42 protein-coding genes are annotated in these 52,722 nt (G+C 65.4%); 18 read left to right on the forward strand and 24 right to left on the reverse strand.

The window, feature by feature from the left end; genetic code table 11:
* The first annotated feature begins 260 nt into the window (after positions 1-260).
* Both PQU89_RS11955 and tilS read left to right on the forward strand, forming a co-directional pair.
* On the forward strand, positions 261-1,226 hold the full coding sequence (locus PQU89_RS11955) for an acetyl-CoA carboxylase carboxyltransferase subunit alpha (protein WP_272766040.1): 966 nt from the start codon (positions 261-263) through the stop codon (positions 1,224-1,226).
* On the forward strand, positions 1,198-2,544 hold the full coding sequence (tilS, locus tag PQU89_RS11960) for a tRNA lysidine(34) synthetase TilS (RefSeq protein ID WP_272766041.1): 1,347 nt from the start codon (positions 1,198-1,200) through the stop codon (positions 2,542-2,544). Before PQU89_RS11955 ends, tilS begins: the two co-directional genes overlap by 29 nt.
* 53 nt (positions 2,545-2,597) lie before the next feature.
* Here the strand turns inward: tilS and PQU89_RS11965 are convergent, their stop codons facing one another.
* Both PQU89_RS11965 and PQU89_RS11970 read right to left on the reverse strand, forming a co-directional pair.
* Positions 2,598-3,011 (reverse strand): cytidine deaminase, encoded by a 414-nt coding sequence (locus tag PQU89_RS11965; RefSeq protein ID WP_272766042.1) that lies wholly within the window; start codon positions 3,009-3,011, stop codon positions 2,598-2,600.
* On the reverse strand, positions 3,008-3,979 hold the full coding sequence (locus PQU89_RS11970) for a LysR family transcriptional regulator ArgP (protein ID WP_272766043.1): 972 nt from the start codon (positions 3,977-3,979) through the stop codon (positions 3,008-3,010). Before PQU89_RS11970 ends, PQU89_RS11965 begins: the two co-directional genes overlap by 4 nt.
* A gap of 106 nt (positions 3,980-4,085) precedes the next feature.
* Here PQU89_RS11970 and PQU89_RS11975 point away from each other — a divergent pair, with 106 nt between their 5' ends.
* Positions 4,086-4,703 carry a LysE/ArgO family amino acid transporter gene (locus tag PQU89_RS11975; RefSeq protein WP_272766044.1) on the forward strand — a complete coding sequence of 206 codons (618 nt, stop codon included), beginning with the start codon at positions 4,086-4,088 and terminating at the stop codon, positions 4,701-4,703.
* Between the two features lie 172 nt (positions 4,704-4,875).
* Here PQU89_RS11975 and PQU89_RS11980 read toward each other — a convergent pair whose 3' ends face one another.
* Entirely contained in the window at positions 4,876-5,238 is a 363-nt protein-coding gene (locus tag PQU89_RS11980) for a YMGG-like glycine zipper-containing protein (protein WP_272766045.1), read from the reverse strand.
* A gap of 136 nt (positions 5,239-5,374) precedes the next feature.
* Positions 5,375-5,899, reverse strand: coding sequence for a methylated-DNA--[protein]-cysteine S-methyltransferase (locus PQU89_RS11985; protein WP_272766047.1), 525 nt, complete (start codon positions 5,897-5,899; stop codon positions 5,375-5,377).
* A gap of 382 nt (positions 5,900-6,281) precedes the next feature.
* On the opposite strand from PQU89_RS11985, the gene PQU89_RS11990 reads away from it, so the two are divergent.
* Positions 6,282-6,647, forward strand: a complete 366-nt coding sequence (locus tag PQU89_RS11990) for an Lrp/AsnC family transcriptional regulator (RefSeq protein WP_272766048.1) — start codon at positions 6,282-6,284, stop codon at positions 6,645-6,647.
* A gap of 117 nt (positions 6,648-6,764) precedes the next feature.
* Here the strand turns inward: PQU89_RS11990 and PQU89_RS11995 are convergent, their stop codons facing one another.
* Positions 6,765-7,367 (reverse strand): LysE family translocator, encoded by a 603-nt coding sequence (locus tag PQU89_RS11995; protein WP_272766049.1) that lies wholly within the window; start codon positions 7,365-7,367, stop codon positions 6,765-6,767.
* A gap of 116 nt (positions 7,368-7,483) precedes the next feature.
* Here PQU89_RS11995 and PQU89_RS12000 point away from each other — a divergent pair, with 116 nt between their 5' ends.
* Positions 7,484-8,365 (forward strand): LysR substrate-binding domain-containing protein, encoded by an 882-nt coding sequence (locus tag PQU89_RS12000; protein ID WP_272766050.1) that lies wholly within the window; start codon positions 7,484-7,486, stop codon positions 8,363-8,365.
* Positions 8,366-8,518: 153 nt separating this feature from the next.
* A complete protein-coding gene (locus tag PQU89_RS12005; protein ID WP_272766051.1) occupies positions 8,519-9,154 on the forward strand; it encodes a YitT family protein in 636 nt (211 codons plus the stop codon).
* Positions 9,155-9,300: 146 nt separating this feature from the next.
* On the opposite strand, the gene PQU89_RS12010 is transcribed toward PQU89_RS12005, so the two are convergent.
* Positions 9,301-10,554, reverse strand: coding sequence for an MFS transporter (locus PQU89_RS12010; RefSeq protein WP_272766052.1), 1,254 nt, complete (start codon positions 10,552-10,554; stop codon positions 9,301-9,303).
* Positions 10,555-10,650: 96 nt separating this feature from the next.
* On the opposite strand from PQU89_RS12010, the gene PQU89_RS12015 reads away from it, so the two are divergent.
* Together PQU89_RS12015 and PQU89_RS12020 are read left to right on the forward strand one after the other, a co-directional pair.
* Positions 10,651-11,550 (forward strand): LysR family transcriptional regulator, encoded by a 900-nt coding sequence (locus PQU89_RS12015; protein ID WP_272766053.1) that lies wholly within the window; start codon positions 10,651-10,653, stop codon positions 11,548-11,550.
* A 250-nt stretch (positions 11,551-11,800) separates the two neighbouring features.
* The gene (locus tag PQU89_RS12020) at positions 11,801-13,390 is read left to right on the forward strand and encodes a response regulator (RefSeq protein ID WP_272766054.1); all 1,590 of its coding nucleotides are present in this window, start codon (positions 11,801-11,803) and stop codon (positions 13,388-13,390) included.
* A gap of 225 nt (positions 13,391-13,615) precedes the next feature.
* Here PQU89_RS12020 and dbpA read toward each other — a convergent pair whose 3' ends face one another.
* The 9 genes from dbpA to rsxA form a co-directional block, all read right to left on the reverse strand.
* Entirely contained in the window at positions 13,616-14,998 is a 1,383-nt protein-coding gene (dbpA, locus tag PQU89_RS12025; protein WP_272766055.1) for an ATP-dependent RNA helicase DbpA, read from the reverse strand.
* A gap of 232 nt (positions 14,999-15,230) precedes the next feature.
* Positions 15,231-16,709 carry a DegQ family serine endoprotease gene (locus PQU89_RS12030; RefSeq protein WP_272766056.1) on the reverse strand — a complete coding sequence of 493 codons (1,479 nt, stop codon included), beginning with the start codon at positions 16,707-16,709 and terminating at the stop codon, positions 15,231-15,233.
* 71 nt (positions 16,710-16,780) lie between these two features.
* The gene (gene nth, locus PQU89_RS12035) at positions 16,781-17,413 is read right to left on the reverse strand and encodes an endonuclease III (protein ID WP_272766057.1); all 633 of its coding nucleotides are present in this window, start codon (positions 17,411-17,413) and stop codon (positions 16,781-16,783) included.
* Positions 17,410-18,132: an electron transport complex subunit E gene (locus tag PQU89_RS12040; RefSeq protein WP_272766058.1), complete on the reverse strand. Its 723-nt coding sequence runs from the start codon at positions 18,130-18,132 to the stop codon at positions 17,410-17,412. Before PQU89_RS12040 ends, nth begins: the two co-directional genes overlap by 4 nt.
* Positions 18,129-18,758, reverse strand: coding sequence for an RnfABCDGE type electron transport complex subunit G (locus PQU89_RS12045; RefSeq protein WP_272766059.1), 630 nt, complete (start codon positions 18,756-18,758; stop codon positions 18,129-18,131). Before PQU89_RS12045 ends, PQU89_RS12040 begins: the two co-directional genes overlap by 4 nt.
* Complete coding sequence (locus PQU89_RS12050) at positions 18,758-19,759, reverse strand: RnfABCDGE type electron transport complex subunit D (protein WP_272766060.1); 1,002 nt, start codon at positions 19,757-19,759, stop codon at positions 18,758-18,760. Before PQU89_RS12050 ends, PQU89_RS12045 begins: the two co-directional genes overlap by 1 nt.
* Positions 19,756-21,684 carry an electron transport complex subunit RsxC gene (gene rsxC / locus PQU89_RS12055; protein WP_272766061.1) on the reverse strand — a complete coding sequence of 643 codons (1,929 nt, stop codon included), beginning with the start codon at positions 21,682-21,684 and terminating at the stop codon, positions 19,756-19,758. The genes PQU89_RS12050 and rsxC overlap by 4 nt, the downstream gene beginning before the upstream one ends.
* Positions 21,681-22,256: an electron transport complex subunit RsxB gene (gene rsxB, locus PQU89_RS12060; protein ID WP_272766062.1), complete on the reverse strand. Its 576-nt coding sequence runs from the start codon at positions 22,254-22,256 to the stop codon at positions 21,681-21,683. The genes rsxC and rsxB overlap by 4 nt, the downstream gene beginning before the upstream one ends.
* Entirely contained in the window at positions 22,253-22,834 is a 582-nt protein-coding gene (rsxA, locus tag PQU89_RS12065) for an electron transport complex subunit RsxA (protein ID WP_272766063.1), read from the reverse strand. Before rsxA ends, rsxB begins: the two co-directional genes overlap by 4 nt.
* A 270-nt stretch (positions 22,835-23,104) precedes the next feature.
* Here rsxA and PQU89_RS12070 point away from each other — a divergent pair, with 270 nt between their 5' ends.
* Both PQU89_RS12070 and clpB read left to right on the forward strand, forming a co-directional pair.
* On the forward strand, positions 23,105-25,138 hold the full coding sequence (locus PQU89_RS12070; protein WP_272766064.1) for a methyl-accepting chemotaxis protein: 2,034 nt from the start codon (positions 23,105-23,107) through the stop codon (positions 25,136-25,138).
* Positions 25,139-25,375: 237 nt separating this feature from the next.
* Complete coding sequence (gene clpB / locus PQU89_RS12075) at positions 25,376-27,952, forward strand: ATP-dependent chaperone ClpB (protein WP_272766065.1); 2,577 nt, start codon at positions 25,376-25,378, stop codon at positions 27,950-27,952.
* A 230-nt stretch (positions 27,953-28,182) separates the two neighbouring features.
* Here the strand turns inward: clpB and ushA are convergent, their stop codons facing one another.
* Both ushA and PQU89_RS12085 read right to left on the reverse strand, forming a co-directional pair.
* Complete coding sequence (ushA, locus tag PQU89_RS12080; RefSeq protein WP_272766066.1) at positions 28,183-29,817, reverse strand: bifunctional UDP-sugar hydrolase/5'-nucleotidase UshA; 1,635 nt, start codon at positions 29,815-29,817, stop codon at positions 28,183-28,185.
* 114 nt (positions 29,818-29,931) lie between these two features.
* Positions 29,932-31,617: a glutamine--tRNA ligase/YqeY domain fusion protein gene (locus PQU89_RS12085; RefSeq protein WP_272766067.1), complete on the reverse strand. Its 1,686-nt coding sequence runs from the start codon at positions 31,615-31,617 to the stop codon at positions 29,932-29,934.
* A gap of 183 nt (positions 31,618-31,800) precedes the next feature.
* Here PQU89_RS12085 and ppk2 point away from each other — a divergent pair, with 183 nt between their 5' ends.
* The gene (gene ppk2 / locus PQU89_RS12090; protein WP_272766068.1) at positions 31,801-32,811 is read left to right on the forward strand and encodes a polyphosphate kinase 2; all 1,011 of its coding nucleotides are present in this window, start codon (positions 31,801-31,803) and stop codon (positions 32,809-32,811) included.
* A 130-nt stretch (positions 32,812-32,941) separates the two neighbouring features.
* Here the strand turns inward: ppk2 and PQU89_RS12095 are convergent, their stop codons facing one another.
* The 4 genes from PQU89_RS12095 to PQU89_RS12110 form a co-directional block, all read right to left on the reverse strand.
* Positions 32,942-34,093, reverse strand: a complete 1,152-nt coding sequence (locus PQU89_RS12095) for an HD-GYP domain-containing protein (protein WP_272766069.1) — start codon at positions 34,091-34,093, stop codon at positions 32,942-32,944.
* A gap of 152 nt (positions 34,094-34,245) precedes the next feature.
* The gene (hrpA, locus tag PQU89_RS12100) at positions 34,246-38,202 is read right to left on the reverse strand and encodes an ATP-dependent RNA helicase HrpA (RefSeq protein WP_272766070.1); all 3,957 of its coding nucleotides are present in this window, start codon (positions 38,200-38,202) and stop codon (positions 34,246-34,248) included.
* Between the two features lie 96 nt (positions 38,203-38,298).
* Entirely contained in the window at positions 38,299-38,667 is a 369-nt protein-coding gene (locus tag PQU89_RS12105) for a glutaredoxin family protein (RefSeq protein ID WP_272766071.1), read from the reverse strand.
* Between the two features lie 82 nt (positions 38,668-38,749).
* Positions 38,750-39,544: a DeoR/GlpR family DNA-binding transcription regulator gene (locus PQU89_RS12110; protein WP_272766072.1), complete on the reverse strand. Its 795-nt coding sequence runs from the start codon at positions 39,542-39,544 to the stop codon at positions 38,750-38,752.
* Between the two features lie 174 nt (positions 39,545-39,718).
* Between PQU89_RS12110 and PQU89_RS12115 the strand changes: the two genes are divergently transcribed.
* A complete protein-coding gene (locus tag PQU89_RS12115; RefSeq protein WP_272766073.1) occupies positions 39,719-40,513 on the forward strand; it encodes a Cof-type HAD-IIB family hydrolase in 795 nt (264 codons plus the stop codon).
* A gap of 227 nt (positions 40,514-40,740) precedes the next feature.
* On the opposite strand, the gene PQU89_RS12120 is transcribed toward PQU89_RS12115, so the two are convergent.
* The 3 genes from PQU89_RS12120 to PQU89_RS12130 all read right to left on the reverse strand — a co-directional run bounded on the left by PQU89_RS12120 (position 40,741) and on the right by PQU89_RS12130 (position 45,744).
* Positions 40,741-42,219 (reverse strand): methyl-accepting chemotaxis protein, encoded by a 1,479-nt coding sequence (locus PQU89_RS12120; RefSeq protein WP_272766074.1) that lies wholly within the window; start codon positions 42,217-42,219, stop codon positions 40,741-40,743.
* A gap of 232 nt (positions 42,220-42,451) precedes the next feature.
* Positions 42,452-44,539, reverse strand: coding sequence for a phosphate acetyltransferase (gene pta / locus PQU89_RS12125; protein WP_272766075.1), 2,088 nt, complete (start codon positions 44,537-44,539; stop codon positions 42,452-42,454).
* Positions 44,540-44,550: 11 nt separating this feature from the next.
* Positions 44,551-45,744 (reverse strand): acetate kinase, encoded by a 1,194-nt coding sequence (locus PQU89_RS12130; RefSeq protein WP_272766076.1) that lies wholly within the window; start codon positions 45,742-45,744, stop codon positions 44,551-44,553.
* 488 nt (positions 45,745-46,232) lie between these two features.
* Between PQU89_RS12130 and PQU89_RS12135 the strand changes: the two genes are divergently transcribed.
* The 6 genes from PQU89_RS12135 (at position 46,233) to PQU89_RS12160 (ending at position 52,370) form a co-directional block, all read left to right on the forward strand.
* Positions 46,233-47,342, forward strand: a complete 1,110-nt coding sequence (locus PQU89_RS12135; RefSeq protein ID WP_272766077.1) for an aromatic ring-hydroxylating oxygenase subunit alpha — start codon at positions 46,233-46,235, stop codon at positions 47,340-47,342.
* 68 nt (positions 47,343-47,410) lie between these two features.
* Complete coding sequence (locus tag PQU89_RS12140; RefSeq protein WP_272766078.1) at positions 47,411-47,935, forward strand: hypothetical protein; 525 nt, start codon at positions 47,411-47,413, stop codon at positions 47,933-47,935.
* The gene (locus tag PQU89_RS12145) at positions 47,932-48,771 is read left to right on the forward strand and encodes a DMT family transporter (RefSeq protein ID WP_272757632.1); all 840 of its coding nucleotides are present in this window, start codon (positions 47,932-47,934) and stop codon (positions 48,769-48,771) included. The genes PQU89_RS12140 and PQU89_RS12145 overlap by 4 nt, the downstream gene beginning before the upstream one ends.
* Positions 48,772-49,602 carry a DMT family transporter gene (locus PQU89_RS12150; RefSeq protein ID WP_272766079.1) on the forward strand — a complete coding sequence of 277 codons (831 nt, stop codon included), beginning with the start codon at positions 48,772-48,774 and terminating at the stop codon, positions 49,600-49,602.
* 49 nt (positions 49,603-49,651) lie between these two features.
* Complete coding sequence (locus PQU89_RS12155) at positions 49,652-50,008, forward strand: SpoIIAA family protein (protein ID WP_272757630.1); 357 nt, start codon at positions 49,652-49,654, stop codon at positions 50,006-50,008.
* A 58-nt stretch (positions 50,009-50,066) separates the two neighbouring features.
* Entirely contained in the window at positions 50,067-52,370 is a 2,304-nt protein-coding gene (locus tag PQU89_RS12160) for a Tex family protein (protein ID WP_272766080.1), read from the forward strand.
* The last annotated feature ends 352 nt before the right edge of the window (positions 52,371-52,722 follow it).

Raw genomic sequence — 52,722 nt, forward strand, 5'->3', positions numbered from 1 at the left:
TGCTTGTAAGGCAGACGCTCTACCAACTGAGCTAAACGCCCGAAATCTTGTCTGCTGTGACGCGGTATTTGCTGCGTCGTTCAGCGAGGAGGCGAATTAAAACACAGCTTGGCCGGGGCTGCAAGAGGGTGTCTGCAAAATTTGAATGAATAGCCGTTTTTACATATCTAAGGACAACTGCATTTTGTCGGGCAGGGTGGTGCTCATCGCTTCGGCCTCATGCTATCATTGCCGGATTACCCCGAATCGGAAATGTATCAATGAAGCCGACCTTTCTCGATTTTGAGCAGCCGATTGCCGAGCTCGAGAACAAGATAGAAGAACTCCGTTTTGTTCAGGATGACTCCGTGCTGGATATCTCGGAAGAGATCTCTCGCCTGCAGAAGAAAAGCCAAGAGCTCACCAAGACGCTCTATAGCAAGTTGACGCCATCCCAGATCGCCATTGTGGCGCGGCATCCGCAGCGCCCTTACACGCTGGATTACGTCGACGGTCTGTTTACCGATTTCCAGGAAATGCGCGGCGACCGCTCGTTTGCTGATGATCCGGCCATTGTTGGCGGTCTGGCCCGTTTCAACGGCCAGCCGGTGATGGTGATCGGTCACCAGAAGGGCCGCGACACCAAGGAAAAGATCGCCCGCAACTTCGGCATGCCGCGTCCGGAAGGTTATCGCAAGGCGCTGCGCCTGATGCGTACCGCCGAGAAGTTCGGCCTGCCGGTGATGACCTTTGTCGACACCCCGGGTGCCTATCCCGGCATCGGTGCCGAAGAGCGTGGCCAGTCCGAGGCCATCGGCCGCAACCTGTACGAGATGGCGCGCCTGAAGGTGCCGGTCATCGTCACCGTGATCGGTGAGGGCGGTTCCGGCGGTGCGCTGGCGATTGCGGTTGGCGACTACGTCAACATGCTGCAGTACTCCACCTATTCGGTGATCTCGCCGGAAGGCTGCGCTTCCATCCTGTGGAAGACCGCGGAGCGCGCCGGCGATGCCGCCGAGGCGCTGGGCATTACCGCGCCGCGCCTGAAGACGCTGGGCCTGATCGACCGCGTGGTGAACGAGCCGCTGGGCGGCGCCCACCGCGATCACGCTGCGATGATGACGGCACTGAAGCGCGTGCTGCAGGAGCAGCTGAAGGAAGCCGGCACCCGTGGCCTGGACGAATTGCTGAAAACCCGCTTTGACAGACTGATGAGCTATGGCCGCTTCAAGGAAGACGCCGCCTGACCTGCTCGACACGCTGATCCAACACTGGCCGGACGCTTTGTCCGGCCAGTGTCGTTTGGAGCTGGCGTTGTCGGGCGGCATGGATTCGGTGGTACTGCTGGATTTGCTGTGTCGCTGGCGTGACGAGCGTGGCGGGCCGGCATTTTCGGCACTGCACGTGCATCACGGCCTCAGTGCGCAGGCCGATGACTGGGTGCGTGCGTGCGAGGACTGGTGCCGTGCGCGCCAGGTGCCGCTGCGCGTGGAGCGGGTGGCGGTGCAGGCCGGTGGCGGCGACAGCCTGGAGGCCGAGGCGCGCAAGGCGCGCTATCAGGCCTTTGCCGAAGGGGGTGCCGAGGTCGTCGCGCTGGCGCATCACGCCGACGACCAGAGCGAAACGGTGCTGTTGCAGGTGCTGCGCGGCGGTGGCCCGCGGGCGCTGGCGGCGATGCCGCTGCTGCGCGAGCACCAGGGCCAGCAATTGTGGCGCCCCTTGCTCAAGGTTGGCCGCACCACGCTGGCGGCCTATGCCGCGGCGCGCCAGCTGCAGTGGGTGGAGGACGACAGCAATGCCGATACCGACCACTTCCTGCGCAATTTCCTGCGCCACGAGGTGATGGGCCGGCTGCGGCAGCGCGCACCGGCGCTGGACAAGCAGCTGGCGCGGCTGGCGCAGCGCATGGCCGACGCCGCCGAGATGGTCGATACTCTGGCGGCGATGGATCTGGCGCAGGTGCAGCGCGGCCGCGAGCTGGACCTGCCGGCGCTGCTGGCGCTGTCGGATGCGCGTCAGCGCCACGTGGTGCTGGCGTGGCTGGCGCAACTGGGCCTGTCGTTGCCGAGTCCGGAGTCGCTGTACAGCTGGCTGGCCCAGGTGCGCAGTGCCGCGGCCGCCACGCAGCCCTTGCTGGAGTACCAGTCGCTGGTGCTGCTGCGCTACCGGCAGCGGCTGCTGGCACTGCCGCGGGTGGCGCCGCAACCGTGGCCGTTGTGCTGTGTCGTCGGCGAGACCCTGCGCTTGCCGCACGGTGAATTGCAGTGGCAGCGGGCGCCGGGTGGCCTGCCCGACAGCTGGCACGGCCGGCTGCTGGATGTGCTGTCGCGCAGTGGCGGCGAGAAGCTGCCGCTCAAGGTTGGCCGCAAGCCGGTGAAGACGGTGTTCCAGGAGGCCGGCGTGCCGCCGCAGCTGCGACTGGACTGGCCGTTGCTGGAAGACGACGCCGGCGAACTGCTGGCGGTGCCGTCACTGGGGGTGTCGGTGCTGCACGCGGCGGCCGGGGAGGGCTGGTGGCCGCAGTGGCAGCCGCTGGCGATCGTCAGCCGGCCGGTGGGCGACTGAGCCCCTCCGCTACATGACACAGCGCCAGCAGCGATGCTGGCGCTGTTGTTTTGTCAGCCGGCGTCGCGCAGGTTTTTCGGGCCGAAGGCGCCGGGCAGCAGCTGCGACAGCGTGGTGTCGATGATGTCCGGGCCGTTGCAGATGGCGCGTACCGCCATGTCGGGGCCGAACTCGTTCAGCACTTGGCGGCAGGCGCCGCAAGGCGGAGTCGGCACATTGGTGGGGGTGTAGATGCACACCGCCAGCACCTCTTCCATGCCATCGGCGCGGGCGCTGAAGATGGCGGTGCGCTCGGCGCAGTTGGTCATGCCGAAGGAGGCATTCTCCACATTGCAGCCGCGCACGATCTTGCCGTCGGCGGTCAGGATCGCCGCGCCCACGGCAAAGCGGCTGTACGGCACATAGGCATGGCGCGCGGCGGCGCGGGCCTCGCGGGCCAGGGTATCCCAGTCGATGGAGTCGGTCATCGGGCGTTCCTTTGTTGGCGGGGGAGGTGATCGTCCTCTTGCCGCCAGCGCTTGTCAATGCGCGGCCAGGCGGCATCCTGGCGCAGCCAACGTTGGCCGCAGGCCGCCAGCGTGTCCGTCAGCTGCCGCACCAGCACTGATTCCACCCGCCAGTGATGCCAGTACAGGGCCAGATCGACCGGCCGCGCCGGCAGCAGGTCGACCAGCGCGCCGCTGGCCAGCGCCTCGGCCACCATCATTTCCGGTAGCAGGCTGTAGGCGTGGCCGGCGAGGGTGATGTCGACGAAGGCGTGCGGCGCCGGCAGGGTAAAGCTGGGGAACGGTTGCGTGAAACTGAAGTGCTGCGCCAGATACTCGCCGTGCAGGTTGTCCTTGCCGCTGAACAGCACCGCCGGCGCCCGCGCCAGCGTGGCGGCGTTGAGGCCGTCGCCGAAATAGCGAGCGCGATACTGCGGCGTGGCCAGGCAGCGGTAGCGCATGGTGCCGAGGTAGCGGCATTCGCCGCCCTGGAACGCCTGCGCGCGGGTGCTGACGCAGCCGATGACATGGCCCTGCTGCATCAACGTCTGGGTGTGGTCCTGATCGTCGACCACCACGTCCAGCAGCAGCCGCTGCGTGCGCAGCACCGCGTCGATGGCCGGCAGGAACCAGGTGGCGAGGCTGTCGGCATTGACGCCCACCGCCAGCGTGGTGAACGCCTGCACGTTGTCGTCCGGGCGCAGCGTCTGCAGCAGCTCGCTTTCCATCAGCGCCAGTTGGCGGTAGTGCTGCAACAGCCGTCGCCCGGCAGCGGTCGGCTGCGGTGGCGTTACCCGCAGCAGCACCGGCTGGCCGAGGCTGTCCTCCAGCTGGTGTATGCGCTGCGACACCGCCGATTGCGTCACGCACAGCTGCTGCGCCGCCTTGTCGAAACCACCGCAATCGACCACCACGGCCAGGGTGTGCAGTTGTTTGCTGTCCAGCATCATGCCCGCCTTTTTGTATCAGTTTTATTTATATAACCATAAAAACATTAGTTTTACTGCTTTTTGTGGGCTGCGTATGCTGATAGTGACTGAATCGGGAGACTGTAATATGAGCTTGAATGTGTATTTGTCGGCGCTGGCGCTATCGGCCAGCCAGATTGTCGGTATCGGCCCGCAGAATGCGTTCGTGATCCGGCAGGGCATCGGCCGCCAGCATGTGCTGCCGATCGTGCTGATCTGCATCGTGTGCGACGTGCTGCTGATCGCCGCCGGGGTGCTGGGTATGGGGCGGCTGGTGGCGGCGTTGCCAGGCTTTGTCGGGGTGGTGACCTGGGCCGGCGCGGCGTTCCTGCTGTGGCTGTCGTTCAAGGCGTTTCGTGCCGCGTGGCAACCGGGGCGGCTTGATGCCAGCGGCAGCATTGAGCGCGACCGCAGGCAGGTGATCCGCACCATCCTGCTGGTGACGCTGCTCAATCCCTATGTCTGGCTCGATACCGTGGTGCTGATCGGCAGCGTGTCGTCGGTATACGGCGCCGAGAATGCCGGCGTGTTCCTGCTTGGCTGCATCACCTCGTCGGTGCTGTGGTTCGTGCTGGTCGGCTTTGGCGCCGGCAAGCTGGCGCCGTGGTTCGAGAAGCCGGCCAGCTGGCGGCTGCTGGACGTGGCGATCGGTTGCATCATGCTGCTGACCGCCATCATGCTGGTGCGCAATTACGGGCTGGGTTGAGAGGCGTGTAATGGCCAAAGCAGGCATCGGTGATGCCACGTCAACGGCGCTACTTTGGCCAATGCAGCCGGATGCATGACCCGCTTCCGGGCGTGGAGGGCAAGAAAAACCCTGCCGGGACGATGGGGGCGTCCGGGCAGGGGTGCGCTGACACGCGGACGTGTCGCGGCGATCAATCGTCCCTGTCGTGGTGGCCGCGGTGATAACCATAGTGGTGACCGTGGTGTTTACGGTGATGCTTGAACTTGTGATAGCGCGCCGGACGGTAGGCACGCTCGTAAACGTAGACCGGCTGGGCGACCGGGCGCACGACCACGCGTTCGCGTTCCGGCCGGGTCAGGATCACGCCGGTGGCGGCACCGATGGCGCCACCGACTACGGCCCCGTCGCGTCCGCCGACCGAATGGCCGATGGCGGCACCGGCTGCGCCACCGACGGCGCCACCGATAACATGGTCAAGATCACCGGCATGAGCGGTGGCGGCACCAGTTGCCAGCACGAAGGCCAGACCGGTCATGATGAGTGATTTGCGCATGGTGGTTCTCCTGTTGCATTACGTGATTGCAGTGTAAGCAGCGGCAGAAAACCGTGGTCGGCGGTTTTGTATCGACTATGTGACGCTTTGTGACAGGGCGGCCATCGCGGGGAATGCTGGTGGGCGGGCTTGCGCCTTAAGCGCCGGCGTCCAGGCCGACAAACAGCGCTGCCGGCGTATGGCTGAGCTCGAATTGCAGCAGCGCCGCCTTCAGCGGCAGGCCGCCGGCGTAACTGGTGAGCTTGCCGTTGGCGCAGATCACGCGGTGGCAGGGCACGATCAGCGCGATCGGGTTGGTGGCGTTGGCGCGGCCGACGGCCCGCGCCGCGCCGGGGTCGCCGATGCGCTGCGCCAGCTCGCCATAGCTGATGGTGGTGCCGAACGGGATGCGCTGCAGCTCCGCCCATACCCGCTGCTGGAACGGGGTGCCCTCCGCTGCCAGCGGCAGGCTGAAGTCGCGACGCTGGCCATTTTCATACTCCTGCAGCTGGCTGGCGACCGCGGCCAGCGCAGCATCGTCCCGCCTGATACCCCGCGTCGCGGCATGTTCCAGCTCGCGCTCGACGTGGAATTCCAACCGCTGCAGCGCGCCGGCCGCATCCCGCCACGCTACCACCGTGCCGAAACGGGTTTCGATGATGCCGTAGCAGTAGTGTGACATGGCGGCTCCTGAGGGCTGGTGCGGGTGACAAGGAGGCGCCAGTGTCACCAAGCCGGCACACCTTGTCCAGCCGCTACGCACCGGAAACGCTCGCCAAAAGACGTGCGGCCAACCTTTTGCATGAAAGGTTGGCCGCAGCCTGCCGCCGGATTCCGCGCCGGCGGCGTGTACTGTCCCTGGGCATTGCCCTTGGTCGCTGGCGCCAGTTTTCGCCGTGTGACGGATGGTGTCCGTGTTGTGGCGCTTGCCGCCGGGTAGGCGGCCTGTCTGCAGTGCCGGCAGGGTGGTGTTGCCGGCGTGGCTGGCGGCTGGTGGCGGCCAGGCTGCACTAGGGTGAACCATGGCCAAACTGTAACCCGCGCACCGCGGAACAGGCTTTCGAATGCGCGATCATAAAGCGCTATCTTGTGCAGGATATTTTTGCTATTTTCATTTTCCGGAAGAATATTTCTCAAGGATGAAAATGTCGGAAAACAATCGTGTTGTCAGCGCACAAGACCGGAAGATTCTGCACGAGCTGCAGCAGAATGCCCGCCTCAGCAATGCCGAGCTGGCCGAGCGCGTCGGCATGTCACCGTCGGCGTGCTGGAACCACACCCGGCAGCTGGAAAACGACGGCTACATCCAGGGCTATGTCGCGCTGATCAACCAGCAGAAGATGGGGCTGCCGGACATTCCGAGCAAGTGCCCTGCGATAGCCCACATAAAAATGCCCCAGCCGAAGCCGAGGCATAAATATTACTGTTAACAAATCATGAAGACTTACAGGTAAAAGCTCATACGAAGATATGTGAGCTTTTACTCCATATTATTTCAGGTTGCCGTTTTTCATGGACGGGATCGTGGCCGGCAAGTCGTACCGGTGCTACTGTAGCAGCGGGCCGGCGGCGAGCAGGCTGCCCAGCGCCATCAGCAGCAGGCCGATGCCGCGGTTGAGCCACAACTGCACGCCGAGCAGGCGCTGGCGCAGGCCGTCCTGGGCCAGCAGCACCGCCACCAGCGCAAACCACAGCACGTGCGCCAGCGACATGAACAGGCCGTAACCGAGCAGCACCGGCAGCGGCGTGCTGGCGGCGACGACCTGGGTGTAGGTGCTGATCACGAACAGCATGGTCTTGGGGTTGAGCGCATTGGTGAGAAAGCCGTTGCGCAGCGCGCGGCCGTGGCTGTCCGGCGCCGCCGCCTCGTTGACGGCGCCGCTGCGGAAGGTGCTCCAGCCGACATACACCAGATAGCCGGCGCCCAGCACGCGCAGCAGCTGCAACAATAGCGGCGTCTGTTGCAGCAGGCTGGCGCCGAGCAGGGTGTACATCACGTGCACCTGCACGCCAAGGCCGATACCGAGCGCGGCGGCGAGGCCGGCGCGTTTGCCGTACAGCAGGCTGTTGCGGCTGATCATGGCGAAGTCGGCGCCGGGGCTGATCACGGCGAGCAGGGTAATGGTCATCACGGCAAACAGTTCAGTCATTGCGTATACTTTCGGTGAGTTTGGTGCGGAGTAAACGGATGACTGCCATTGTCACACTTTGCCCTGACAATGAATAACGATGGTTTCTGCCTGATTTACGTGAGAAAAACTAACCGATGAGCTTTGCCGCACTGCCGTCGCTGAACGCCTTGCGCGTGTTCGAGGCCGCTGCCCGCCACGGCAGCTTCGTGCGTGCAGCCGACGAGCTGTGCGTGACGCACGGCGCGGTCAGCCGCCAGATCCGCCTGCTGGAAGAGCAGCTGGGCGTGGCGCTGTTCGAGCGTCGTAACCGCGCGGTCTTCCTCAGCGCCGCTGGCACCCGGCTGTTTGCCGCCTGCGGCGAGGCGCTGCACACCCTGCAGCAGGCGGTAACGCAACTGCAGCCGGCTGCCACGCCGCCGCTGGCGGTGTCGTGCGAGCCGACGCTGGCGATGCGCTGGCTGATTCCGTGCCTGCCGCAGTTCCATGCGCTGCATCCGGGTATCGAGGTCCACCTCAGCGCCGCCGGCGGCGCGGTGCGGCTGGAAAGCGGCCATGTCGATCTGGCGATCCGGCGCGAGGACTTTGCGCTGCCGGCGCACTATTGCGTGCAAAGGTTGGCCGCAGAGCACGTCGGGCCGGTCTGTCGCGAACAGGCGGCCGCGGTACGGCTGCACACCCGTTCGCGGCCGCAGGCGTGGCCGGAGTGGCAGCGCTTGCAGCCGGCGGCCGCGATGGCGCTGGCCGGCAGCCGCGAGTTCGAGCACTTCTACCTCAGCCTGCAGGCGGCGCTGGCCGGGCTGGGGGTGGCGATGGCGTCGCTGTTCATGGTGGCCGACGATCTGGCGGCGCAGTCACTGCAGGCGCCGGCCGGCTTTGTCGCCGACGGCAGCCACTACGTGCTGCTGTCGCTGCAGCCGCTGGCACAGGATGCGCGGCAGCAGGCGTTTGCCGCATGGCTGGCGGACAGCATGCAGCAGACGCTGGCATTGCATGCAAACAGGATAATACGAGTGTAGTGACTTAGAAATTATGTTGCGTGAAACTTGTGAATTTCACGTGATGTGTGCAAAATTTTGCCATTTGCGGGTTTTTTGATCTGGATTCATTGCCTTTGGCGCATGGCTGGCTACAATCCGCAGCTGACATATTGCATTGCGGAATAATTTGAGATGACGAGCGCCAGTCACACCCTGTTGGATCCCGAAACCAACGACGTTTCCCACTCGCTGCTGGAAGACATTCTGGCGATCCTGGTTGGCACCCTGCTGGTGGCCTTCGGCGTGGCGATGTTCAAGCAGGCCGGCCTGCTCACTGGCAGCACCGCCGGCATCGCCTTCCTGATCCACTACCAGAGCGGCATCCCGTTCGGGGTGGTGTTTTCGCTGATCAACCTGCCGTTCTACTGGTTGGCGGTGAAGCGCATGGGCTGGGCGTTCACCATCAAGACCTTTGTCGCGGTCAGCCTGCTGTCGCTGTTTTCCGGGCTGCACTCGCAGTTTGCCCACTTCGGGCCGCTGGATCCGTTCTACAGCGGTTTGGTCGGCGGCCTGATGATGGGCATGGGCTTTATCGCGCTGTTTCGCCACAAGGCCAGTCTTGGCGGCATCAACATCCTGGCGCTGTATCTGCAGGACCGCCACGGCATCCGTGCCGGCAAGCTGCAGCTGGGCGTCGATCTGCTGATCCTGCTAGCGTCGCTGTTCATGGTCAGCGTGCCAGCCTTGCTCGGCTCCATCCTCGGCGCGCTGGCGCTGAACATGGTGATCGGATTCAATCACCGTCCCGACCGCTATATCGCGATGTAAACCGCAGAAGCCGTTCACGATCTGCTGCGCCTGCGTGATTCTGCGTTGCAATTGGCCAAAAAATGCTCATTGACGCCACGTCAACTGCGCTTTTTTGACCAATTCCGCCTTGTCTGACTTTGGCTCGCGAGATCGTGAACCGCTTCTCAGGCGCCGGGCAGCGGCGGCAGTCGGCGCAGGCGCAGGGCGATGGCCAGTGCCGCCAGCAGCAACAGGCTGAGGCAGGCGGCCACGCCAGGCCAGCGGTGCGATTCCCACAGTACGCCGGACAGGGTGCCCATCACACTGGAGCCGGCATAGTAGGCGGTCAGGTAACACGCCGATGCCAGCGCCCGTGCCTGCAGCGCGCGGCGCCCGACCCAGCTGCTGGCCACCGAGTGCGCGCCGAAAAAGCCGAAGGTGAACAGCGCGACGCCGCCGACCACCAGCCACAGCTGCTGCGGCAGCGTCAGTAGCAAGCCGGCCGCCATCACCACGATCATCAGCCACAGCACATTGCGTCGCCCGAGGCGGTCGGCGAGGGTGCCGGCCCACGCCGACGACCAGATCCCCACCACGTACAGCAGGAATACCAGGCCGATCTGGCTCTGGCTGAGACCGAATGGCGCCTGCAGCAGGCGGTAGCCGAGGTAGTTGTACAGGCTGACGAAGCAGCCCATCAGCAGGAAAGCGGACAGGAACAGCCATGGCAGGCCGGCATCGGCAAAATGACGGCGACCGTTGTGCCACAGCTGCGCCAGATTGCCGCGCGCCGGCTGGAAGTGACGCGACGCCGGCAGCTGCTTCCATACCAGCGCCGCCGCCAGCAGGCCGAGGCCGCCCAGCACCGCCAGTGCCAGCCGCCAGCCGGCGACATCGGCCAGAAGCGCCGCCAGATAGCGGCCACTCATGCCGCCCAGCGCATTGCCGGCGATATACAGCCCCAGCGCCTTGCCCAGCGAGCTGGCTTCCACTTCCTCGCTCAGGTACGCCATCGCCACTGCCGGTAAACCGGCCAGCACCATGCCGAAGGCCGCACGCGACCAAACCAGCGCGCCAAAACCCTGTGTCAGCGTTGCGGCCAACGTCAGCAGCGCCCCGATCAGTAGGGCGGCCACCATCAGCGGTTTGCGCCCGAGGCGGTCGGCCAGCAGGCTGGCCGGAATCAGCATCAGCGCCATCGACAGCGTGCCGGCGGAGAGCACGGTACTGGCGTGGGCGGCGCTGCTGCCGAATTCGGCCGAGAACAGCGGCAGCAGCGGCTGCACGCCATAGAGCATGGCAAAGGTGGCAAAGCCAGCGCAGAACAGCGCCCAGCCGGTGCGTCGGTAGGCGGCAGTGCCGGTGACCAGCTTGCCGCCGGCGGGCGCGGCCGATGTGATGGAGCAGGTAGACGGCAGGGGAGCGCAATAGCTGGTCATGGCAAGGTACCGAGCAGAAGACAGACCGATGCTAGGCTTGGCTGTTCAGATGGTCCAATATATATTTCAGTGATAATTCATATTTAAAAGCGATTAATGGAACTGCGCCATCTGCGTTATTTCGTCACCGTGGCCGAAGAGCTGCACTTCACCCGTGCTGCCGAACGGCTGCACATCGGCCAGCCGCCGCTCAGCCAGCAAATCCAGGCGCTGGAGGCCGAGCTGGGGGTGCAGCTGTTCCAGCGCAGCAAGCGGCGGGTGCTGCTGACCACGGCCGGCGAACGCCTGCTGGTGCGGGCGCGGCGGCTGCTGGCCGATGCCGAGGCCGCCGCCGAGGAGGCGCGCCGGGCAGGTCGCGGCGAGGTCGGTGAGCTGCGCATCGCGTTCACCTCGTCGATGCCGCTGGCCGGCGTGCTGCCGGACAGCCTGCGCCACTATCGCGAACGCTATCCGGCGGTCAGCCTCAAGCTGGAGGAAATGTTCAGCGGCGACCAGTACCTCGCGTTGCAGCAGCAGCGGCTGGATGTCGGCTTCGTGCGCTACAACGGCGACGAGGTGGTGCCCGGCATCCGCCGCCGCGAGCTGCGCCGCGACCGGCTGTGCGTGGTGATCCACCGCGACCACCCGCTGGCGGCGCGCCCCCGGCTGGCGTTTGCCGAGCTGCGCGACGAGGGCTTCATCGTCTATCCGCCGGGGGTGTCCACCGGGCTGCCGGCGCTGATCCGGCAGCTGGCGCAGGCGGCCGGCTTCCAGCCACGCATCGCGCAGACCTCCGGCGAGGCGATGACGCAGATCGCGCTGGTCGCCGCCGGGCTGGGCATCGCCATCCTGCCGTCGCCACTGGCCTGCGTGCAGTTGGACGGGGTCTGCTACATCCCGCTTACCGATGCCGCCGCCTACCTGTCGATGGCGGTGGCCACCCGCGAGCAGGAGTCGTCGCCGCTGGTGGCGGCCTTTCTGGATGTGCTGCCAACGTTGGCCGCAATCGCGCCGTAGCGCGGGATGCGGGTGAAAAATGGCGCCGCAACGCCGTCGGGCGCAGTGATCTGCGCCGCGTGGCCGCCCCAGGCGTGGCGGCCGTGCCGCGTGCGGCTTGATCCACGGCAATGCTGGCCGGCAGCGGGGTTCGCAACTATGGTAGTAACACCGGCTTTGCTGTATTTTTAGCCTCACCCCGCGAGTGGTTGTAGCACTGGAGCAGGCCGTTTCGGCGGCAGATAACGATAAGAAAAACAAAGGAGGGCGTGTGAACACGTTCGATGAAAGCACCACGGTGCTGATTATTGAGGATTCGCATACCGTGCGGCAGTCGCTGCGCGCGATGCTGGCCCAGGTCGGCATCGCCCGCTCCGAGGCGGCGGTCAATGCTGCCGACGGTTTGCAGCGGATACGGCGCAAGCAGTTCGACGTCGTGCTGTGCGACTACAACCTGGGCGAGGGGATGAGCGGGCAGGAACTGCTTGAGCTGCTGCGCCGCAGCAATGCCTACCCGCTGACCTCGGTGTGGATCATGATCACCGGCGAGCGCAAGTACGAGCGCGTGGTCGCCGCCGCCGAGGTGGCGCCGGACGACTACATCCTGAAGCCGTTTTCCAGCCAGACCCTGTTCGACCGCCTGCGCCTGGCGCTGCAGCGCAAGCTGTTCCTGCGCCCGGCCCACCTCAAGCTGCTGGCCGGCGAGGTGTCGCAGGCGCTGCTGATCCTGCGCCAGCTGGAGAGCATCGCCGAGAACAATGTGCAGGTGATGGACGTGCTGCGGTTGATGGCGGAGACCTACATGCTCAACGACCAGTTCAGCGAGGCGCGGCAGGTGTACGAGAAGATCCTGGCGATGAAGGCGATCCCGTGGGCGAAGATGGGCATGGTGCGCATCCTGAAGGAACAGGACGACATCGAGCAGAGCACGGTCATCCTCAACGAGATCATCGCCGACGCCCCCAACTACACCGACGCCTACGACGCGCTGGCGCAGAACCTGACCCACGGCGGCCAGTTCCAGGAGGCGCTGTCCATCCTGGAAAAGGCGGTGGCACTGTCGCCGCGCAACTTCCAGCGCCTGTGTGCCTGTGGCGAGACGGCGCTGAACGTCGGTGACCCGCTGAAGGCGGCCACCTATCTGGAAAAGGCGGTGCTGATCGGGCGCAACAACAGCGCCTTCGGCCCCGGGGTGATGGTCGACCTGCTGCAGGCCTATAGTGAGGGCGAGCAGCTGGAAAAGATGGACCGCCTGTCCCAGGAGCTGGGCGGCCTGCTCAAGGGCGAGGCCGACCAGTTCCTGCTGCTGGTCTGTCGCGCGCTGTCGACGCTGGGGCGCAAGCGCTATACCGATGCCATGGCGCTGCTGCGGCAGGCGGCGGCCTTTCTGCTACTGCCGCAAACCGGCTGGCGCGACGCCACCCGCTTCATCGAGGCGGTGGCCCGCCTGCCGCAGGACATCGACGGCTACTGTGCCGGCGAATGGCTGCAGCAGCTGGCCTTGCGCTTCGTGAAGAACCATCAGGACGTCACGCTGATGACCGCGCTGTCGCGCGACAACCAGGTGATGATCGCGGCGATCGAGGCGGCGCATACCACGCTGCAGGCGGCCAACGATCAGGCGGTGGCGATGGCGAAGAACGGCCAGAAGCAGCAGGCGGCGCTGATGCTGTACGGCGTGGCGACGCAGACCCGCAACGACCGTCTCGGCATGAACGCCTGTTCGCTGCTGCTGCAGGACAGTGCGCCGGAGAGCCTGGACAAGGTGCTGCAGCTGATGAAGTGGCTGCCGCAGGACCACGAACGGGTGCAGGGCTTCAACGCCATCCTGTCCAAGCGCGAGATCCTGTCCGAAGGCTGAGCCGGCGGCAGGTCACGAAAAAGCCCGGATCGGTGATCCGGGCTTTTGCATGTGGCGGAGCAGTGGCGGTTTAGAGCGTGTTCACGAACTCGCGAGCTAGAGCGAGACAAGGCGAAAACGGCTGGGAAAGCAGTATGTGTCCAGATTTAAACAAGCATTCCAAACACGTTTTTAACGCAGTATCGCTCCCTTGAGATCAAGTCGCAGCAGGTCGTGTACAGGCTCTTAGCTGACGAAGCGCATCTTGTAGCTTTTTGCCTTGATCTTGCCGACCGACAGCCGTTCCATCGCCTCCTGCGCGATGCCGCGTTCCAGCGCGACGAAGGTGCAGAACTCGAACACCATGATCTTGCCGACCTGGCTGCCGGCAATGCCGCCTTCGCCGGTCAGCGCGCCGAGGATGTCGCCCGGGCGCAGCTTGTCGCGTTTGCCGCCGCCGATTTCCAGCGTCAGCATCGGTGGCAGCAGCGGGCCGCCGGGTGCCGGCTTCAGCTCGCTGACTTCGCCCCAGATCAGCGGCGCCTTCTGGTATTCCTCTACCGCCGAGGCGCGGCGGGCGTCACTGGGGCTGACCAGGGTCAGCGCCAGGCCGTGCTTGTCGCCACGGCCGGTGCGGCCGATACGGTGGATGTGGATTTCCGGATCGTGCGCGACGTCGACGTTGATCACCAGGTCGAGGTCCTTGATGTCCAGGCCGCGGGCGGCGACGTCGGTGGCCACCAGTACCGTGGTGCTCTTGTTGGCAAAGCGTGCCAGGATCTGGTCGCGGTCGCGCTGTTCCAGTTCGCCGTACAGCGCCAGCGCGGAGAAGCCGGCCTGTTCCAGTTCGGCTACCAGCTCCTTGCAGCGCAGCTTGGTGTTGCAGAATGCCAGCGCCGAGCTGGGACGCACGCTTTGCAGCGCGCGTGCGACGGTGTCCAGGCGCTGGTCGGGGTCGATCTCGTAAAACCACTGCTCGATCTTGCTGTCATCGTGCAGCGACTCCACCTTCACCTGTTGCGGGTTCTTCATGAACTGCTCGGCCAGCTTGCGGATATTGTCCGGGTAGGTGGCGGAGAACATCAGCGTCTGGCGCTGGCGCGGGCAGGCGCGCACGATGCCGACGATTTCCTCGATGAAGCCCATGTCCACCATGCGGTCGGCTTCGTCCAGCACCAGCGTCTTCACGCCGCTGAGGTTCAGCGATTCGCGGAACAGGTGATCCTGCAGCCGGCCGGGGGTGCCGACCACGATGTGGGCGCCGTGCTCTAGCGAGGCGCGTTGCGGCGCCATCGGCGTGCCGCCGCACAGGGTGATGACCTTGATGTTGTCGATGGCGCGCGCCAGGCGGCGGATTTCCTGCGCCACCTGGTCGGCCAGCTCGCGCGTCGGGCACAGTACCAGTGCCTGCACACCGAACCAGCGTGGATTCAGGCTGTTGATCAGGCCCAGTGCGAACGCCGCCGTCTTGCCGCTGCCGGTCTTGGCTTGCGCGATCACGTCACGGCCATCGAGGATGGCGGGCAGGCTTTCGGCCTGGATCGGCGTCATGCTGTGGTAGCCGAGGCTATCCAGATTGGAGAGCAGGTTTTGCGGCAGGGAGAGCGAGGAGAATTTGGCTTTGTTCACAATGACTTGGCGTTGATTAATCAGCAAGGGGCGGAGTGTAGCAGCAAGGGCGGCTGCGGCCAACCTTTCAGCGGTGGCGGGTGGCAAATCGGTGGCTTGGTAGGTGGTGATGACTGGCCTGTTGTGGGAGTTTGCCTGACCGGCAGGTAGACAGGGGTGTCGTCGGTGCCAGATGCGCACAACCCCGCCGTGGCGGGGTTGTGCACGATGGCGGCAAGGTTGGCCGCAAGCGTCAGTTCAGGCGCAGCGGCACGTACAGCGTGCTGTCCTGGCGCCGTACCAGCAGCGCGATATTGCCCTTGGCGTTTTGCAGTGCGCGCTCGAAGCTGCGGATGTTGCTGATCTCCATCTGGTTCAGACCGATGATCACGTCGCCGTTCTGCAGGCCAGCCTGCGCCGATACACCCTGCGCCTGCTGGATCACCAGCCCGCCGCGCACGCCCAGTGCTTCCTTGTCTTCCGCGCTCAGCTCGGACAGGGTCAGCCCCAGCTGGTCGAAGCGGTAGCTCTGTGGCAGCGCCGGGCTGTTGTTGCCCTGCGGCGTGGCCAGCTGTTCGCCCGGCAGCTCAATCAGGGTGGCGTCGATATTACGCTCGCTGCCCTTGCGCCACACGCCCAGCTTGATGGTGGCGCCCGGTGGCTGGTCGCCGACCATGCGCGGTAGGTCGCGCGAGTTTTCCACCACCTGGCCGTTGAGGCGCAGGATGATGTCGCCCACCAGCAGGCCGGCCTTGCTGGCCGGGCCTTGCGGCTCGACACGCACCACCAGCGCGCCGCGCGGACGGTCAAGGCCGAACGACTGCGCCAGCTCTTTCGACACTTCCTGGATGTGTACGCCCAGCTGGCCGCGGCTGACTTTGCCGCTGGTCTTCAGCTGGTCGGCCACCTTCATCGCCAGGTCGATCGGGATCGCGAACGAGATGCCCATGAAACCGCCGGAGCGGCTGTAGATCTGCGAGTTGATGCCGACCACTTCGCCCTTCAGGTTGAACAGCGGGCCGCCGGAGTTGCCGGGGTTGATCGCCACGTCGGTCTGGATGAACGGCACATAGCTCTCGTCCGGCAGGCTGCGGCCCTTGGCCGACACGATGCCGGCGGTGACGGTGTTCTCGAAGCCGAACGGCGCGCCGATGGCGGCCACCCATTCGCCGACTTTCAGCGCGTCCGGGGTGCCGATTTTGACGGTCGGCAGGTTGGCCGCGTCGATCTTCAGCACCGCCACGTCGGTGCGCTTGTCGAGGCCGATCAGGCGCGCACGCATTTCACGCTTGTCGGTGAGCATCACCTTGATCTGGCTGCTGCCGCTGACCACGTGGGCATTGGTGAGGATGTAGCCGTCCTGGCTGAACACGAAGCCGGACCCGAAGGACACGCTGTCCTGTGCCGGCGCCGGGTCCTGCTGTGCGTTCGGCGGCATGAAGCGGCGGAAGAATTCGTACAGCGGATCGTCTTCCGGTACCGGAATCGGCAGCTCGCTCTGGCGCGGGGTGCTGTCGGCGCGGCTGGCCTGGATGTTGACCACGGACGGGCCTTCGCGCTCCACCAGCAGGGTGAAGTCGGGCAGCAGCATGGCGACCTGGCCGTTTGCCTGCGCCGGAATGGCGACGGTGGAAACCGGCTTTTCGTCTTTGAACAGGCCTTCGATCTTGCCGCAGCCACCCAGGGCAGCGGCGATGGCGGCCACGATGACCAGCCTTGTGTACGGATTCACCTCGATATTCCTTTTAATGGTGTACTTTGCAGATGAGGTTTTGTCGCAAAACTTCAACTGGCAGGGAACTATCATAGCGGTTTTGCCGGATATTCGCAGAGATCCGCGATGATGCAGCGCCAGCACTCCGGCTTGCGCGCCTTGCACACGTAGCGGCCGTGCAGGATCAGCCAGTGGTGGGCGTCGAGCCGGTATTCGGTCGGGATCAGCCGCACCAGCTTGTCCTCCACCTCGCGCACGTCCTTGCCGGGGGCGAGGCGGGTGCGGTTGGCGACGCGGAAGATGTGGGTATCGACGGCGATGGTCGGCTGGCCGAAGGCGGTGTTGAGCACCACGTTGGCGGTCTTGCGGCCAACCCCGGGCAGCGCCTCCAGCGCCTCGCGCTGCTGTGGCACCTCGCCGCCGTGCTGCTCCAGCAGGATGCGGCAGGTGGCGATGGTGTTCTTCGCCTTGGTGCGGTACAGGCCGATGGTCTTGATGTATTCCTCCAGCCCTTCCACGCCCAGTGCCAGCATCTTGTCCGGTGTCGGCGCCACCGGGAACAGCAGTCGGGTGGCCTTGTTGACGCCGACGTCGGTGGCCTGTGCCGATAGCAGCACGGCGATCAGTAGCTGGAACGGCGTCGCGTACTCCAGCTCGGTGGTGGGGTGCGGGTTCTGCGCCTGCAGGCGGGCAAAGATCTCGGCGCGGATGGCTTTGTTCATTCGGTACTCGCTACGCTTGAAATCGGGGATGCGCTCAGGCTGGCGCGCTGGGCGGCGCGGCGGCGGGCGCGCTCGTCCAGCCAGTTCTTGGCGGCGATCAGCAGCGCAAGGCCGATGAAGCCGCCCGGTGGCAGCATCGCCAGCAGGAACTGGTAGTTGGCCTCGGCCGGCACCAGGTGCAGCACCAGCGCGTGGCCTGCATCGCCCAGCAGCAGGTGGGCGCCGTCAAACAGCGTGCCCTTGCCCAGTGCCTCGCGCAGGCCGCCGAGCAGCAGCAGCACCAGTGTCAGCCCCAGTCCCATCATCAGACCGTCCAGCGCCGCCGCGCGCACACTGTGGCGCGAGGCAAACGCCTCGGCCCGCGCCAGCACGATGCAGTTGGTGGTGATCAGCGGAATGAAAATGCCGAGTACCAGGTACAGGCCGTGCAACCAGGCGTTCATCGCCAGGTCGACGCAGGTCACCAACGTGGCGATGATGATGATGAACACCGGATTGCGGATGTCGTTGGGGATCCACTGCCGCGCGGCCGCCACCGCGCTGCCGGAAAGGGTGGTCACCAGCGTGGTGGCCAGCCCCAGCGCCAGCGCGTTGACGGCGGTGTTGCTGATCGCCAGCACCGGGCACAGCCCCAGCAGCTGCACCAGGCCGGGGTTCTGTTTCCACAGGGCGTTGTGGCAGATGTCGCGCCAGCGGCTGGCGCTTGCGGGTGTGGTCATGGTGTATCCCGGGGCAGCAAGGCGGCGCGGTAGTGGTGGAAGGCGGCCACAGTGCGGCCAACTGCGGCGGTGACGGCGCGGGCGGAAACGGTGGCGCCGCTGACGTAGTCGAAGTCGCCGCCGTCCTTGCGCAGCCGCCACGTCGGCAGGTTGGCCGCACCCTTGCCGTCGAACTGGCGCGCCCATTCGCTGCGCGCGATTTCGATGTAATCGCCAAGACCGGGGGTTTCCTGGTGCTTGACCACCCGTACCGCGTACACGCTGCCATCCGGCAGCAGGCCGATCAGCAGGCGGATGCGGCCGCTGTAGCCGTCAGGCGCCACGTTTTCAAACACCAGGCCGCTGACGCGACCCTGGCGGCGCGCGGTGTAGAACGCCAGCGCCTCGCGGCTGCCGAACGCCTGCTGGATGGCCGGTGGCAGCGGCTGGCGGCTGGCGGGCAGCACGTTGTCGAAGCTGGCCGCGGGCAGCGTCTGTGCCAGCAGCGCGCTCTGCGCCGCGAGCTCGTTGGCAGCAACGATACGGTGGGTGGCCAGCCAGGTGCCGCCCAGCAGCAGCGTGGCGGCAGCGGCGAAGCCGGCCAGGATCAGCGCGCTGCGTTGCGCCTGTTGCCACGGGCGGCGCATCAGGAACGCTCCCGGCGGTGGCCGAACACGGCGGGACGCGTGTACTGGTCAAGCAGCGGCACCGTCATGTTCATCAGCAGCACGGCGAAGGCGATGCCGTCCGGGAAGTTGCCGAATACGCGGATGACGTAGGTCAGCAGCCCGACGCCAAAGCCGAAAATCAGTCGCCCCTTGGGCGTGCTGGAGCCGGACACCGGATCGGTGACGATGAAGGCCGCCGCCAGCAGGGTGCCGCCTTGCAGCAGGTGCAGCAGCGGCGACGCGTACTGTGCCGGCTGCCACAGCCACAGTGGCAGCGCCAGTGCCAGCAGCCCGGCCAGCATCGCCAGTGGCGTTTGCCACGGGATCAGCTTCTGCTGCCATAGCCACAGGCCGCCGGCCAGCCAGCCCAGCGCGATCAGCCCCTGCGCCGACGACGAGGGCAACAGCCCGGCCAGCGCCTGGCCCTGGCGCAGCCCGGTCTTGAGCACGTCCAGCGGCGTGGCGCTGCTGATCGCGTCCGGTACGCCGCCGGCGGGCAGCGTGTGCAGGAAGATCCACTGCCACTGTGCGACGGCGTCCAGCGGCAGCTGCGGGCTGCCCCACTGCGCCATCTGCGCCGGGAACGACACCACCATCAGCGCAAAGCCGGCCATCGCCGGGTTGAACGGATTGTTGCCGAGGCCACCGTACAGCTGCTTGGCGACGATGATGGCGAACAGGGTGGCGACCACGATCATCCACCAGCCGCCCAGCGGCGGTAGCGACAGCGCCAGCAGCCAGGCGGTGACGATGGCGGACAGGTCCTTCAGCGCCGGCAGCACCGCCACGCCGCGCAGGCGCAGCATGGCGGCTTCGGCACCCAGCGCGGTGAGGCTGGCCAGCAGCAGCTGCAGCAGTATGCCGATACCGTTGCAGTAGACGGACAAGGCGATGCCGGGTAGCAGCGCGGCGAGGACTTTCAGCATCACCGTGGACACGGTGGCCGGTTTGGCGATATGGGTCGAGTGGATGGCGGTCATGAGTCGGGTTGCTGGTTGGCCCTGGCTTGGTCGGCGGCGGCCTTGCGCGCGGCGGCGCGGGCCATCGCGGCTTCGATGGCCGCCTGCTTGGCGTCGTCGAGTCCGCTGCTGCTTGGTGGCGGGGCGGGTGGCTGACCGCTGGCGGCCTTGGCCTCGTCGGCGGCAGCCTTGCGCGGGGCGGCACGTGCCATCGCGGCTTCGATGGACGCCTGCTTGGCGTCGTCGAGTCCGCTGCTGGCCGGTGGCGGGGCGGGTGGCTGGCCGCTGGCGGCCTTGGCTTCGTCGGCGGCAGTCTTGCGTGCGGCGGCACGCGCCATTGCCGCGGCAATCGCCGCCTGCTTGGCGTCATTCAGGCCGTTGCTGTGCTGCTCCGGCAGTGGCGCCGCTTCGCGCTGCGCGGCAGCCCGTGCCATGGCGGCGGCGATGGCGGCCTGTTTCGGGTCGGCGCCGGGTGCAACGTTGGTCGCAACATTGGCCGCAGCGCTATGGCTGGCGGTCTGACGTGCGGCGGCCTGGGCCGCCTTGTCGGCGAGGCGCTGCGCCTTTTCCGCCTTGTCGCGTTGCAACCGCATCTGGCGGAATTCGTGGCGCTGCCGCGCCAGATTGGCGGCGTTCTTGTCGCGCTCGGCGGCCCAGATCTCGCTCTTGGCGAAACGGTAGTAGTCGACCAGCGGAATCTGGCTGGGGCAGACGTAGCTGCAGGCGCCGCATTCGATGCAGTCGAACAGCTGCCACTGTTGCGCCTTGTCGAAGTTCTTCGACTTGGCGAACCAGAACAGGTCCATCGGCTGCAGCGACACCGGGCAGGCGCTGGCACAGTCGCCGCAGCGGATGCAGGCCTGCGCCGGCGGCCGCGGCGGGAACAGAGCCGGTGACTTGACGAGCAGGCAGTTGCCGGCCTTGGTCAGCCCGGCGGCAAGGTCGGGCAGAGTAAAGCCCATCAGCGGGCCGCCCATCACCACCTCCTTGCGGTCGCGATGTGGTTGCGCCAGCGCCAGCAGGCGATCGAGCGGCGTGCCGATTAGCGCCTCGACGTTGGCCGCAGCGTCGACCGCGCCGGTGAGGGTGACGATGCGGCTGATCAGCGGCTCGCCGTGCAGTACCGCGCGGCCGATGGCGTAGACGGTGGCGACGTTGAAGCACTGCACGCCGTGCTCGGTGGAACGCACGCCGTGCGGAATGGCCTTGCCGGTCAGGATACGGATCAGCTGCTTGGCGCCGCCGCTGGGGTATTTGGTCGGCACCGCCACCACGCTGAAACCGTGCGCGGCGGCGGCGGCCTGCATCGCGGCGATGGCCTGTGGCTTGTTGTCCTCGATGCCGATCAGCACCTGACGCGCCTGCAGCGCGTGGCGGGTGACGGCGATGCCGTCGCAGATGGCGTCGGCGCGCTCGCGCATCAGGCGGTCGTCGCAGCTGATGTAGGGTTCGCACTCGGCGCCGTTGATGACCAGCGTTTCCAGCGGGCTGACGCCGAGCTTCAGGTGACTGGGAAACACCGCGCCGCCGAGACCGACGATGCCCATTTGCGCCAGGAAGTCGCGGATTTCGGCGCCGCTGCGCTGCGGCCAGTCGTGCAGCGGCTGGCGATCAATCCAGCGCTCCTCGCCATCGCTGTCGAGGGTGATGGCCAGCTCCGGCAGGCCGGACGGGTGGGCAAACGGCTGCGGCGCGATGGCGCTGATCACGCCGGAAGTCGGTGCGTGCACCGCCGCCGACAGACGGCCGTCGGCACTGGCGATCAGCTGGCCCTTGGCGACACGGTCGCCGACGGCGACGCAGGGGCGCGCGGCATTGCCCATGCTCTGGCGCAGCGCAACGTGCAGCTGCGGCGGCAGTGGTGCCAGGCGGATCGGCACGGCGCTGGAGTGCGCCTTGTGTTCCGGCGGATGGATGCCACCGGGAAAATCGAACAGCGGCATCATCGCGTGGCCCCGCTGCTGACATTCCTGATCGGGATGGTGGGGTAGCGCCACTTCCAGTTGGTCAGCTCGCTGCCCGGCGGAATCATGCGGATGCAGTCGACCGGGCAGGGCGCCAGGCACAGCTCGCAGCCGGTGCACTCGCTGGCGATCACGGTGTGCATCTGCTTGGCGGCGCCGAGAATGGCGTCCACCGGACAAGCCTGGATGCACAGGGTGCAACCGATACAGGTGGCCTCGTCGATCAGCGCTACCGCCTTCGCTTTCGGCTGCGGTGCGCCCGCGCCAAACGGCTTGAACTCGACGCCGAGCAGCTCGGCCAGCTTGCGGATGCCGTCCTCGCCACCGGGCGGGCACTTGTTGATGTCGTCGCTGCCGGCGGCCAGCGCCTCGGCGTAGGGGCGACAGCCGGGATGGCTGCACTGGCCGCACTGCGTCTGCGGCAGGATGGCGTCGATCTTGTCCACCAGCGGGTCGGCCTTGACGCGGAAGCGCACCGAGGCATAGCCAAGAATGGCGCCCAGCAGCAGCGCCAGCAGCAGCATCAGCGCCACCGCGATCAGCAGTTGGCTCATGGCACCAGCCCCCCGAAACCCATGAAGGCCAGGCTCATCAGCCCGGCGGTGACCAGCGCGATCGCGGTGCCGCGAAACGGCAGCGGCACGTCGGCACCTTCCAGCCGTTCGCGCATGGCGCCGAACAGGATCAGGATCAGCGAGAAGCCGAGCGCGGAGCCGAGGCCGAATACCAGCGCCTCGGCAAAGCTGTGCTGTGCCTGCACATTGAGCAGCGGCACGCCCAGCACCGCACAGTTGGTGGTGATCAGCGGCAGGTAGATGCCCAGCGACTGGTACAGCACCGGGCTGGTCTTGTGGATCACCATTTCGGTGAACTGCACGATGGCGGCGATCACCACGATGAAGGACAGGGTGCGCAGGTATTCAAGGCCAGCCGCGACCAGCAGCAGGTTGATCAGGTGACTGCTGCCGGAGGCCAGCGTCAGCACGAAGGCGGTGGCGGCACCCATGCCGATGGCGGCTTCCAGCTTTCTGGATACCCCCATGAACGGGCACAGCCCGAGCATGCGCACCAGTACCACGTTGTTGACGAGTACGGTGCTGACCAGCAGCAAAAAGTAGTGTTGCAAATCCATTCCGGGACCCGGTAAGCGTTATCCGCGGATTATCCGTGTTCGCCGGTGCCGCTTCAACCTTGATCTGGATAAAGCGGCACCCGGTTTTTGCCACGGTGGAGCAAATCTTGCTTGTCCGCGCCAACGCGACTGTGTCACTGTATGCCTGTATACAGTTGCCAAAGTGGCCGTCCGCAACACGGGCGGCCGTTTTTCGCCAGCGCGGCGCTACCCCGCCGCTGCCGGCGTGACGGTGAGACGCCGGAATAAAAAAACGATAAGGAAGCAAGGATGAAGCGTGCGATCAGCATCGGCACCCGTCTGGTCTGGGCCCAGGTGGCCCTGATGTCACTGTTGGTGGTCGCCCTGATGGTGCCGGCCTATCTGTTTTCGCAAAAGCTGCTGTTCGAGCGCACCCAGGCGGTGCAGCAGCAGCTGATCCACCAGTCGGCCAATATGGCGGCCGGCTTCGACGACGCGCTGAAAATCTCCGCCCAGCAGTTCGAGCGCATGTTCATCGCTAGCTTCAGCGGCGCCTTTGCCGTGACTCCCGAGGAAAAGGTCGATACCGGCGGCCAGCTGCTGCCGTCGCTGAAGGTGGGCGGGGTGCTGCTCAACAACAATCACGACCTCGCCGGCGAGTTTGCGGTGCGCAGCGGCAACCCGGCCTCGGTACTGGTCAAGGAGGGCGACGACTTCTACCGGGTGTCGACCTCGCTGCTGACCGCCGACGGCCGTCGCGCGGTCGGCAGCAAGCTGGAGCGCAGCAGCCCGGTGTACGAGCGGCTGAGCCGCGGCATGCCGTTCCAGGGCAAGGTGGTGATGTTCGACAAGGAATACGTGGTCAGCTACAGCCCGTTGAAGAACGAGAACGACCAGGTGATCGGCGCCACCTCGGTGGCGCTCAGCGCAAGCGAAGGCGTCGGCGGTCTGCTGGCTCGGCTGTCCAAGGTCAAGCTGGGCCAATCCGGCCATATCGTCATCATCGGCGCCGACAAGAACAGCAGCGAATTCGGCCACTTCGTGCTGCACCCGAAACTGACCGGCCGCACCATCGACAAGGATGTCGATGCCGGCGGCCAACCTTATCTGACCGAGATGCTGAGCCAGACCAGCGGCAGCCGCACCGTGCGCAAGCTGGACGACAACGGCAAACCGGCCGAGCACATGCTGACCTGGCAGCGCTTTGACGCCTGGGGCTGGGTGATCGTCAGCGACGAGCTGACCGCCGAGCTGCAACACGACAACAACATCCTGCTGCAGGGCCTGATCGGTGGCTGCCTGTTGCTGGTGGTGTTGCTGTCGCTGTCGCTGTGGCTGCTCACCGGCCGGCTGGTGGCCCGCCCGGTGCGGCTGCTGGTCAAGGCCGTCGGCGAGGTACGTGACAGCAGTGACCTGACCCGCCGTCTCGACATCCCGCGCCGCGACGAAATCGGCGAGGTAGCCGGCGCGCTCAACAACCTGCTGGAGAGCTTCCGTCAGTCGCTGAACCGCACCCGCGCCCACGCCGAGGAACTGGAAGTCGCCGCGCACGAGCTGGCCGGCAAGGCGGAAACCGCCGCCGTGGCCGCCGGCGAACAGCGCGACAGCGCCGGGGTGATGGACAGCCATGCTCGTCAGCTGAATGACGGCGTACACCGTATCGAACACGTTGCCGGCGAGGCCAGCCGCGCCGCACGCGCCTCCAGCGACGCCGCCAGCCAGGGTAGCCAGAGCCTGGTGGCGGCGGTGGACGAGGTCAACCGCATCGCCAACACCCTCGGCGCCGCCGAAGGCAGCCTGCACAGCCTGGAAGGCAGCGCCAGCCAGATCACCAGCATCATCGCGGTGATCCGTGACATCGCCGACCAGACCAATCTGCTGGCGCTGAATGCGGCGATCGAGGCTGCTCGCGCCGGCGAATTCGGCCGCGGCTTTGCCGTGGTCGCCGACGAGGTGCGCAAGCTGGCGGAGCGCACCAGCCAGTCGACACAGGAAATCGGCGGCATGATCGGCGCCATGCAGCAGGCGACGCTGGCGGCGGTGGACGCGATGCGGCAGTCGGTGACGCTGGCTGCCAACGGCGCGGCGATCACCGGCGAGGCCCGCCACGCCATCGACAGCATTCTCGATGCCTCGCGCGAAACGATGGCGGTGGTGTCGCGCATCCACGAGCAGCTTGGCGAGCAGCGGCAGAGCGTGGAGGAGATCGCGGCGCAGGTGGCGACGGTGGCGTCGCAGGCGCAGGTCGGCAGCGACGCGGCACAGCGTTCGTCCGAGACGGCGCAGCACATGACCGGCCTTGCCGATGCACTGCGCGACGAGGTCAGCGTGTTCCGTACCTGATACCGGATTGCTTGCGGCCAACGTTGGCCGCAACGTGTGAGGCCCGTGCCCTGCCGTGAGGCGGACACGGGCCTCTTGCTTTTTGCCGGCTGTCGCCTCCGTTTGGGCTATGGTGGTACAAGCTGGCCAGCATTGCTGCGTCGCTTGATCCCGGACAAAAACGCTGCGGATGCCGCTTGAAAAGCCATGCGTGATGCCCAAGTTTGTCATCATCAAACTGCAAGCAAGGAGCCTGTGATGCGTTTCGACAAACTCACCACCAAATTCCAGCAAGCGCTGGGCGATTCCCAGAGCCTGGCACTGGCCGGCGACAATGCCTATATCGAGCCGCAGCACCTGCTGCTGGCGATGCTGGACGACGCCGACAGCGGCATCGTCAGCCTGCTGGCGCGTGCCGGCGTCAATGTCAGCGCGCTGAAAGGCAGCCTGCGCGACGCGGTGGCACGCCTGCCTAAGGTCAGTGGCACCGGTGGCGAGGTCACTGTGTCGCGCGACCTGACCAATCTGCTGAATCTGGCCGACAAGGCGGCGATGAAGCGCGGCGACCAGTTCATCGCCAGCGAGCTGTTCCTGCTGGTGCTGGCCGAGGACAAGGGCGAGACTGGCCGCCTACTGAAACAGCACGGCGGCAACAGCGCGGCGATCCACGCCGCGGTGGAGGCGGTGCGTGGCGGCGACGCGGTCAACAGTGCCGATGCCGAAGAACAGCGTGAGGCACTGAAAAAGTACACGCTGGACCTGACCGAGCGCGCGCGGCAGGGCAAGCTGGACCCGGTGATCGGCCGCGACGACGAGATCCGCCGCGCCATCCAGGTGCTGCAGCGCCGCACCAAGAACAACCCGGTGCTGATCGGCGAGCCGGGCGTGGGCAAGACCGCCATCGTCGAAGGCCTGGCGCAGCGCATCGTCAACGGCGAGGTGCCGGAAAGTCTGAAGCACAAGAAGCTGCTGGTGCTGGACATGGCCGGCCTGATCGCCGGCGCCAAGTTCCGCGGTGAGTTCGAGGAAAGGCTGAAGGCGGTGCTCAGCGACATCGCCAAGGACGAGGGCAGCATCATCCTGTTCATCGACGAGATCCACACCATGGTCGGCGCCGGCAAGGCCGAGGGCGCGATGGACGCCGGCAACATGCTGAAGCCGGCACTGGCGCGCGGCGAGCTGCACTGCCTGGGCGCCACCACGCTGGATGAATACCGCAAGTACATCGAGAAGGATGCCGCGCTGGAGCGCCGTTTCCAGAAGGTGCTGGTCGACGAGCCGACGGTAGAGGACACCATCGCCATCCTGCGCGGGCTGCAGGAAAAGTACGAGATACACCACGGCGTGGACATCACCGACCCGGCCATCGTTGCCGCTGCCGAGCTGAGTCACCGCTACATTACCGACCGTTTCCTGCCGGACAAGGCCATCGACCTGATCGACGAGGCCGCCTCCAAGATCAAGATGGAGCTGGACTCCAAGCCGGAGGAAATGGACAAGCTCGATCGCCGCCTGATCCAGCTGAAGATCGAGCGCGAGGCCGTGAAGCGCGAAACCGACGAAGCCTCGAAGAAACGCCTGCAGCTGATCGAGGAAGAAATCGGCGGCCTGTCGCGCGAGTACGCCGACCTGGAAGAAATCTGGAAGGCGGAAAAAGCCAGCCAGCAGGGCAGCCAGTCGATCAAGGAAGAGATCGAGCGCCTGAAGGTGGAAATGGACGAACTGAAACGCAAGGGCGACTGGCAGAAACTGGCCGAGCTGCAGTACGGCAAGCTGCCGCAACTGGAAGGGCGGCTGAAGGATGCCGAAGCCGCCGCCAGCGGCGGCGACAAGCCGAACCGCCTGCTGCGCACCCAGGTCGGTGCCGAGGAAATCGCTGAGGTGATTTCGCGCATGACCGGCATCCCGGTGTCCAAGATGCTGACCGGCGAGCGCGAGAAGCTGCTGCACATGGAAGACGTGCTGCACCAGCGCGTGGTGGGACAGGACGAGGCGGTGACGGTGGTCGCCGACGCCATCCGCCGCTCGCGCTCCGGCCTCGCCGACCCCAACCGCCCGTACGGCTCCTTCCTGTTCCTCGGCCCCACCGGCGTGGGCAAGACCGAGCTGTGCAAGGCGCTGGCCGGCTTCCTGTTCGACAGCGAGGAGCACCTGATCCGCGTCGATATGTCGGAATACATGGAGAAACACTCCGTCGCCCGCCTGATCGGTGCGCCGCCGGGCTACGTCGGTTACGAGGAGGGTGGCATGCTCACCGAACAGGTGCGCCGCAAGCCGTACAGCGTGATCCTGCTGGACGAAGTGGAAAAGGCGCATCCGGACGTGTTCAACGTGCTGCTGCAGGTGCTGGACGACGGCCGCCTGACCGACGGCCAAGGCCGCACCGTGGACTTCAAGAACACGGTGATCGTGATGACCTCGAACATGGGCAGCCAGCACATCCAGGCCATGGCCAGCGACGACTACCAGGTGGTGAAACTGGCGGTGCTGGCGGAAGTGAAGTCACACTTCCGCCCGGAATTCGTCAACCGTATCGATGAACTGGTGGTATTCCATGCCTTGGCGGAGGCACAGATCAAGTCCATCGCCCGCATCCAGCTGAAGCGGCTGGAACAGCGCCTGGCCAAGCTGGAGCTGAACCTGCAGGTGAGCGAGGACGCGCTGAGCCTGATCGCGGACGCCGGCTTCGACCCGGTATACGGCGCGCGTCCGCTGAAACGGGCGATCCAGAGCGAGATCGAGAACCCGCTGGCCAAGGCGATCCTGGCCGGGCACTACCTGCCGAAGGCGACGGTGATGGTGGATGTGCGCGGCGGGCAGCTGGTGTTCGACTAAGCAGGCTGGCGCTTGACGCGGCATTGAGCAAGGTTGGCCGCAAGCCTGTTCGGCTTGCGGCCAACCTTTTTTCGGCGCTGCCTAGAGCGTATTCACGAACTTGCACACTCTCGCGAGACAAGGCGAAAACGACTACGGAAGGGCGTTTATCCAGATGTAAACACGCATGCCGAAACCGTTTTCAACGTGGTATCGCCCCAGATCAAGTCGCAGCAGATCGTGAACAGGCCTTAGCGGCGGATCACGCTATTGCCCGGCTCGAAGTTGCTGCTGCGGATCGGGCTTTGCGCGGTGATGTAGGCCTTCAGCATGTCGGCATCGACAAAGCCGGTGTCGACAAAACCGGGTTTGCCGGCAAGGCGCGGGTAGCCGTCGCCACCGGCGGCCATGAAGCTGTTGATCGCCATGCGGTAGCGCTTGGCCGGGTCGATGGCCTGGCCGCCGATACTGGCCTGCTTCACTTCACCGTTCTCGATCAGCAGCTGCACACCGGCAAACTGGGCGAAGGCACCGGCGCCGGCACTCATTTTTGCGGCGGCGGCGAGGTAGTCCAGCGCTTCCTTGCCGCTGAAGTCGATGAAGGTGAGGGTGCTGCCGAACGGGAACACCTTCAGCACGTCTTTGTAGCTGATCTTGCCGGCCGGCAGCGAGTCACGGATGCCGCCGGAGTTGACCACTGCAAAGTCGGCGCGGGCCTTGTCCATCATCGCCATTGCAGTGAACACGCCGAGGTTGGTCGGCTCCTTGCGTACCTGGCTGCGGTCGCCGTTGAGCTTGCCGTCGCTGCTGCCGACTTCGACCGACAGCGCCACCTGGCCCTTGTCCTGGTACGGCTGCAGGAAGCTCAGCAGCGCAGGGTTTTCGGCGATTTCGGCGGTATACGGCACTTTCTGGCTGCTGCCGTCCGCGCGCTTGACCGTCTGTTTCAGGTTCACCGGCAGCAGCCGGTATTGCAGCAGCGTCAGCTCGCCGTTGCGATACTGGAAGTCGGCGCGGCCAACGTATTTGCCCCATTCATGCGCCTGCACGATCCAGGCGCCGTTCTGGCGATCTGGAGCGCAAGGTTGGCCGGGGATGTAGGCGTCGTTGCGCACGTTCTCGGCCTGCATGCACACCGGGTTCTGGCTGTGGCCGCCGACGATGAGGTCGAAGCCCTTCACCGCACGCGCCATCTCCACGTCGCCCGCGGCATTCACGCCGTGTGCGCCGTTGGTATAGTGGCCCATGTGGGTGGCGGCGATCACGATGTTGGCGCGCGCCTTCAGCTCCGGCATCAGCGCGGCGGCCTCGGTCGCCGGCTTGCGGAATTCCACACCCTTCACGTTGTCGGGGCTGACCAGCTTCCAGGTGTCGTCGGTGGTCAGGCCCATCACCGCCACCTTGACGCCGCCGAGGTTGAAGACCTGGTAGGGCTGGAACAGGCGCTGGCCATCCTTGTAGATGTTGGCCGCCAGCATTGGGAAGTCGATCCAGCGCTGCTGCTTCTGCAGCACCGCCAGCGGCTTATCGAACTCGTGGTTGCCGACCGCCATCGCGTCGTAGCCCAGCCGGTTCATGCCCTTGAAGTCCGGCTCGGCATCCTGCAGGTCGGATTCCGGTACCCCGGTGTTCACGTCGCCGCCGTCCAGCAGCAGGCTGTAGCCGCCTTGGGCCTTGACCTCGGCGCGGATGCCGTCGATCAGCGTCTTGCGCGCGGCCATGCCGTATTCGCCGTCGCCGTTTTTCCAGAAGCGACCGTGGTGATCGTTGGTGTGCAGGATGGTGATGCGGTAGGTTTTGTCCGGCTGGTAGCCGCCCAGGCTGCTGCAGCCGCTGATGCTCAGAGCCAGCAGCGACAGGCTGATGGTGGTGATACGTGCCTTCATCTCGTTAACCCCTCAGTAAACGCGTGATGACGAAAAAATGGCAGGACATCGAGTCCTGCCATGCTTTGCTTCATTAACTTAGCGCATCTGCGGGGATCACGCTATCCCGAATGCTTATTTCGCCCAGCTGTCTTTCAGGCCGACGGTGCGGTTGAACACGATCTTGCTGCCCGGCTGGTGCTCAAGGCGGTCGGTGACGAAGTAGCCGATGCGCTCGAACTGGTAGCGTGTTTCCGGCGCCGCGTCGCGCACCACCGGTTCCACGTAACCGGTGATGGTCTGCAGCGAGTCCGGGTTCAGGAACTGCATGAAGTCCACGTATTCGCCGTCTTCGCCGCGCACCGCGTCCGGACGCGGCTCGTTGAACAGGCGGTCGTACAGGCGCACTTCGGCTTCCACCGCGTGGCTGGCGGAAATCCAGTGGATCACGCCCTTCACCTTGCGGCCAACCGGGTTCTGCCCCAGCGTGTCGTGGTCGATGGAGCATTTTAGCTCGATCACCTTGCCGTCCGCGTCCTTGACCATCTCGTCGCACTTGATCACGTAGCTGTAGCGCAGGCGCACTTCGCCACCGACGGTGAGGCGCTGCCATTTCGGTGGTGGCAGTTCGGCGAAGTCGTCGCGCTCAATGTAGATCTCTCGCGCGATCGGCACGTCGCGTTCGCCGAATTCCGGATGGTGCGGATGGTACGGCGCGCTGCGGCTGGCGGTGACGCCGTCCTGGTAGTTGGTGAGGGTAACCTTGATCGGGTCCAGCACCGCCATCACGCGCGGCGATTCGTTTTCCAGCATCTCGCGCACCGCACCTTCGAGAATGGCCAGGTCGATGATGTTTTCACCGCGCGACACGCCGATGCGCTGCGAGAACAGGCGGATGCCGGCCGGGCTGTAGCCGCGGCGGCGCATGCCTTCGATGGTCGGCATGCGCGGGTCGTCCCAGCCGCTGACCTTGTTGTCGGTGACCAGCGCGTTGAGCTTGCGCTTGGAAGTCAGCGCGTACAGCAGCTCCAGGCGCGAGAATTCGTACTGGCGCGGGTGGCAGCCGATGCTGATGTTGTCCAGCACCCAGTCGTACAGCGGACGGTGATCTTCGAACTCCAGCGTGCACAGCGAGTGGGTGATGCCCTCGATCGCGTCCGAGATGCAGTGGGTGTAGTCGTACATCGGGTAGATGCACCACGCGTCACCGGTGCGATGGTGATGGGCGCGGCGGATGCGGTAGATCACCGGGTCGCGCAGGTTGACGTTGCCGGAGCTCATGTCGATCTTCAGGCGCAGCGTCTTGCTGCCGTCGGCGAACTCGCCGTTCTTCATGCGCGTGAACAGGTCGAGGTTTTCCGCCACGCTGCGCTCGCGGAACGGGCTGTTTTTGCCCGGCTCGGTCAGGCTGCCGCGGTATTCGCGCATTTGTTCGGCATTGAGGTCGCAGACAAAGGCGTGTCCGGACTGGATCAGCTCGATGGCGTAGTCGTACAGCTGCTGGAAGTAGTCGGAGGCGTAGCGCACGTTGCCGTCCCACTGGAAGCCGAGCCAGGCCACGCTGTCCTTGATGGCCTGCACGTACTCGTCGGATTCCTTCTCCGGGTTGGTGTCGTCCATGCGCAGGTTGCACTTGCCCTGGTAGTCCTCGGCCAGGCCGAAGTTCAGACAGATCGACTTGGCGTGGCCGATGTGCAGGTAGCCGTTGGGTTCCGGCGGGAAGCGGGTAACGATGCTGCTGTGTTTGCCGGAGGCAAGGTCTTCATCGATGATGGCACGGATGAAGTTGCTGATGACGGGCGCGTTGTTTTCTACGGACATGGTGATGAATTCGGTCGGCAATAATCTGATCTTGCGATTGTACCTGATTCGCCTGTTGCCGCGCAGTGCTGCTGCAGTGCGGCGCTATTTGATCCGCATCAACTGTGCGCCAGCCAGCTCATGACGCTGACAATGGCAGGGGCGTAGCATGTTTCGTGTCACCCCACCGTAAAGAGTCGCACAATGAATGACGAAAACAGCAAGGAACAGCCGTTCAATCACGAAGCCGATAACGTGGCCGCCGAGCCGCAAAAGCCGGCACCGGCACGGCGCCGCAGCGCGGTGGCCAAGGCGCGCGAGGCGGCGGCGCGGGAAATCGAGGCCATCAGCCATGCGCCGGTGGCGCTGCAGGTGGCCCACGCGCCGCACGGCAGCATCGAGGACAGCACCAGCGCGCCGTTGCCGGCGGATTTTCCGTATCGCAGCCGCATCAAGCGCGACGATTACGAACGGCAGAAGGCCGCATTGCAGGTCGAGCTGCTGAAAGTGCAGAACTGGGTCAAGGAAACCGGGCAGAAGATCGTGGTGCTGTTCGAAGGGCGCGACGCCGCCGGCAAGGGCGGCACCATCAAGCGCTTCATGGAGCACCTCAACCCGCGCGGCGCACGGGTGGTGGCACTGGAAAAGCCGACCGAGCAGGAGCGCGGGCAGTGGTATTTCCAGCGTTACATCCAGCACCTGCCCACCGCCGGCGAGATGGTGCTGTTTGACCGCAGCTGGTACAACCGTGCCGGTGTGGAGCGGGTGATGGGCTTCTGCACGCCGCAGGAGTACCTGGAGTTCATGCGCCAGACACCGCAGCTGGAGCGCATGCTGGTCAACAGCGGCACTCACCTGTTCAAGTTCTGGTTCTCGGTCAGCCGCGAGGAGCAGCTGCGCCGCTTCATCTCGCGCCGTGACGATCCGCTGAAGCACTGGAAGCTGTCGCCGATCGACATCCAGTCGCTGGACAAATGGGACGACTACACCGAGGCGAAGAAGGCGATGTTCTTCCATACCGATACCGGTGACGCGCCGTGGGCGGTGATCAAGTCCGACGACAAGAAGCGCGCCCGTCTCAACTGCCTGCGCCATTTCCTGTGGCAGTTGCCGTACCCGGACAAGAACCTGGCCATCATCCGTCCCGACGACAAGATCGTCGGCGCGGCCGGCAGTGTGTTCGAGGCGTCGGAGAAGGAGCTGGATCGCTTCTGACCCGCCTCAGCGGCGCAAGGGAGCAGGGCGCCGTTGCCGCTGTGAAAACGAAAAGGTTGGCCGCAAGCGTGTTGCGGCCAACCTTTTGTCGTTTTCGGCCCGGCATGACGGCCGGCGCCGGGTCAGCGCTTCAGGTGTTCCACAGCTTCAGCAGGAAGGCGGGGCGCACGCCGGCTTCCTGCGGCGACACCGGCTGGCTGATGGCGTAGTCGGTAAGGCCGGTGTTGCGGGGCATCGGTTCGCCGTACACCTCGCCGTTGGCGGCGCGCACGCTGGCGACGCGCGGCTGGGTGTTGTTACCGTCGGCGGCGCGGTGGGTAACGATGGCGATTTCCTGGTTGGCGAGGCGCACGAAGCTGCCCGGTGGGTAGATGCCCAGCTCCTTGATCAGCAGCGCGACAAAACGCGAATCGAACTCGCTGAATTCGCCCTTGTACAGCCGTGCCAGCGCGATCGACGGCAGCCGTCCGGCGCGGTGCGCCTGGCTGATCAGCAGCGAGGTCAGCACGTCGGTGAGGCGGATCAGGTGCGCGCCGGGGTCGATCTCTTCCTTCTTCAGGCCGTAGGGATAGCCGGCGCCGTTCCATTCCTCGTGGTGCTGTTGCACCAGCAGGTGCCAGCGCTCGTTTTCCACGCCCAGATCGCGCAGCAGCGCAGACGACAGCAGCGGGTGGCCGTACATCTGCTGCTGCTGCTCGTTGCTGAGTTTGGCCTGCTGCTTGGTCAGCTCGCTGTGCAGCTGGGTGGCGGAAATGTTCATGGTCAGCGCCGCGCACAGCAGCACCTGCATCTCGTCGGCCGGCAGTTTCAGGCGCCGCCCCAGTACCGCGAGGATGGCGGCGGTGTGCAGGCTGTGGGTACTGCCGTAGTCCTGGAACGGCACCAGCAGGCAGGAGGCGATCAGCCCGTCCGGCTGCTGCTCGGCCAGCGTGGCCAGCCGCTGCGCCACCTGCGTCACTTGCGCTTCGAACTCGCTGACGTGGAAGTAGTGATTGAGCAGGCCGCGCATCTTGTGCGCCAAGCTGTCCATCTCCACCAGCGGGTTGCGGCCGCGGTTTTCGCGCTCCTTGCGCTGCTGCTCCTGCTGCTTTTCGCGGCGTTCGCGCAGCTCGCGCTCGGCGGCGGCCATCTTGGCGTCCTTGCTGATTTCGCCGTTGTCCAGCAGTCGCTGTTTCTGTTCTTCGGTCAGCACGTAGTGGCCGCGCTTGACCAGCAGCACGCCGCTCTTGTGGTACACGTCCATCTGCAATTCCTTGCCGACGATGACGTGACTGGCACTCAATCTGGTAGTTGTTATCTCACTCATAAGCTGCGAGCCCGGCCCTTGTGATGACGCATCAGTGTGTGGGTGCGAATTGTCTTGTTATGGTGTTGTCCGGCGCAGGAGCCGCCGCGACGCTGACGACAGCGTACGGCTGCCGCCCGCTAGCGTGATCAGCGCAGGTTTTTCGGCAGTTCGTCCCACAGTTTCAGCAGCCGCTTCACCGATACCGGGTACGGCGTCTTCAGCTCCTGGGCAAACAGGCCGACGCGCAGCTCCTCAATATGCCAGCGAAACTGTTGCAACGCCAAGCTGGCGCCGCCGCGCTCGTTTTCTTCCGCCATGCGCGCTTCCCATTTCTGCCACAGGTCGCGGATTTCGGCGCCGCGCTGGCCGTCGCGCTGCGCGTTGGCCGGCTGCTTGTCCATGCGCAGGCTCATCGCCTTCATGTAGCGCGGCAGCTGCGGCAGCTGGCTCCACGGCGTGGCGGTGAGGAAGCCCTTGTACACCAGTCGGCCCAGCTGTTGCGTCAGATCAAAGCCGAGGCGGTGCTTCTGCAGCTTGGGCAGCAGCACCTGGTATTCGGCGGCGATCTGGTTCAGGTAGCTGGTCACCGCCTGTGTCACCGCCGGCAGCCGGGTGCGGGCGCGCGCCTTCTGTTCGTTGAACGCCTTCTCGGTACGCGGCGCGTCGTCGTCGCCGATGAAGGCGCGGTCGCAGATGGCGGTGATGGCGTCCTGCAGCAGCTCGTCGACGTTGCACACGTTGCGCAGCTGCAAGCCAAGCTGGGTCATGCCCGGCAGGCCCTTGTTCAGCTGCTTCATGTGCTCCTTCAACTGGTACTGCAGCAGGCGCACCACGCCGCGGCGGTGCTCAAGGTTGGCCGCAGTCTCGGTGTCGAACAGGCGGATCGCCACCCGTTCGCCCTTGGCGTCGGTCTCGATGGTCAGCGCCGGGAAGCCGGTCAGCTGCTGGCGGCCGCGCGCGAACTGGATCGCCTGCGGCAGCTCGCCAAAGTCCCACGCCTCGACATTGTCGCGCTCGAACTCGGCGCTGGTGTCACGGAAGGTCAGCTGCGCCGCCTGGCCGAACTGCTTCTGCAGCGCGAGCAGATCACGGCCCATGCCGATTTCCTGCTTGCCATCGTCAACGATGCGGAAGTTGAACAGCAGGTGTGACGGCAGTTCCATGGTAGCGAATTCCAGCGGATCCACCTTCAGCCCGCCGGTGTGGCGCAGGATGAAGTGCGCCAGCTGTGGCGCGATCGGCTGCTGGGTGTCCGGGTTGCTCAGCAGGAACTGGGTCACGAAATCCGGCACCGGCACGCAGCAGCGGCGGATCTGCTTCGGCAGGCCCTTGATCATCGCCTGCAGCTTTTCGCGGATCATGCCCGGCACCAGCCATTCGAACTCCGCTGGCTGCAGGGTATTGAGCACCGCCAGCGGCAGGTCGATGGTGACGCCGTCCAGCGGGTGGTTCGGCTCGAAACGGTAGCGCAGGCGGCAGCGGCTCTCGGCCAGCTCGCGCCATTCCGGGAACTGGTTTTCCGACACGTGCTCGGCGGCGTGGCGCATCAGCTCGTCGCGGGTCAGGAACAGGATTTTCGGGTTCTGCTGTTCCGCTTCCTTGCGCCACGCCTCGAAGCTGGCGGCGTCGACTACGTTGGCCGCAAGGCGCTCGGCGTAGAACGCGTACAGCGCGTCCTCGTCCACCAGCACGTCCTGGCGCCGCGCCTTGTGTTCCAGCTGCTCCACCTCGCGGATCAGCTGCTGGTTGCGCTGGAAGAACGGTGCATTGCTGACGTACTCCATCGCCACCAGCGCGCCGCGGATGAACAGTTCGCGTGCCTCTTCCGGCGCGATGCGGCCGTAGCTGACCGGGCGGCGCGCGATCAGCGTCAGGCCGAACAGTGTCACCCGCTCGCTGGCCACCACCTCGCCGCGCGACTTTTCCCAGTGCGGCTCGAAGTGGTGCAGCTTGACCAGGTGCGGCGCGACGGCCTCCACCCACTCCGGTTCGATGCGTGCCACGCAGCGACCGTACAGCTTGGTGGTTTCCACCAGCTCGGCGGTGACGATCCATTTCGGGCGCACCTTTTTCAGGCCGGTGCCGGGGAATACCAGGAAGCTGCCGCCGCGCGCGCCGGTGTAGTCGTCGCTCTCCTGCGATTTCATGCCGATATTGCCGATCAGGCCGGTGAGCAGCGCCTTGTGCAGCTTCTCGTAGGCCACGGCGTCGGCCTGCGCGCGTTTTTTCGGCGTGGTCTCAAGGTTGGCCGCAGCGGCCGGCGCATGCGCCTTGTCTTTCTCGATCAGGTTCAGCTCGCTGGCGATGTCGGCCAGCTGCGCGTGCAGCTCGCGCCACTCGCGCAGGCGCAGGTGCGACAGGAAGTGCTCGTGGCAGAGGTTCACCAGCTGGCGGTTGCTGGTCTTGTTGGCCAGCGCGTTGCTGAAGAAGTCCCACAGGTGCAGGTAAGACAGGAAGTCGGACTTCTCGTCGTTGAAGCGTGCCTGCGCTCGGTCGGCGGCCTCGCGCGCCTCGAACGGTCGCTCGCGCGGGTCCTGGATCGACAGCCCGGCGGCGATGATCAGCACCTCGCGCACGCAGTGGTGTTCGCGCCCGGCCAGCAGCATGCGGCCAACCTTGGGGTCGACCGGAATGCGCGCCAGCTCGGTGCCCACCGGCGTCAGCTGTAGTTGCTCGTCCACCGCGCCCAGCTCCTGCAGTACCTGGTAGCCGTCGGCGATCAGGCGGCTGGACGGCGGTTCGATGAACGGGAATTCGTCGACCTTGCCCAGCCGCAGCGCGGCCATGCGCAGGATCACCGCCGCCAGGCTGCAGCGCACGATTTCGGGATCGGTAAACGCCGGGCGGGCGTTGAAGTCGTCCTCGGCGTACAGGCGCACGCAGACGCCGGCCTCGATCCGGCCGCAACGGCCGGCACGCTGGCGCGCGGCGGCCTGCGAGATTTTCTCCACCTGCAGCTGCTCGACCTTGGCGCGCGGGCTGTAGCGCTTGATGCGCGCGTGGCCGGTGTCGATCACGTACTTGATGCCCGGCACCGTCAGCGAGGTCTCGGCCACGTTGGTGGCCAGCACGATGCGGCGGCCGCCGGACGGCTTGAAAATCTTCTGCTGGTCTTCGTTGGACAGCCGCGCGAACAGCGGCAGGATCTCGTAGTGACGGATGCCGCTGCGGCGCAGCTTGTCGGCGGTGTCGCGGATCTCGCGCTCGCCGGGCAGGAACACCAGGATGTCGCCGGCGCCGTGACGCGAGATTTCGTCGACGGCGTCGACGATGGCGTCTTCCATCTCCACCTCGCGCTCGTCCTCGTCGCGCTGCTTCAGCGGCCGGTAGCGCACCTCCACCGGGTAGGTACGGCCGGACACTTCCAGTACCGGCGCGTCGTCGAAGTGGCGGGCGAAGCGGTCGGCGTCGATGGTGGCCGAGGTGATGATGATCTTGAGGTCAGGCCGGCGCGGCAGCAGCTGTTTCAGGTAGCCGAGCAAAAAGTCGATGTTGAGGCTGCGTTCGTGCGCCTCGTCGATGATGATGGTGTCGTAGGCTTCCAGATAACGGTCGGTCTGTGTTTCCGCCAGCAGGATGCCGTCGGTCATCAGCTTGATCACGTTGCGTTCCGACTGCTTGTCGTTGAAGCGCACCTTGAAACCGACGTGGGTGCCCAGCTCCGAACCCAGCTCCTGCGCGATGCGGGTCGCCACCGAGCGTGCGGCCAAGCGGCGCGGCTGGGTGTGGCCGATCAGGCCGTACACGCCGCGCCCCAGCTCCAGGCAGATCTTCGGCAGCTGCGTGGTCTTGCCGGAGCCGGTCTCGCCGCAGATGATCACCACCTGGTTGGCCGCAATCGCCGCCTTGATGTCGTCCAGCTTCTGGTTGACCGGCAGCGCGTCGTCAAAGCTTGGCCGCGGCCGGTGCTCGGCGCGCACGGCGGCACGGCCGGCGGAGCGGGCAATCTGCGCGGCGATGTCCTGCAGCAGTTTGTCCGACGGCTGGTTCTTGCGCAGGCGCTGCTCGACATCCTGCAGCTTGCGTTTCAGCGGCTGGCGGTCGCGCAGCAGACAGGTGGACAGGGCGGCTTTCAGGGCGGCGGGTGTGGCGGTGGTGGTCATGCGTGGCTTCTAAAGAGCGGGCTGCAAAAGGGCGACAGTATAGCAGAGTGGCATGGGGGGAGAGACGGGCGGGCCGGGGGTGGCCCGCCCGGGTCATCAGGCAGAAAAGTGCTGTTCCAGATAGCCGCGGATGGCTTTCGATTCGTACAGCCACTGCACCTTGCCGTCCTGTTCGATGCGCAGGCACGGCACCTGGATCTTGCCGCCGCCTTGCAGCAGCTCGTCGCGGTGGGTGGCGTTGTTTTTCGCGTCGCGCAGCGCCACCGGCACGTTGAGGCGGTGCAGCACGCGGCGGGTCTTGACGCAGAACGGGCAGGCACGGAACTGGTACAGCGCCAGTCCGGCCGCGGCGGCGTCGACGCGCTGCTGGCTGGCGGCGTCGCGTCGCAGCTTGCGCGGGCGGGTGAGGTAGTCGGCGGCAACAATGGTGTTACCGAGCACGAGGCGCAGGGCTTTGAGCAGCATGGCGGAATCCAGTCAGAAAATTGGCCGCCAGTGTAGCGGCTGCACCGGCCGGCGGCCAGCGTTTGCCGCGCTGCAACAGACGCTAGTCGGCGATCAGCAGCGGCACGCCGCTGTGCTGCAGGCTGGCCAGCTTGTGTGGTTCGGCGTCGGCCTCGATCACCAGCCGGCCGATGTCGCGCATGCCGGCCACCGCGAACGGCGAGGCGGTGCCGAGCTTCTCGTTGGTGACGGCGAGCACGATCTGGTTGCACTGGCTGACCAGCACGCGCTTGAACGCGGCTTCCTCGGCGAGGGTGGTGCCGACGCCCAGTTCGATGTCCACCGAGCAGGTGCCGAGAAAGCACACGTCGGGGCGCATGTCCTGCACCGCCAGCGTCGGGATGCTGCCCAGCGTGCCGCCGACGCGGTGATCCATGCGTCCGCCGATCACCAGCACCTCGAACTGGCTACGGCCGAACAGCACCGCGGCGATCGGGATCGAGTTGGTGGCCACCGTCAGCGGCATGTCCGGCAGCGCGCGTGCGATTTCCAGGTTGGTGGTGCCGGCGTCGAGGAACACGAACTGCCCTGGTTGCAGCAGGCGCACCGCCGCTGCGGCCAACCTTGCCTTGCGCGCCACGTTCTCGTGGCTGCGCTCGATAAAGCTGCCGGTATTGGGTGTCATCGCGATGGCGCCGCCGTACACGCGCTGGCAGATGCCGGTGGCGGCCAGCTCGCGCAGGTCGCGGCGGATGGAGTCTTCCGACACGCCCAGCGTCTGCGCCAGTTCGGCGGCCAGCACGCGGCCTTCCTGCTGCAGGCGCTGGCGGATGTACTGGTGGCGGTCGCTGGGCAGGGCGATCGCCGGCGGACGTTCTTTGCGTGCTTCGGTGTTCATGAGGGCAGCTTGGCTGAAAACAGGCAATATCGTGCAGTAGTGTGCAGCCGTGGTCAAATGCGGCGCGGTTCCTTGGGCTGTTTCTGCTGGTTTGTGCGTGATTGTTTGCGTGTTTGTTCGTGTTGGTGCACAATCTTGCCTGTTGTTGCCATTTTTTCTCTGGGGGAGATTGACATGTTCCGCGCCATTGCCACCGATCTTGACGGCACCTTGCTGGATGCCGAATCCCGTATCACCCCGCGTAGCGTTGCCGCCTTGCAGCGTGCCCACGCCGCCGGCTGCCGGCTGATCATCGCCACCGGTCGCCACTACCGCGACGTACAGTTCCTGCTGAACGGTATCGAGCTGCCGATCAGCGTGATCAGCGCCAACGGCGCACGGGTGCACGCGGTGGACGGCACGCCGCTGGCGGCGGCCAACCTGGCGCCGGCGCTGGTACAAAAGCTGGTGCAGCCGGCGCTGGTGCGCGACGTGGAGCTGGCGCTGTATCTGGATGACCGCAAGCTGGCATGCCGCTACACCGGCTCGCTCAACGGCTACCTCGATCGCGCCGAGGTGCACGCCAGCCTGGCCGACTACCACGGTCGCGACGTGGCCAAGATCATCTATTGCGGCGAGCCGGAACGGCTGCGGCTGGTGGAGCAGGACATCCGCTACCGCTTCGACGGCCAGCTGGCGCTGACCTATTCGCAGGATTGCTATCTGGAAGTGATGGCGCCGGGGGTGAGCAAGGGCCAGGCGCTGCAGCAGCTGCTGGCCGGCATGGACATCGCGGCGCAGGATTGCGCGGCGTTTGGCGACGCGATGAACGACGTCGAGATGCTGCAGCTGGTCGGCCACCCGCACCTGATGGCCAATGCCAGCCTGCATCTGCGGCAACAGGTGCCGGACGGGCTGCGCATCGGCCACCACGCCGAATCGGCGGTGGCGGCCTTGCTGGAGGCGCGCTTCGCCGCGTGCGGCGCCTGAGAACCGGTTCAGGATCTGCTGCAACTTGATCGCAACGGGGCGCCGCCACATTGAAAACGGCTTCGGCCTGCTGGTTTATATCTGGATAAACGCCGCTTCTTCAGCCGTGTCGCCTTGTCTGGCGTGAGTGTGCGAGATCGTGAACACTTTCTGAGCGCGGCCGCAGACATTTGAATGAAAAAGCCGCCCGGCAACAGCCGGGCGGCTTTTGTTTTGGCGCGTTGAGTTCAGGCGGTGATGCCGCGGAACTGGCGCACGCTGTCGCCCAGCTCCGCCATCAGCTGGTCCAGCCGCACCGTGGCGTGGGCGATGGTGTCGGTTTCGCCGGACAGGCTGCGGGTGGCGTCGCCGACGGCGCTGATGTCGCCGGCAAACTGGGCAAAGCCGTCGTTCTGGCTCTGCTCCGCCTGCGACACCTGGCGCAGCAGGCCGACCAGCGCGTGGGTGTCGCCGATGATGCCGGACAGCCGCTGTTGCGCGTCGACGGTGTTCTCGCGGCCGCTGCGCATCTGCGCGTTGCCTTCGCGGATCGCCTCGATCGCCTGGTTGGTGCCGTTCACGATCAGCTGGATCTTCTGCTCGATGTCCAGCGTCGCGCCTTGGGTGCGCTCGGCCAGTTTGCGTACTTCGTCGGCGACCACGGCGAAGCCGCGGCCCAACTCGCCGGCGCGGGCGGCCTCGATCGCCGCGTTCAGCGCCAGTAGGTTGGTCTGGTCGGCAATGTCACGGATCAGCTGCACGATGCCGCCCACTTCGGTGCTGCGCTGACCGAGGTCTTCCATGCGCTCCGCAGCGCGGGCGATGACCGTGCCGGCCTGGTTCAGCTGCTGCACCGCAGCGTCCATCGCGGCACCGCCGGCGCTGGCCGCCTGGCCGGCAGTATCAGCCATGCTGGTGGCGCTGAGCGACTGCTCGGTGTTTTGGCTGGTGGTGACCGCCATCTGCTGCGCGATGGCGACCATGGTGTCGGCGCGGTGGCGCTGCTCGCTCATGGTGCGCGCCATCAGCTGGGTGCTGCTGGCGATGTCGCGGCTCTCGCTCTCGGCGGCGTCGAGCAGGCGGGTGACCTGCGCCATCATCTGCTTCATCGCCGCGGTGGCGCGTTCCGCCTCCTCGCGTGCCGATTCCAGCTTTTCGAAGGAGCGCGATTTGGCGCGTTCGTAGGACAGCCCCAGCGCCAGGATCACCAGCGTCAGGCCGATCAGTGATTTGGCCTGCAGTGCGGGCAGCTCGCTGTGCGGGATCGGCGACGTCGGGATGTCGCCGGCGGCACTGAGCGCGAACATCAGGCCGATCATGGCAAAGCTGAGCAGCGTCCACACGATGCCGGAGCGGCGGCCGCTGACGAAGATGGCGGCAAACGGGATGATGGCGAACCACATGATGCTGGTGGAGAGAATGCCGCCGTTGACGTACACCATCCAGCTGACCATGCCGAACATCGACAACACGATGCACTCGGCGACAAGGCGCAAGGCGCCGCTGAGCTTGAGCAGCAACGGACCCAGCAGTAGTGCCAGGCCGCCGACGAGGATGCCGCTGCCCATCGCCGGGTGATGCAGCTTGAAGTAGGAGAGGGCAAACAGCGGGGCGATGGCGCCGGCCAGCAGGCCGACACTGGCGACGGTACGGGCCCGGATCAGGGTGTCCGGGGATTGCCGGACGCTGTCCGGAATGAACCACTCGGTGATGCTGTTCAAAGACATCTGTGTTTCCTCGCGTTGTGTCGTGCGCTGTGGCCTGATGGCGCGGGCACGTTTTATCGTTATGTTTTTTATAAAGCGGGATTGATACTAAAACAGTTGTTTGAAACCATCAAGCGAGCACCGAAACCGTGCTTTCTTTTGTTGCGTCAGGGGTTTGCAAGGTTGGCCGCAATGAAAAAACCCGGCCATGCAGGCATGACCGGGCGGGCTTGGCGAGTGGTGCGGCGGGCGTTTAGCGGCTGAACTGGTCGGCCTGGATCGCTGTCAGCGCGATGGTGTAGACGATGTCGTCCACCAGTGCGCCGCGCGACAGGTCGTTCACCGGCTTGCGCAGGCCCTGCAGCATCGGCCCGACCGACACCACGCCGGCGGAGCGCTGCACCGCCTTGTAGGTGGTGTTGCCGGTGTTGAGGTCCGGGAACACGAACACGGTGGCGCGACCGGCCACCGGGCTGTCCGGCGCCTTCTGGCGGCCGACGCTCTCCACGCTGGCAGCGTCGTACTGCATCGGGCCGTCGATCAGCAGTTCGGGGCGTTTCTCGCGCGCGATGCGGGTGGCCTCGCGCACCTTCTCCACGTCGTCGCCGCTGCCGGAGGAGCCGGTGGAGTAGGAGATCATCGCCACCCGTGGCGGAATGCCGAAGGCAGCGGCGGAATCCGCGCTCTGGATGGCGATGTCGGCCAGCTCTTCCGCGCTCGGGTCCGGGTTCACCGCGCAGTCGCCGTACACATAGACCTGGTCCGGCATCAGCATGAAGAACACGCTGGAAACCAGCTTGGCCTCCGGCGCGGTCTTGATCAGCTGCAGCGCCGGGCGGATGGTGTTGGCGGTGGTGTGGATGGCACCGGACACCAGGCCGTCAACCTCGTTCAGTGCCAGCATCATGGTGCCCATCACCACATTGTCTTCCAGCTGCTGCTCGGCCATCGGCGCGTTGAGGCCCTTGCTCTTGCGCAGCTCCACCATCGGCGGCACGTAGCGGGCGCGGACCTCGTTGGGATCGACGATCTCGATGCCGGCCGGTAGGGTGATGCCCTGCGCCTCGGCCACCTGCAGGATCTCCTGGCGTTCACCCAGCAGCACGCAGCGGGCGATGCCCTTCTCGTGGCAGATGGCGGCGGCGCGTACCGTGCGCGGCTCGTTGCCTTCCGGCAGCACGATGCGCTTGGCGGCGCGGCGTGCCTTTTCCATCAGCTGGTAGCGGAACGCCGGTGGCGACAGTCGTTTCTCGTGATGCTCGCCGATGCGCTGGCGCAGCTGGCTGGTGCTGATGCGCTCGGCGACGAAATCGACCACCCGTTCCATGCGCTCCATGTCGTCGGCCGGCACCTGGCGGCTCATGGTCGAGATCAGGGTCGCGGTTTCCAGGGTGTTGGTGTCGATGGACAGCACCGGCAGGCCGCTGGTGAACGCCTTGTGGCACAGCTGCGCCACGCGCGGGTCCGGCTCGGCGTCGCAGGTCAGCAGCAGGCCGGCCAGCGGCACGCCGTTCATGGTCGCCATCGCGGTGGCGAGCACGATGTCCTCGCGGTCGCCGGGGGTGATGATCAGCGCGCCGGGCTTGAGTAGCTCGACGATGTGCGGCACCGAGCGTGCCATCACCGAGATGCTGCGTACGCGGCGGCGCGTCAGCTGGCCGGCGTGCAGCAGCTTGGCTTTCAGGTAGTTGGCCACGTCCAGCGTGCGCGGCGCCAGCAGCTCCGGCTCGAACGGGATGCCGCCGAGGCAGGCAATGCGTCGGCTCTGGATCAGGCGGCTGGATTCGGTGATCTCTGCGGCCAACGTGGCCGGGTTCTGCCCCGGGCGCAGGCGGTTGAGGATGTAGCCGGCCACCTGTCGCGGCTGGCCGCCGAAGGCCTGGATGGTGATCTCCAGCTGTTCCGCCAGCGTGTGGCTGGGCAGCTGGTCGGCGGCGCCGACCAGGATCACTTCCGCCTGCAGCGTGCGCGCGATCTTGCTGTTGATGTAGGTGGTGAACACCCGTTGCTGGTCCTGCACCAGGCCTTCGACGATGACCACGTCGACGCCGGCGGAGGCGCGCTGGAACAGGTGCACCACCTCTTCCATCAGCTGGTCGAGCTGGCCCTGGCTGAGCAGGTGCTCGGCGTGGTCCATCGGCAGCGGCTCCGGCGCGTTGAGGCGGCACAGCTCACGGGCGAAGTGGGTGGAGCGTTCCGGCTCGCTGGTGTCGCTGCCCTGCGCGATCGGCTTGACGAAGCCGACCTTGAGGCCGTCCTGCTCCAGTGCGCGGATCAGACCCAGCGAGACCGAGGTCAGGCCGGCGTCAACGCCGATCGGGGCGATCAGAAAAGTATGCATCGCGTGCTCCCTCAAGCCGCCGGCTCGCACAGCACGGCGGTGTCCAGCGCGATCATCAGCTCTTCATTGGTGTTGATGACCAGCGCCGGGGTGCTGCCGTCGCGGGTGATGCGGCCGGCCTTGCCGCGGAAGGTGGCATCGTTGGCCGCAGAATCGAGCGCGAGGCCGAGGAAGCCCAGCAGCTTGATCACCTTGGCGCGCAGCAGCGGCGAGTTTTCGCCGATGCCGCCGGTAAACAGCAGCGCGTCGAGGCGGCCCAGCGCCACCGTCATCGCCGCGATCTGCTTGGCGAGGCGGTAGGCGAACACTTCCAGTGCGATCTGCGCGCCGACATGGCCGGCGGCGGCGGCGTCTTCCAGCTCGCGGCAGTCACTGGACAGCTCGGACAGGCCGAGCAGGCCGGACTGCTTGTTGAGGATGTCGGTCACGCCCTGGATGTCGGTGTTCAGCTCGGCGGCGAGGTAGCCGAAGATGCCGGGGTCGATGTCGCCGCAGCGGGTGCCCATCACCAGGCCTTCCAGCGGGGTCAGGCCCATGCTGGTGTCGACGCTCTTGCCGTTCAGTACCGCAGCGACCGAGGCGCCGTTGCCCAGGTGGGCGCAGACGAAGGCGGATTCCGCCAGCGGCTTGCCCAGCATGGCCGCGGCTTCGGCGGTAACAAAGCGGTGGCTGGTGCCGTGGAAGCCGTAGCGGCGCACGCCGTGCTCGCGGTACAGCGCCATTGGCACCGCGTACAGGTAGGCCTGCTCGGGCATGCTCTGGTGGAAGGCGGTGTCGAACACGGCCACTTGCGGCAGGCCGGGGAAGCACGCCATGGCGGTGCGGATGCCCAGCAGGTGCGCCGGGTTGTGCAGCGGCGCGAGGCGGGCGCAGTCCTCGATGGCGGCAATCACGCTGTCGTCGATCAAGGTGGACTGCTTGAAGGTCTCGCCGCCGTGCACCACGCGGTGGCCGATGGCGATCACGCTGCCGGTCAGCTCGCGCTCGTCAAAGTAGGACAGGATCGCTTTCATGGCGCCGGCGTGATCGCCTTGCGCCAGGGTCAGTTCAACTTTCTTGCCGTCCTGCTTGAAGCTGATGCAGGCGTCGGCGAGGCCGAGTTTTTCGGCAATGCCGGTCACGGTGGTGCGCTGGCTAGCGGCATCGATCAGCGCAAATTTCAGCGACGAGCTGCCGCAGTTGATGACAAGTGTGTGGTTGGTCATGTCGGGTCCGTTAGCATGAAGACGTCTGATGGAGGTCTGTGCCGGTGTTGCGTTCTTTTTATTGGGGTGCTGTTGCGCCTGCGCCGGCGGCGGTTGGCCGCCGGCGTGGACACTGATGGATAACAGGGGATTATCCGCTATTTTGGTGCAATGCACCATCGGGGATTCCCTTGCTGCCGATGTTGCCCGATGCGGGCTGATTATGTGGCCGCCGTTTGACAAGACAATGAATAGAAAAGGGTTTTGCCGCGTAATTTGATCAGATTCCGGCTATGGCGGATTCTTTTGCAAAAAGCCTGATCCAGCGCAATTGTGCGGCTAAAAAGTGCTTGCCCCGGGGGGGGATTTAGCCGACAATCCCGCCCCTGACCGCTTGGGTGGATCACGGAAGTCCGTGTTCTGGCAAGTGTTTTTTATAGCACTCCGTAAACTCGTTAAGAGCGAGATTCGGCTGGTCTTATATCTTCTTCCACGGAGGTGTGGGAATAATGTCTGATCTGGCTTCGTCCCAGTTGCTGAAAGCTTCTGCTGCGCAGTTGCCTGTCTTTACCTACTTTGATCCGGCGTACTACGCGCTGGAACAACAAGTCCTGTTCGCCAATGCCCCGCAGTATTACGGCCACGAGCTGATGGTGCCCAATGCCGGCGACTATCACACGCTGGACTGGCTCGGCCACGGCAAGATGCTGAAAAATGTCGATGGCGACATCAAGCTGATCTCCAACGTCTGCCGCCACCGCCAGGCGCTGATCTATAAAGGGCGTGGCACCGGCAACCACATGGTGTGCAATCTGCACGGCTGGACCTACGACAACGGCGGCCAGCTGATCGGTGCGCCGCACTTCCCGGAAACGCCGTGCCTGAATCTGAACCAGACCGAGCTGACCCGCTGGCAGGGCTTGCTGTTTGATGCCAAGCGCAACGTTGGCCGCGACCTGGAGCAGCTCGGCGTCGCCAGGCACATGACTTTCGAGAACTACGGTTATCACAAGTCGCTGACCACCGAGTACGACTTCAACTGGAAGACCTTCATCGAAGTCTATTCCGAGGACTACCACGTCGATCCGTTCCATCCGGGCCTCGGCAATTTCGTCGATTGCGCCGACCTGAAGTGGGAGTGGGGCGATCACTACCACGTGCAGACCGTGGGCGTGAAGAACGGTCTGACCCGCTCCGGCAGCAAGGTGTACGGCAAGTGGCACGAAGAAGTCATCAAGCGCTACGCCGACCAGCAGCCGGAATTCGGCGCCATCTGGCTGACCTACTACCCGAACATCATGGTGGAGTGGTATCCGCACGTGCTGGTGATCAGCGTGGTGATTCCGCGCGGCCCGGAAAAGTGCACGGTGATCACCGAGTTCTACTACCCGGAAGACATCCTGTGGTTCGAGCCGGAGTTCATTGAGGCGGAGCAGGCGGCCTATATGGAAACCGCGGTCGAGGACGACGAGATCTGCCTGCGTATGCACGAGGGCCGCAAGGCGCTGTGGCTGCGTGGCGAGAGCGAGGTCGGCCCGTACCAGTCGCCGACCGAAGACGGTATGCAGCACTTCCACGAGTTCTATCGTCGGCAGATGGGTGAACATCTGGCTGGCTAAGACCGTGTTTTGTGCGGCACAATAAAAGGGCGCGGATTTCCGCGCCTTTTTTTGTCTGTCGGGCCATCATGCCATTTGTATTGAGCGTACTGTTTTCCGTGTTGTTCTCCGGGTTGGCCATGGCGGCGACCTATCGCAATCCCTACCTGGGTGTCACCATCAACGTGCCGGCGGCGTGGCAGGTGCGGCCGCATAGCGACGAGATGCTGCGCATCGTGCCGCCGCGGCAGGAAGACCGCGAGCGCGGCGGCGTGCAGGTGCAGGTCAGCCGCCAACAGTTGCGCGGCAAGGAACCGCTGAGCCGTCTGGCGGCGCGCTATCGCCGCGCCGACGACACGCGCGAACCGGCGCAGACGGTACGCCTCGACCGCCTGCGCGGCCGGCTGGTGCTGTCCTATCGCGAAGGGTTGTACGTGCAGAACGGGCTTTGGATCGTCAGCCAGCAGCTGGTGGTGTGGCAGCAGCAGGGCAATGGCCGCTACATCAAGGCGCACTGTAGTGCCAACGCCGCGGAATATGCGCGCTACCGGCGCGTGTTCGCCGATATCTGTCTCGGCCTCGCGGTGGCGCGGAAGGCGGAGGCGGGCGCATGAGTCGTCTCGGTTCCGGCTGGATGGTGGTGGCGGCGCTGTGCTTCGCGCTGATGAGCCTGTTCGCGGCGCAGGGTTCGAGCACGCTGCCGGCGTTCGAGGTGCTGTTCTATCGCACCTTCATCGGTTTGCTGGTGCTGCTGCCGCTGATGTGGCGACGCGGCGAATCCTTGCGCAGCCCGCACTGGGGCGCCCATGCGCGGCGCAGCCTGATCGGCTACCTGTCGATGGCGATGCTGTTCTACGCGCTGAGCCGGCTGCCGCTGGCGGCAGCGGTGACCCTCAATTACACCTCTTCCTTGTCCTTTGCCCTATGCTGCGTGCTGCTGCGCCGCGAACGGCTGCCGCCGGCGGTGTGGTTCGCGCTGTCGCTGGGCTTTGTCGGCATCGCCTGCATGTTGCGGCCAACCTTTGATGCCGGGCAGTGGTTCGCCGGGCTGATGGGGCTGGGCTCCGGTCTTGGTGCCGGGCTGGCGCTGTTCCATGTGCGCGAGCTGGGCGAGCTGGGTGAGCGGCCGTCGGTCACCGTGTTCTGGCTGTTCTTCCTGTCATCGTTGTTCGGCCTGCTGGTAGTGCTGTTCAATGGCGGCTTCCATGTGCTGAACGGGGTGCAGCTGGCGCAAATGCTCGCCGTCGGGCTGATGGGGCTGGCCGGACAGCTGGCGATGACACGCGCCTACAAGGAAGGGCGCAAGTTCGTGGTGTCCAGCCTGGCCTACCTGACGGTGGCGTTCTCGGCGCTGATGGGGTTGTTCCTGCACCAGCAGCAGCTGCCCTTGCTGTCCTGGCTGGGCATGGCGCTGATCATCGGCAGCGGCATCCTGGCGGCGAGGCGCTAGATGGCCGGCACCTTGTGGATGGTGCTGGCCGCGGTCAGCTTTGGCCTGATGGGGGTGTTCGTCAAGCTCGGCGCGGCGACGCTGGACACGGTGGCGCTGGTGTTCTGGCGCACGCTGTTTGCGGTGCTGCTGCTGGGCGGCGTGGCATTGTTGCGGCGGCAGCGCTTCGCCACGCCGCAGCTGGGGCGCCACCTGAAGCGCGGCCTGATCGGCTATACCTCGCTGCTGGCCTACTTCTATGCCATCAGCCATCTGCCGCTATCGACGGCGGTAACCCTCAACTACACCTCGCCGATGTTCTTGGCGTTGCTGTCGGTGCTGCTGCTGAAAGAAAAACTGTCGCGGCCTGCGCTGCTGGCGCTGCTGCTCGGCTTTGTCGGGGTGACGCTGCTGTTGCGGCCAACCTTTGACGGTGCCGCGTGGCAGGCCGGGCTGCTGGGGCTGAGCTCCGGCCTGCTCGCCGGCTGGTCCTATCTGCACGTGCGCGAACTGGGGCAGGCCGGCGAGGCGGAGTGGCGCACGGTATTCTACTTTGCGCTGATCTCGACGCTAGGCGGCGGCCTGTTGCTGCTGGGGCGGCCGTGGCAGCCGCTGACCGCGGACAATCTGCCGTGGGTGCTGGGTCTTGGCGCCACCGCTACCGTGGCGCAGTTGGCGATGACGCGCGCCTACAAGGTTGGCCGCAAGCTGCTAGTCGCCAATCTGTCCTACCTGACAGTGGTGTTTTCCGCGCTGTTCGGTGCGCTGGTGTGGCAACAGCGGCTGGGGGCCGGCGAGCTGCTGGCGATGGCCTTGATTATTGTCAGCGGCATTCTGGCCGGCAGGCGCTAATATTCGGAATGCCAGTCCCTTCAATCCACTCTCACCTAGGAGCCGCACCATGATTTCCATCCGCGAACAAGATTACGGTCTGGACGTTGCCCTCTACAACGAATTCACGCTCGGCGACTTCAAGCTGTTCGAGGAAGCGCTGCTCAAGCGCAGTGGCGAGCACGGCAAACCGGATGTGCTGCTCGATCTGTCCGGCATCAAGGACTTCACGCTGGACATGGCGATGGAGGAGGTTCGCTTCATGCGCGCCCACGAGAACGAATTCGGTCGCTTTGCCGTGGTGGCCGACGACACCTGGATTCGCCTGGCGGCGCACCTGTCCGGCCTGCTCACCCGCGTCCCCGCCGAGTACTTCAATACGGTGGAAGAGGCGCAGGCGTGGCTGAGCCAGCCGCTCACCGCTTGATTTTCCGGCGTATGCCGTTACAGTAGCGGCTTCTGTTTTCCGACAAGAACAACGCCGCATGTTGAAAAGTATCGCCAGCCGCCTCGCGACGGAACTTACCGTCCGCGAGGCGCAAGTCACCGCCACCATCAATCTCATCGACGAAGGCGCCACCGTGCCCTTCATCGCCCGTTACCGCAAGGAAGTCACCGGCGGCCTGGACGACACCCAGTTGCGCCTGCTGGCCGAGCGTCTAGTCTACCTGCGCGAGCTGGACGACCGCCGCGTCACCATCCTGAAAAGCATCGCCGAGCAGGAAAAACTCACCCCGCAACTGGAGTCGGCGCTGTACGCCGCCGACAACAAGACCCTGCTTGAAGACCTGTACCTGCCGTACAAGCCCAAGCGCCGCACCAAGGCGCAGATCGCACGCGAAGCCGGGCTGGAGCCGCTGGCCGACAGCCTGCTCGCCGACCCGACGCAAGTGCCGGAAACGTTGGCCGTGGGCTTCATCGCCGCCGACCAGGGCGTGGCCGATGCCAGGGCAGCACTGGACGGCGCCCGCGCCATCCTGATTGAGCGCTTTGCCGAAGACGCCGCGCTGCTGGGCCGCCTGCGCGAGAAACTGTGGAACGAGGGCGAGCTGGCGGCGGCGGTGATCGCCGGCAAGGAGCAGGAAGGCGCCAAGTTCGCCGATTACTTCGCGCATCGCGAGCCGCTGAAAACCACGCCGTCGCACCGCGCGCTGGCGCTCTTGCGCGGCCGCAACGAGGGCATCCTGTCGGCGGCGCTGAAATACCAGCCGGACGAGACGCCGATCACACAGCGCTCGGCCTACGAAGAATTGATCGCCGCGCAGTTCGGTATCAAGGACGCCGGCCGCGCCGCCGACAAGTGGCTGCTGGACGGTGTGCGCCTGTGCTGGCGCGCCAAGATTTTCCTGTCGCTGGAGCTGGAGCTGGTGTCGAAGCTGAAGGACGCCGCCGACGCCGAGGCGATCAAGGTGTTTGCGGCCAACCTGCACGACCTGCTGCTGGCGGCGCCGGCCGGCCCGCGCGCCACCATCGGCCTCGACCCCGGTCTGCGTACCGGCGTGAAGGTGGCGGTGGTCGACAACACCGGCAAGCTGCTCGACACCGCCACCATCTATCCGCATGAGCCGCGCCGTGACTGGGAGCGCTCGGTTGCCATTCTCGGCGCGCTGGCGCACAAGCATCAGGTCGAGCTGGTCGCCATCGGCAACGGCACCGCCAGTCGTGAAACCGACAAGCTGGCGCAGGATGTGATCAAGGCCTTCCCGCAGTTAAACCTGACCAAGATCGTGGTCAGTGAGGCCGGCGCCTCGGTGTACTCCGCCTCGGAGCTGGCGGCCAAGGAATTTCCGGAGCTGGATGTCTCCCTGCGCGGCGCGGTGTCGATCGCCCGTCGCCTACAGGACCCACTGGCCGAGCTGGTGAAGATCGACCCGAAGTCGATCGGTGTCGGCCAGTACCAGCACGACGTGAACCAGAGTCAGCTGGCGAGGAGTCTCGACGCGGTGGTGGAAGACTGCGTCAACGCGGTCGGAGTCGACGTCAACATGGCGTCGGTGCCGCTGCTGACGCGCATCTCCGGCCTCAACAGTACGCTGGCGGCCAATATCGTCGCCCATCGCGATGCCAATGGTGCGTTCAAGTCGCGCAAGGAACTGCTCAAGGTCAGCCGTCTCGGCGAAAAAACCTTCGAACAGGCTGCCGGTTTTCTGCGCATCAGTAATGGCGACAACCCGCTGGATGCCTCTTCTGTCCACCCGGAGGCCTATCCGGTGGTGGAGCAGATCGTCAGCAAGACTGGGCGCGCGGTAAAGCAGATCATCGGTGACTCGGTGTTCATCAAAGGACTGCGTGCCAGCGACTACACCGACGAACGCTTCGGCCTGCCGACGGTGATGGATATCCTGAAAGAGCTGGACAAGCCGGGGCGCGATCCGCGGCCGGAATTCAAGACCGCCACCTTCCAGGATGGGGTAGAAAGCCTGAAGGACCTGCAGCCGGGCATGGTGCTGGAAGGGGTGGTCACCAACGTCGCCAACTTCGGTGCCTTCGTCGACATCGGCGTGCACCAGGATGGCCTGGTGCACATCTCGGCGCTGTCCAACAAGTTCATCGACGATCCGCGCAAGGTGGTCAAGGCCGGTGACGTGGTCAGGGTCAAGGTGCTGGAGGTCGACGTGCCGCGCAAGCGTGTCGCACTGACCATGCGCCTGGACGACGAAGTCGGCGCCTCGGTGCGTAGTGATGCCGGGCGCAGCGACAATAACCGTCGTTCAAGTGCCAAGCCGGCGGCGCAGGACAATACCGGTGGTGCCATGGCCGCCGCTTTTGCCAAATTGCGCGGTAAATAAGCCGGATTAAGCCAGTTTCTCGGTTTGTCGGAGTTGCCCAAGGTTGGCCGCAAGCATGACGGCCAACCTTTTTCATTTTTCTTGGTGGTGGGGCTCTTGTGAAATCAAGGGGTTGCCGGTTTGATGCTGGAAAGTGCATGTTGGGGTGTTGACGCGGGTGGTCGGCTTCGCTATAGTTCGCCTCCTCAGCTGACGCCGCAAACGAAACGCGGTTCAGCACTGCTCTTTAACAAAACGAATAACCGATAGGTGTAAGTGTCTGGCCAAGCCAAATACTTGCACTGCAATGATTCTTAGGAACGATGTTTCTTTGAACTTGCGTGCCAAAAAATTGCTATGAGATTGAACTGAA

Origin of the sequence: Vogesella indigofera (assembly GCF_028548395.1) — a bacterium.
Classification (GTDB): domain Bacteria; phylum Pseudomonadota; class Gammaproteobacteria; order Burkholderiales; family Chromobacteriaceae; genus Vogesella; species Vogesella indigofera_A.

What these genes read in the sequence shown, in the direction of transcription:
- PQU89_RS12160 (WP_272766080.1), top strand. Translation starts at nt 50,067, where the DNA reads ATGTTGAAAAGTATCGCCAGCCGCCTCGCGACGGAACTTACCGTCCGC.
- PQU89_RS12155 (WP_272757630.1), top strand. Translation starts at nt 49,652, where the DNA reads ATGATTTCCATCCGCGAACAAGATTACGGTCTGGACGTTGCCCTCTAC.
- rsxC (WP_272766061.1), bottom strand. Translation starts at nt 21,684, where the DNA reads ATGATGCCGCTGTTCGATTTTCCCGGTGGCATCCATCCGCCGGAACAC.
- PQU89_RS12015 (WP_272766053.1), top strand. Translation starts at nt 10,651, where the DNA reads ATGGAACTGCGCCATCTGCGTTATTTCGTCACCGTGGCCGAAGAGCTG.
- PQU89_RS12050 (WP_272766060.1), bottom strand. Translation starts at nt 19,759, where the DNA reads ATGACCGCCATCCACTCGACCCATATCGCCAAACCGGCCACCGTGTCC.
- PQU89_RS12040 (WP_272766058.1), bottom strand. Translation starts at nt 18,132, where the DNA reads ATGACCACACCCGCAAGCGCCAGCCGCTGGCGCGACATCTGCCACAAC.
- ppk2 (WP_272766068.1), top strand. Translation starts at nt 31,801, where the DNA reads ATGAATGACGAAAACAGCAAGGAACAGCCGTTCAATCACGAAGCCGAT.
- tilS (WP_272766041.1), top strand. Translation starts at nt 1,198, where the DNA reads ATGGCCGCTTCAAGGAAGACGCCGCCTGACCTGCTCGACACGCTGATC.
- PQU89_RS12135 (WP_272766077.1), top strand. Translation starts at nt 46,233, where the DNA reads ATGTCTGATCTGGCTTCGTCCCAGTTGCTGAAAGCTTCTGCTGCGCAG.
- PQU89_RS12130 (WP_272766076.1), bottom strand. Translation starts at nt 45,744, where the DNA reads ATGACCAACCACACACTTGTCATCAACTGCGGCAGCTCGTCGCTGAAA.
- PQU89_RS12000 (WP_272766050.1), top strand. Translation starts at nt 7,484, where the DNA reads ATGAGCTTTGCCGCACTGCCGTCGCTGAACGCCTTGCGCGTGTTCGAG.
- PQU89_RS12010 (WP_272766052.1), bottom strand. Translation starts at nt 10,554, where the DNA reads ATGACCAGCTATTGCGCTCCCCTGCCGTCTACCTGCTCCATCACATCG.
- nth (WP_272766057.1), bottom strand. Translation starts at nt 17,413, where the DNA reads ATGAACAAAGCCATCCGCGCCGAGATCTTTGCCCGCCTGCAGGCGCAG.
- PQU89_RS12110 (WP_272766072.1), bottom strand. Translation starts at nt 39,544, where the DNA reads ATGAACACCGAAGCACGCAAAGAACGTCCGCCGGCGATCGCCCTGCCC.
- PQU89_RS11970 (WP_272766043.1), bottom strand. Translation starts at nt 3,979, where the DNA reads ATGATGCTGGACAGCAAACAACTGCACACCCTGGCCGTGGTGGTCGAT.
- PQU89_RS12120 (WP_272766074.1), bottom strand. Translation starts at nt 42,219, where the DNA reads ATGTCTTTGAACAGCATCACCGAGTGGTTCATTCCGGACAGCGTCCGG.
- PQU89_RS11965 (WP_272766042.1), bottom strand. Translation starts at nt 3,011, where the DNA reads ATGACCGACTCCATCGACTGGGATACCCTGGCCCGCGAGGCCCGCGCC.
- PQU89_RS11980 (WP_272766045.1), bottom strand. Translation starts at nt 5,238, where the DNA reads ATGCGCAAATCACTCATCATGACCGGTCTGGCCTTCGTGCTGGCAACT.
- PQU89_RS12145 (WP_272757632.1), top strand. Translation starts at nt 47,932, where the DNA reads ATGAGTCGTCTCGGTTCCGGCTGGATGGTGGTGGCGGCGCTGTGCTTC.
- PQU89_RS12085 (WP_272766067.1), bottom strand. Translation starts at nt 31,617, where the DNA reads ATGTCCGTAGAAAACAACGCGCCCGTCATCAGCAACTTCATCCGTGCC.
- pta (WP_272766075.1), bottom strand. Translation starts at nt 44,539, where the DNA reads ATGCATACTTTTCTGATCGCCCCGATCGGCGTTGACGCCGGCCTGACC.
- PQU89_RS12005 (WP_272766051.1), top strand. Translation starts at nt 8,519, where the DNA reads ATGACGAGCGCCAGTCACACCCTGTTGGATCCCGAAACCAACGACGTT.
- ushA (WP_272766066.1), bottom strand. Translation starts at nt 29,817, where the DNA reads ATGAAGGCACGTATCACCACCATCAGCCTGTCGCTGCTGGCTCTGAGC.
- PQU89_RS11985 (WP_272766047.1), bottom strand. Translation starts at nt 5,899, where the DNA reads ATGTCACACTACTGCTACGGCATCATCGAAACCCGTTTCGGCACGGTG.
- PQU89_RS11975 (WP_272766044.1), top strand. Translation starts at nt 4,086, where the DNA reads ATGAGCTTGAATGTGTATTTGTCGGCGCTGGCGCTATCGGCCAGCCAG.
- PQU89_RS12070 (WP_272766064.1), top strand. Translation starts at nt 23,105, where the DNA reads ATGAAGCGTGCGATCAGCATCGGCACCCGTCTGGTCTGGGCCCAGGTG.
- PQU89_RS12115 (WP_272766073.1), top strand. Translation starts at nt 39,719, where the DNA reads ATGTTCCGCGCCATTGCCACCGATCTTGACGGCACCTTGCTGGATGCC.
- PQU89_RS12140 (WP_272766078.1), top strand. Translation starts at nt 47,411, where the DNA reads ATGCCATTTGTATTGAGCGTACTGTTTTCCGTGTTGTTCTCCGGGTTG.
- clpB (WP_272766065.1), top strand. Translation starts at nt 25,376, where the DNA reads ATGCGTTTCGACAAACTCACCACCAAATTCCAGCAAGCGCTGGGCGAT.
- rsxB (WP_272766062.1), bottom strand. Translation starts at nt 22,256, where the DNA reads ATGAGCCAACTGCTGATCGCGGTGGCGCTGATGCTGCTGCTGGCGCTG.
- PQU89_RS11995 (WP_272766049.1), bottom strand. Translation starts at nt 7,367, where the DNA reads ATGACTGAACTGTTTGCCGTGATGACCATTACCCTGCTCGCCGTGATC.
- hrpA (WP_272766070.1), bottom strand. Translation starts at nt 38,202, where the DNA reads ATGACCACCACCGCCACACCCGCCGCCCTGAAAGCCGCCCTGTCCACC.
- PQU89_RS11990 (WP_272766048.1), top strand. Translation starts at nt 6,282, where the DNA reads ATGCGCGATCATAAAGCGCTATCTTGTGCAGGATATTTTTGCTATTTT.
- rsxA (WP_272766063.1), bottom strand. Translation starts at nt 22,834, where the DNA reads ATGGATTTGCAACACTACTTTTTGCTGCTGGTCAGCACCGTACTCGTC.
- PQU89_RS12105 (WP_272766071.1), bottom strand. Translation starts at nt 38,667, where the DNA reads ATGCTGCTCAAAGCCCTGCGCCTCGTGCTCGGTAACACCATTGTTGCC.
- PQU89_RS12150 (WP_272766079.1), top strand. Translation starts at nt 48,772, where the DNA reads ATGGCCGGCACCTTGTGGATGGTGCTGGCCGCGGTCAGCTTTGGCCTG.
- PQU89_RS12045 (WP_272766059.1), bottom strand. Translation starts at nt 18,758, where the DNA reads ATGCGCCGCCCGTGGCAACAGGCGCAACGCAGCGCGCTGATCCTGGCC.
- PQU89_RS11955 (WP_272766040.1), top strand. Translation starts at nt 261, where the DNA reads ATGAAGCCGACCTTTCTCGATTTTGAGCAGCCGATTGCCGAGCTCGAG.